Below are 55748 nucleotides of genomic sequence, written 5' to 3' on the forward strand. Positions count from 1 at the left end.
CCCAGGTCTGCTCGCCGGACGTTTCGACGCGATCATCGCGTCCATGTCGATCACCGAAGAGCGCAAGCAGCAGGTCGACTTCACCGAAAAGTACTACAACACGCCGCCCGCCATTGCCGTGCCGACCGACAGTGAACTCACCGAAGCAACAGACGAAGCCTTTGCAGGCCTGGCGCTTGGCGCGCAGTCTTCCACGACGCATTCGAACTATGCCGAGGAAAAGCTGCCTTCGGCCGATCTGCGTCTCTATCCGACGCCCGATGAATACAAGCTCGACGTCGCTGCCGGCCGCATCGATGGCGTAATCGACGACGTGATCGTTCTGAGCGAGTGGCTCGAATCCGAAGATGGTGCTTGTTGCAAGCTGCTCGACACGCTGGAAACGGATCCGGTCATCAATGGCGAAGGCGCCGGCATTGCCATCCGTCCGGGTGAAGACGAGCTTCGCGAGAAGTTCAACGCCGCTATCCTGGCCATTCGCGAGAACGGCACCTACCAGGAAATCAACGACAAGTATTTCGACGTCGACGTCTACGGCAGCTAAGCTTAAACGTCATTCGAACTCCATCATGGCCGGCTTATCCAAAACCGGCCATGATGTCTTTTTGCATCCGTCCCGAAATGGATGGCGAAGAAACGGGATAGCGGCAAATGCTTCAAGCCCTGATGACTTGGCTCGATCCGCTATGCGGCACCCTTGGCATCTTCCGTCTCCTTCCTGATGAAAGTCTGCTTGCCTGCGGCGATACCGGCTGGGGCGACGAGATCGCATCCGGCGTATTCGTCACCGTGTCCCTTGCGTTGGCGACGCTTCCCCTCGGCCTTTTCGCCGGCTTCATGCTGGCGCTCGCCAAGCAGAGCAAGGAAAAGTCCCTGCGGCTTGCGGCCGATATCTACACCACCATATTTCGCGGCCTGCCCGAGCTGCTGACGCTGTTTCTCGTCTATTACGGCGCGCAGATCGGCCTTCAGAACCTGCTGGCCGCGACTGGATCCACGACGACGATCGAGATCAACGCGTTTCTGGCAGGCATGGTCGCGCTTGGTCTCGTCTTTTCGGCCTATTCGAGCGAAGTTCTCGTATCGGCGTTCCACGCCATTCCCAGCGGGCAATATGAGGCCGGCTCGGCACTGGGGCTCAGACGAAGCACCACCATGCGGCGCATCATCATCCCGCAATTGGTGCGCATCGCCCTGCCTGGACTCGGCAATCTCTGGATGATCCTGTTGAAGGAGACGGCGCTCGTTTCGGTCATTGGTCTCGCCGACATCCTGCGCCAGACCGGCATCGCTGCGCGCGTGACCCGCGAGGCCTTCATGTTCTTCGGGCTCGCCTGCCTGATCTACCTAGTCCTCGCCATGCTATCCTCGATCGTCATCCACTACATCGAGCGCTGGGCCGGCCGTGACGAGGCACGCACATGAGCGTGATCCAGCGGATGCTGCCGCCCGAGCCGCCTCCGCCGGCATTAGCCGCAGGATGGTCGCCGTCCCGCATCGCCGGCCACTTCTTCCTGGCGATCTGGATCGCCGGAAGCGTGGGACTGTTCCTGTTTCTTGTCGGCAGCTACGACAGCCAGAAGATGATCCAGTACGGGCCTGGCTATCTGAGCGGCCTGTGGATCACGCTGCAATTGGTGATCATCTCCGTCGTGCTCGGCGCCGTTCTCTCGGTGCCGGTTGCCCTTGGGCGCATGTCGAAGAACAAGGTGCTCGGCGCCCTCGCCTATATCTACGTCTATTTCTTTCGCGGCACGCCGCTGATCGCGCAGCTCTTCCTGATCTATTACGGCCTTGGTCAGTTTCGCGGTGCGCTTGAGACAGTCGGACTCTGGACGTTCTTTCGCGAGCCCTGGTATTGCGCTCTCTTTGCGTTCACGCTCAACACTGCGGCGTATCAGGCGGAAATCCTGCGCGGGGCGATCGCCAGCGTTCCGAAAGGCCAGCATGAAGGTGCCGCAGCGCTCGGCCTGCCGCGCAACGTCACCTTTCGCAAGATCATCCTGCCCCAGGCGATGATGGTGGCCCTCCGTCCCTACGGCAACGAAATCATCCTGATGATCAAGGGGTCGGCGATCGTGTCCATCATCACGGTCTTCGACCTGATGGGCGAAACGCGACGGGCGTTCTCCCGCACCTTCGACTTCCAGACCTATCTCTGGACAGCCGTATTTTATCTCCTCATCGTCGAAGCACTACGCAATCTATGGGCCGTTTTCGAGCGTCGTCTCACCCGGCATCTAAAGCGTTAACCGCCTGAATTTGCGGTATAAAAGAATTTTCTCAAATTGCGGATAATCGCGAAAATGCTTGTAATGGCATTTCTTCTGGGTGAAGGATGAACTTCGGGATATTCATGTGATTTGGAAGAACGAGGGACGCGCTTTTACGGACACAATTTCCCGCTCGTAGGCCAATCGGTTTGACCGTCGAGATCGTTTCCGACTTTTGCTTCGCAACCAGACGGTGCTGGCACTTGATATCGAAAGAAAGCGCGCACGTGGCTTCTGCGGAATTCGAGAGATTTGGGGGCCTGTTTGAGGCGATCCCGAGCCCCTACATGGTGCTCGACCCTCAATTGCGATACGTCGCGGCAAATCCCGCCTATTGCAAAGCCACGGGCAAGAGCCTGGATGCATTGCTTGGCAGGGACATCTTCGAAGTCTTCCCCAATGACGGTCCGGCTGGCCGCGATCTTCGCGATTCATTGAACCGCGTTCTTCAGACGGGCAAGTCCGATACGCTCGCCCACATCCACTATGCCATACCCAATGCCGACGGCGACGGGTTTGAGGATCGCTATTGGACTGCCATCCACTTCGCGGTCATGGATGAAGACGGCGTCGCAACGCATGTGGTGCAGAATACTGTCGACGTGACGGAACTGCATCGCCTGCGACGCTCGACATTCGTGCCGTTCCGCACCGTGGGTCTCGAAACGGCTCTCATCCGCCGTGCCCAGGAAGCCGAAGAAGCGCAAAAGGCGCTTCTGGAGGAGAACAACGATTTCCGCCGCCTGTTCAATCAGGCGCCTGGCATGATTGCGGTACTATCCGGTCCCGAGCATGTGTTCACCTTCGTGAATCAGGCTTACATCCGCTTCGTCGGCCGTAAGAACCTTGTCGGCAAACCCGTTCGCAAAGCACTGCCGGAATTGGCCGGACAGGGTTTCTACGAGATGCTCGACAGCGTCTATCAAACGCGGGAGCCGATCAGCCGCGAGGCTGCGCGCATCGTGCTGCAACACGAAAAAGGAGGGCCAGAGAGCGAGGCTTTTCTCGATTTCACCTACCATCCCATCTTTGACGGCGCGAACCAGGTGACCGGCGTCTTCGTCCAGGGGCTCGACCGGACCGAAAGCGTGAAGTCGGCGCGGGGCCGCGAGCTGCTGCTTCGCGAACTCAACCATCGCGTCAAGAACCTCTTCTCGGTCGCCATCTCGATGGTGACAATGACGGCACGCAACGCGTCGACCCCGAAGGAGATGGCAGGAATCCTGACCGGACGCCTCAGCGCCTTATCCCATGCTCACGGCATGGTCATGAACGAAGCCGGATCCGATGCCGATGGTGGGCGGATCGCGTTTCACGATCTGGTCGAGCGCATCATGGCGCCGCATGTCGACGACGAAGGCTCTCGCATGAAGATCGGCGGACCGTCCATCGTCCTCGGATCAAAAGCCGCGACGAGCATGGCACTTGTCATCCACGAGATGGCCACCAATGCCGCGAAATACGGTGCCCTGTCGACCGCTGAAGGCCGGGTTAGCGTCCTGTGGGAAACTGACAACGATGCCTTCCGCTTGAACTGGACGGAGACCGGCGGCCCGCAGATCCGATCCGCACCGGAACCCAGCGGGTTCGGCAGCAGGTTGGCCAAGATCAGCGTCGAGGGACAATTGGGAGGCAAGCTGGATTTCGCCTGGCCGCCGGAAGGTGCACAGGTCGCGATCGCTTTCCCTTTAAAGAACGCATCGCTCTAGGTCTGAAGCAGGAACTTCTCCAGCCATCAGCGCGCAGTCGCGCGCAACTCCACGGGCGTCACGGCATCAGCGTCGTTATTCTCGTTGATGACTCCGAGCAGATGGCGCAGCGCATCCTTGACGCCCGAGACGGTGTAGGGTTTCGAGATGATGCCGTAAGCCCCGACAAGATCTTCAGGCAGTGCGGCGCGGTTTGCGGTGACAAATACGACCAGCGCATCGGTGCTCTCGACCGCGAAACGCGCGACGTCGACACCGGTCGGTCCATCCAGGAGATGGACATCGACCAGGCAGAGATCGGGCCTCGAACTCTTGATCACATCGATTGCTTCGTTCTTCCGACCGGCCTGTCCGGCGACGGTAAAACCGACATCCTCGGCAATCATCTCCAGATCGAGTGCCAACAGAACTTCGTCTTCGACGATGACGATCTTGCGTGGCTTGCGGTGGTCAGTCGCCATGGGAACCCCCGTTCAGCGGCATTGCGAGCTTGACCCCACAGCGCCCATCCATATCCGTAAATTCGACGCGCGCTTCGAGTTGCCGTTCGATCAGGCGCATCGTCCAACCTTCGATACCGTCGAACGCGCGACGGCAATTGACTTCCGTGAGGTCGGCAGAAGACACGTCAAGAACGAGCTTGCCGTTCTTAGTTTGGGCACTGATTTCCAGCTTTGCTCCATCCGCGATGTTCTCGGTGTTTGAAACTAGGCTGCGGACGAATTCGTTAAGCGCCAAAGCCAGCGGAGCAGCTTTGCCGATCGGCAGCAGCACTTCTTCCATCTGGTAAGCCGGCTCTGAGTGCCAGCGCGGATGATTGGTGAGCACCTTGCTTACCAGGATGCGAACAAAGGTATCGACGCGGAAATAACCGATCGCTTCTTTATTGTGCTGGTCCTGGTGGGCGAGGCCCAAGGCATCGATGCGCTGGTGGAGCCGGTTGACGACTTCGCGGGCTTCCGGGCCGAGATCGCGACGCAATTCGAACCCCAGCAATGAATTGATCAGCTGCAGATTGTTTTTGACCCGATGGTCCAGCTCGTTGATCAGCCGTGATCGTTGAGACAGAAGCCGCATCAACTCGCCGGTGCGATCATCGATCTGCTGCTCAAGCAACGTCTTGGTTTCGCGCAATTCATCGTTGACGGAGTGAAGATCGAATTCGGTCTGCTTCTTGTCGCTGACATCGAGCTGCGAGCCGAAGAAGAACTTCACTTCGCCTTTGCTGTTTCGAACGGGTGACAGGAAAAGCGAATTCCAGAACGGGGTACCGTCCTTGCGATAGTTCACCAGTTCCACATGGACATCTTCTTCGCGAGCAATCGCATGCGTGATCCGCTCGACCGCCCGTCGGCTCGTGTCGGGCCCCTGGATGAACCGACAGTTCTGGCCGATTACCTCGTCGTGCTCGTAGCCCGTTAACCGACAGAAGGCCTTGTTGGCAAATATGATAGGATTATCCTGATCGGACGGCCCCGTGATGATCATAGCCATACGGGTGCCGTTGATCGCCGCAGCAAAGGGATCGCCGATCTCATGCTGGCTGTACAGCAGACGTTCGGCGACTTTTGCGTCAGATATCTGGCGTCCAGTCGGTGGTTTACGCACGTCGGTCAAGCCACAGTGCCTCGGTTATGGAAGCACCAAGGCCGGGCCCTCGGCGTCATCCCGAATGATTGCTGGATCAACTACTGATCCGTCAAAAGAGTTCCACGCATTCGTCGAGATCGGGACACCTGCCTCGTCCGTAACGAAAGTCTATGAAAGCGTTAAGGAATTATTTGCCATGCGCCCTCGACAGACGGCTCGTATTGAGCGGGGTCCGTTTCAATCCTGAGCGCTTCGACATTGCTCCAAGTCTCGGCCAGATCACTGTAGTGGCGCGAGAAGATGTTGCCGGACTGGCCGGTGGTGATCATGAACGTGGATGCGTCCAGATCGGCCAGGTCGTAGATCGCCCGGTAGCTCGATGCGTGGCGGTTCGCGTACGGATCGTCCTCATTCGAAAAGACCGTTCTGCCGCGATCGAGCGTGAATGGGCCGCCGCCGCTTTCGACCTCGACATTGAAGATGCGATCAAGCGGCGCGACCTGACCAAAAGGCTGATGCACGCTCAATGCACGGTGCGCCGCGCCCCAATTCCAGGCACTCCTATCGTTTCCATAACGCCGTTCGATGTCGCCCAGGGCGCGCTCGAGCGCTTGATGCACGATGGCAGCGCAACTTTCCCTGGCTTCGGTGCCGATATCATCGCACCAGTCGCGGTTCGTTTCTCCGCCGAGCACGCTGGCCATCACCAGACCCTGGGCCTGGAACCATCCATCGAAAGCCGGGCCGAGATCGTCGGCAAAGATCGCCCGGGTCGCCTCGCGAAGCCAAGCCATCGCGATGAGCGGTTCGGGACGATCACGCCCCATCTGAAAATCCCAGCCGGACAGAAGCGCGGCCACAAAGGGATCGCCCTCTCCTTCGTTTTGCGCCATCGACAGCATTACCGGCATCAGTTCGGCGAAAACCGGCGAATAGACGTCTGCCTGCGCTGCGCGCGACAATTCCACCGTATGCTGGTCGTCCGCGTCGACGATGAGCGCGTCGACACGCTCCTGGCGATAAGGCTCGTCCCAGTCCAGTGTCAGCATCTCGGCATAGTCATCGCCGACGATCCGGGTATTGGCTGTTCCGATGGCGCCCACTTGCGGATCGGTCTCGCGCGGCAGTGCGTCAAAATCAACAAAGCCCTGCCAGTCATAGATCGCATTCCATCCCGGCACAGGCGCACGACCCATCACAAGGTTGTCTGGATGACGGACAGGCACGCGGCCGGGCGCGATCAATCCGATAGCGCCTTGCCGATCCGCAACGACGATCGACTGCATCGGCGTCACGAAGCCTTCCATGCCGGCCTGGAAGTCAGCGACGGTTTGGAAGTCCCACAGCGCCAAGCCGACCGATATGGTTGTGTCGTCGCGGGCAAGTGCCGTCCATTGAAGCGCCGCCACATGGTCTTCGGGTAGCAGGCGATCGAGGTTGCGGTAACTTCGCGGCAGAACCGGACCGTGCCTAGTGCTGAGACGCGTGAAGCGGTGCGACTCACCACCGGAAATGGCGATCGTCTCTTCGCTTCTGCCGAACAGCGCCCATCCGTCCGGGGTACGATAGCGATCCGGATCGCCCAGCCGGACCTGCTCGATGAACAGGTCCTGGACATCGGTCCCGGTGTTGGTGAAGCCCCAGGCGACATCGTCGTTGCGGCCAAGCAGCACGAGTGGAGCTCCGGCAAGCGTGGCTCCGACGAGGTTCTGCGCGGCCGCATCATCATCTCCGTCGACGCGCAAATGCGCGAGGTACCAGACCGAAGGTGCGCTCAAGCCCAGATGCGGATCATTGGCGAGGATCGGCAAGCCGGTATCGGTGCGCTGACCGGAAACGACCCAATTGTTCGAAGCACCCTCGCCCGTCATGCCGCCATGCTCAATCAGGCCAAAGGGTTGCGGGCGAAGGCCCGCTTGTTGCAACGGCGCGGCGTTGCGAAGTTCCAGCAAATCGATGAGAACCGGAAGTGCCGGTGCATCCTGCCCTGGAACTAGAGGCAAAAGTTCGGCGATCTCTTCGGAGTTCAGGCCTTGGCGTGCGAAGGCGAGACGGTTGACCTCGTCGCCGATATTGGCGGCCAGGCCGACAGACATCATCTTGACGACGGCGACGCTGTCGGCTGGCGTCCATGGCTCGGGTTGATGGCCGAGCGCCACGAATTCGACCGGCAGGCGCGAAGCAAAGAAGCGGTTGTCGCGCTGAAGCCAGGCGTTGACGCCATCCGCATAGCGCTGCAGCGCTTGGCGGTCGGCCTCCGGCAGAATTGCGAGCGAGGCGACGGACGCCTCGTAAATGGCTACGCTGCGCAGGAAGATATCCGTGTCGAGCGTAGTCGACCCGAACATCTCCGACAGACGGCCCTGCGCCGCCATGCGCGCCACTTCCATCTGCCAAAGCCGATCCTGTGCGTGGGCGACGCCGAGCGCAACGAACACGTCGTTTCGCGATGTTCCCCGGATGTGTGGCACGCCGTTGGCATCCCTCGCGATCGTGACCGGCCCGCTCATTCCTTCCAATTGGATCGTGCCGGCGGCGGGAGGCAGCGAACGGGCCAGCCAGACCACGCCGAGACCGGCGGCCAGAAGCGCAAGTGGCAGCACAGCAAATGTCAGTGCAAAGAGGACTTTGAGCACACGCTTCATTGATCTATTTCCGGTTGGCACCTAAGCAGGTCGACAGGTCTCGTCTGCCGGCATGGCTCGAAATTGAATGAGGAGAGAACGCAATGGCGAAAGTCGCTTTCATCGGTCTTGGCGTCATGGGGTATCCCATGGCTGGTCACCTGAAGAATCGTGGTGGCCACGACGTCACGGTATATAACCGTAGCGCAGCCAAGGCGGAAAGATGGGCCTCCGAGTTCAACGGCGCCTCGCGTCCCACGCCCGCCGAATGCGCAAAGGATGCAGACTTCGTCTTCACCTGTGTCGGCAATGACGAGGACCTGCGCGCGGTTACGACGGGACCGGACGGCGCTTTCCACGCAATAAGATCCGGCGCGATCTTCATCGACAACACCACCGCTTCTGCAGAAGTCGCGCGCGAGCTTGCAGCCGTGGCTACCGACAAGGGTTTCGGCTTCCTCGATGCTCCTGTTTCGGGCGGCCAGGCCGGTGCCGAGAACGGCGCGCTGACCGTGATGGTCGGCGGCGATCAGGCAACGTTCGACAAGGCAAAGTCGGTCATCGAAGCCTACGCAAAGATGGTCGGCCGCATGGGCGACGTCGGCGCCGGCCAGTTGACCAAGATGGTCAACCAGATCTGCATCGCCGGCCTCGTCCAGGGCCTGTCGGAAGGCCTGCACTTCGGCATGAAGGCTGGGCTCGACATCGCGGCTGTCGTCGATGTCATCTCGAAGGGAGCAGCAGGCTCCTGGCAGATGGAAAACCGGTACAAGACGATGCTGCAGGGTCATTACGAGCACGGTTTTGCAGTCGACTGGATGCGCAAAGATCTTTCGATCGTCCTCGACGAGTCACGGCGTAACGGCGCGTCACTTCCGGTCGCCGCCCTCGTCGATCAGTTCTATGCAGAGGTTCAGAAGATGGGCGGAAACCGCTGGGATACGTCCTCCCTGTTGGCTCGCCTTGAAAAGTAGACTTACTGCGTCAGCCTGACACGAAATCTGACAAAACGTATTTACAGGCTGTTAGCAGGGGTAGCATACACCTGAAGCAAGCCGGGCGCAGAAGCCACGGCCAACCTGACCACGGATGCTTCTGGTGCTTATCCGCTATGATCTCGACACCCTCGCCGGTGCGCGCCCACAGTTCGAGCAGATCGGGCTGACGGCAGACGATGTCTGCGACCTGTCTTCGTATTTCCGCCGGATCGGGTTCTGGCGCATGGATATCGAGCAAGGCCTGACCTACTGGACGCGCGGCGTCTTCGACATCTTCGGAATGGAGTTTCGTGACGGGCCCGTCTCCCTGACGGAAGCCAATGCGGTCATTCATCCGAACGATCTCGGCCCGATGCTCGAAATCGTCGAGCAGGCCGCCGTCAACCGCTTGCCGTTTCACGCGATCGTTCGGTTGCGCTCTCGCGGGAGCGAATTCCGCTTCATTCGCTCGGTCGGCAAGTATCGCAAGAGCGACGACGGCAAACCAGAATTCGTGGGCATGATCTACGAGTTTTTCGAGCCGATCCGGACGCTCGGCATGGCTGCACACGCGGACGAATAGTTCTCAGGATTCGCTCGAACGGCCGCCATCCACGACGAGATAGTCGAGCGGAAGCTCTGTCGTGTACTTGATCTGCTGCATCGCAAAGCTCGACGACACGTCTCGAATTTCGATGCGCTGGATCAGGCGCTTGTAGAAATTGTCGTAGGCAGCGATATCGGGCACGACGACACGCAGCAAATAGTCGACGTCGCCGCTCATTCGGTAGAACTCGACCACTTCCGGGAAATCGACCACCACTTCCGAAAAACGCTTCAGCCATTCGTGACTGTGCGCGCTTGTGCGGATGGACACGAAGACTGTCACCTGGGCGTTCACCTTGGCGGGGTCCAGCAGAGCCACCCGCTTTCGGATGACGCCTTCTTCTTCGAGCTTCTGGATGCGCCGCCAGCAGGGCGTCGTCGAGAGGCCCACCTTTTTCGCGAGGTCGGCCACAGCGAGCGTCGAGTCTTCCTGAAGAAGACGGAGAATTTTGCGATCAAGCCGGTCCATGATGGGTCTTCTCTAGAATGGTTTTGCGTCGATGCCCTGGCGCGACCGACAAGATGGAATGCAGTTCCAGGGCGTCTGCAATGCTCGCTCTATCACAGGGCCACGGGAGCCTCAATGCTCACGCTGTTCAACGGCGGGAATGAGGCGTGCGGCAACCTCTTTCTGCAAGAAAGGAACCAGTACTTCGTCGAACCAGACATTGCGCGACAACCACGCATTGTTGCGCCAGGAGGGATGCGGCAGAGGGATGATGAGTCGCCCTGCCGGCGCTGTCTCATCCTCGATCTGCTCCCACGATTCCACGACCTCGTGGAGCGACCGACCGCGCCACTGCGGCAGATGGTAATCCTGAGCGTAACGCCCGACCGCCAGAACGAGATCGATCTGGGGCATCGCGGCGAAGACCGTGTCGTGCCAGTTGGCGCGACACTCGCGCCGGGGCGGACGGTCGCCGCCCTTGGCATCGAGCCCTGGAAAACAGAACCCCATCGGCACGATTGCGAACTGGGCCGGATCATAGAATTCCGACTTATCCACACCCAGCCAGGTTCGCAACCGATCTCCGGACGGGTCCGTGAAAGGACGGCCAGACGCGTGGACGCGGGTACCCGGCGCCTGGCCGCAGATGACGATCCGCGCAATGGAGGACAGAATGCAAACCGGCCGTGGCTCATGGGCCAGAGGCCTTGAGCGCGGATCGGGACGATCCCGGCAGATGCGGCACGAAGCGATGCTCTCGCCGAGTGCAGCCAGGCCGTCAAAGTCGCAAGCCAAGCGCGAAGCCGTCAGGCGCTGGCGCTCGGTCGAGCGCTGACGCGTTCATGCCAGGCGCGCAAGTGAGCAAGATGCTCAGGCATCTCGATCTTCGCTGGTTTCATGAAGCCTACGGAGACCATGGCCGAGATGTCGGCGATGGTGAACCGGTCGCCGGCAATGAAATCGCGATGAGCAAGCTCGCCATCCAGGAACGAAAGAAACTCGATGACGCGCGGCCGGTTGGCCTCGCCCCATTCCTTCACCTGCGGAACTTCCCATTCCTTCATCGCGGGATGGAGGTGCCTGAAAACGGCCGCGACAGAGTTTAGAAAGTTGAGTTCGACGCGGCGGTTCCACATCTCGACCTGCGCCTCTTCCAAACCGCGGTGGCCGAAAAGGTTGGGCTCAGGGTGAAGCGTTTCGATGTATCGGCATATCGCAACGGACTCGGTCAGCACCGTTCCGTCATCAAGTTCCAAGACAGGCAAACGCTGCAACGGGTTGAGTTTGCTGAGAGCATCGCTCTTGTGGCCAAGCGCTCCCATGTCGACCGGCACACGCTCGATCTCGATGCCTTTCTCGGCCAAGAAGATCGACACACGCCTGGGGTTTGGCGCCTTGCCCCCATCATGAAGCTTCATGAACCGAACGTCCTCCCAATGCCGCAGGCGAGCTATTTCCCATGCTTCGTGCCTCGTTTTAGGGGCTCGCCGCGATGGCCGCAATCGCATGGAGCATGGGCGCGGTACCTCCTTCGAAGGGTCTTCTTAATAAATTCTCGTTAACCTTCCGGCAAATAACCGCATGACCCAAGACGGACGATGACGATCGCACTCGAGAGCACCGGCGACAAGAATATCGTCGACCGATCACGCCCGCAGCGCAATGCAGGTGTGTCTCAAGCCGTGCGCGCAACCCGTGAAAGGCTTCAGTTCCGGCAACCGCTGAGCCACCATTTCGCGCGTGAGATGATGCTTCTGCATATCAATTCGCTGCTTCAGGGCGCGGCGGCGATGCCTTTGCTCGTTCTGGCGGCGACGGGCATCAGCATTTATTTCGGCGAATCTTTCGAATTGATCCCCTGGTCGGCCGTAACGCTGGCCGCCTACGCCATTCTGGTCTTCCTGGCGCGCCGTGCATCGGTCCAAAACTTCGATCCGCCGACAACGAGAAAATGGACCATCCGCTTTCTCGGCGCACATCTGGTTATCGGCCTGTGCTGGGCGATCTTCGCCTATCAGGACTGTGCGACCTGCTCCGGTCCATCCTTCTCTTTCTACAAGGGCGTCATCCTGCTGGTTGCCCTCGCCGCTTCGGCGATGGCGACATTCACTCTGAAGCGGGCGATCATCGCTTCGTTCGGACCGCCTGTGATCGCACTGGGCCTCAGCGCCTATTTTCACGGGAGCCCCTACGACATCGGCATGGCGGCCGTTCTAGGCGCGGCCTTCTGCTACTTCGTGTTCGTTTCGAACCGGCTCTACGTGTCCAATTTGACGCTTCTCTCCTTTCAATCGGAAAAAGTGGCGCTGATCGCGGAGTTGGAAGTGGCGAACGCCGTATCCGACGAAGCGCGAAGGCGGGCAGAGGAGGCAAACCTCGCAAAGTCGCGGTTCCTGGCTTCCATGAGCCATGAACTCAGAACCCCTCTCAATGCCATTCTTGGGTTCTCGGAGGTCATGAGCCAAGAAGTCCTCGGGCCGATGCCAAACCCAACCTACAAGGACTACGCCGCCGACATTCACCGCTCCGGCGAGCACCTGCTCAATCTCATCAACGAGATCCTCGACCTGTCGAGGATCGAGGCCGGTCGCTACGACCTGAGCGAGGAAGCCTTGTCACTCGTCGAGATCGCCGAGGATTGCATCGGCATGGTGCAGCTGAAGGCACGCAGCAAGCACATCGATATTCGGGCCCAGGTCGAACCGTCTCTGCCGCTGGTGTGGGTCGATGAGCGTGCTATGCGGCAGGTTGTGCTCAACCTTCTGTCCAACGCCGTGAAGTTTACGCCGCAAAACGGCATCGTTACCGTGAAGGTGGGTTGGACCGCCGGCGGTGGCCAGTATCTGTCAGTGGTCGATGACGGTCCGGGAATACCCGAAGAAGAAATCCCGATTGTGCTGTCCGCGTTCGGGCAAGGCTCAGTCGCAATCAAGAGCGCCGAACAGGGAACGGGACTTGGTCTGCCGATCGTCCAGGCCATCCTCGCCAAGCACGGTGGCCAGTTCGTGCTGCGCTCGAAGTTGCGCGAGGGTACGGAAGCGATCGCAATCCTGCCACCGCGGCGCGTTCTGCAGAGCATTCCGCCAATCGACGACGACAGCATCTATACGACGAAGCAGAAGAAGCCGGTTTTTGCTTGAATACGCCGGCGATCAAACGCTGACGGCGCTCTTTTTCTTTACACGACTGCTAAAGCACGGACATCATCAACTTCAATCATCCAATTGATTCGCTTGGATTCCATGAATTCGACGCCCGCGACCATCGACCAGACGCGCGAAGGGAGCCTCATTCAGTATGGGGCTCTACCCTATCGCCTGCGTGAAACTGGCGACGTCGACTATCTCGTGGTGACGTCACGGGGAACCGGACGCTGGATTCTTCCCAAAGGCGGATTGGTAAAGGGAAAGACGGCCGGTCAATCGGCCATGCAAGAAGCGCTCGAAGAAGCAGGCGTGCGCGGCAGGCTTCATGGCGAGCCGATCGGCATCTATCGTACGACCAAGCAACGTCCCCGCCCCCTCTCTGTGACCGTGCTGCTCTTTGCGCTGCGGGTCGAGGAGATGCTGGACCATTGGCCTGAGAAAGGTCAGCGCATCCGCAAATGGGCAAACCTGGCCGAGCTGGACGAACTCCTGACAGACGACGGCGCGGCCCAGCTCATCGCTAAGTTCGACCGCATCATGCGCGTCGACATTTCCGGCCGATCCTCGCGGAACTGACCTTTACGATCCGCTGCCATCAGTGCCGTTCGTAGAACGCGTTCCCGCCCGCCTCGAGCTGGTAGTGCATGTTCTTGTACGGGAAGCTCAGGCCCGCCATGTGAAAAAACTTCGCTTCATCCAAGCTTGGATGACGGTGGCCATCGAGAACCTTGTCGGCGGCAGCGACGACGTCCGGCACCTTTTCACGCGGCATTTCCCGTGAAAGCACGCCTGGGGCGAACTGGTTCTTCTGGCCGACCACTTCGCAGATCGTATCGGGAAACTCTTCCGCCTCGACACGATTCATGACGACGGTCCCGACGGCAACGAGACCTTCTTCACTGGAACGGTTGGATTCGAAATAGATCGCGCGCTCGAGGCACTCCCGATCCTTTTCGCTATCGGCCACAGGTGTTGGAGCAATGGAACCGGTGGCCATCTCGTCGATGGCGTTATTCGCCATACAGCCGCTGAGTGACGCGACAATTGCCATCCCGACAATGGCCCGTACGCCGAAAGACCGGCCTGAAGCCAGCTGATCGCCCATGGAAAACCCTCTTTACGCAAAACAAGGCTTCTGCTGACGACGCAATGAGGCAATAGAGTGACAGCAGCCTCAGAAAGGCTCTTCGCAAATTTACTTGCGTTTGTTTTCAAGTCATGCATACGCTCAAGCTGTTCGGGATGTGCTGACCCGGAGACTGGACTGACGTTCTTTCCCCGTACGTGACTGCTCGACACCGCCGCGGATCGCGGCCTGGCCATCCGCGCGATAGGCGTGCGGCGGTCGGAAACAACCGGGAAAAGGACCCAGTACCATGGCTCAGACGGGCACCGTAAAGTTCTTCAACACCGACAAAGGCTACGGCTTTATCACTCCTGATGGCGGTGCAAAGGACGTTTTCGTCCACATCTCCGCTCTCCAGGCCTCCGGCATTGCGCATCTGAACGAAGGCGACAAGGTCTCCTTCGACACGGAAGCCGACCGTCGCGGCAAGGGTGACAAAGCAGTCAACCTGCAGCAGCTCTAAGCGCTGATACTTTCGGCCGGTCTTCGGACCGGTCCGGCACACATGAAAGGGCGACCCTCGGGTCGCCCCTTTTTGTTTGAAGCAACTCTACTGGGATGAGTGAACAAGAAAGGGCGGCCCGAGAGCCGCCCTTTGGATAGAATGCGTGGTGATGTGACGAAGCTTTAGCAGGGGCCCTGAGCGACAACGCGGAAGCCGGAGTTGTCCGCTTCGCACGAATTGCCGAAGGTCTGGAACTGCGGACCGCGACGGCCGCAAACGGGCGCATATTCGCGGGTGCAGATGCCGGGACCGCCTGGGCGACCCGGTCCGGGACCACCACCCCAACCTGGGCCAGGTCCACCAGGACCACCCCAACCTGGACCAGGCCCGGGTCCGGGTCCGCCGGGGAAACCGGGACGCGGCGGTGGGCCAGGCCGGCGGCATTCGCCATCGGCGACAACGCGGAAGCCTTGCGCACGCGCCACGCACTGGTTGGGTAGTGTCTCGAGACGACCGTTTCGATCGCCGCACACAGGAGCGTAGATCTGAGGACAGGCTTGCGGCCCGGGCGGCGGTCCAGGAGGACCGGGCGGAAACGGACGCGGACCGTCGTCTACGACAACGCAGCCCGACAGGATCGACAAGAGGACAAGCGAAACACCAACCGATTTTGCGGAAAGAAACGACATACAGAGCCTCCTCGCTCGGCGAAGGCGAAGAGACATCTTCGCTCGTGGCGGATGCTACCGCTGTCCGGTTGTAGGCGCAACCGATCTCACGCGGCGAGACGGCCGTCGAGCCCTTCCATCGCGACGAACGCTTCGGCGATGACGTCCGGACCGGCTCCACGCTGACTGGAGCGCTCCGACAGGATTTGTCGGAAGCGCCGGGCACCCGGAACGCCCTGGAAAAGACCAATCATGTGCCGCGTAACGTGGACCAACCTGCCGCCAGCCGCCATATGCCGGGCGGTATGTTCCATCATTGCGTCTCGCACGTCGGCCCATTCCACCGGTGCGGGATCCTCACCGTAGATCAACCGGTCCACATCGGCCAGTTGAGCCGCGTTGTGATAGGCGGCCCTCCCCATCATGACGCCATCGATGTGGCGCAGATGATCAGCAGCCTGATTCAAATCCTGAACGCCGCCATTGATCCCGATGAAAACATGCGGAAACTTCTGCTTGAGCCGATAGACGCGATCGTAGTCGAGCGGCGGGATGTCCCGGTTTTCTTTCGGACTGAGCCCCTGCAGCCAGGCCTTGCGGGCGTGCACCCAAAGCGCATCTGCGCCGGCATCCAGAACGGCCATCGCGAGCGCATCCAGCGCCTGTTCCGGGTCTTGGTCATCCACGCCGATCCGGCATTTCACCGTGACGGGTATCGAGACGGCACTTCGCATGGCCGCCACGCCTTGAGCGACGAGCCCGGGCGTTTGCATGAGGCATGCACCGAAGGTGCCGGACTGCACCCTGTCCGACGGACAGCCGCAATTCAGGTTGATCTCGTCATAGCCGAAATCGGCGCCGATCCGAGCGGCTTCGGCAAGCTTCCCAGGATCCGATCCCCCTATCTGGAGGGAGACGGGATGTTCGACCGGATCAAAACCGAGAAGCCGGTTTCGATCGCCATGGATCACCGCGTCGGCGACGACCATCTCGGTATAGAGCAGGCTGCGCTTCGTCAGCAGGCGATGGAGAAAGCGACAGTGCCTGTCCGTCCAGTCCATCATCGGCGCGATCGCGAATCTATGCTGGGCGTAGGTCATGGCCTGCCTGATCGGGCATTGATAATGCGGCGTTCCATCCAGGAAGCCAGTTGCAACGGACATATCGGTGATAATTGTTCCATCAGCAACCCCGACGCTCGATCACTCGGGATGGCGACCGCGCGTTCTCAGTGGGTGGAGCAGGTCGCGCAGAGACCGCGCAGTTCCACCGTCGTCTTGCGCGGCTTGAAGGCGCGTTCGCGCATCCATGTGCCGAGGCGCGTTTCGATCTCGGCGTCGGAGAACTCTTCGACCTGGCCGCAATTCTCGCAGATCGCAAAGCCGATCATGCCGTGGCTTGCGCAATGGGGGTGGGCGCAGGCGATGAAGGAATTGAGGCTTTCGAGCCGGTGGACGAGCCCGAGTTCCTGCAGCTTGTCGAGTGCGCGATAGACCTGCAGCGGCGCCCGAAACCCCTCGTCGCGAAGCTGGTCGAGGATCGTATAGGCGCTCAAGGGCCCCTCCGCGCTGCTCAGCGCATCGAAGACGAGTTTCTGGTTCTTGGTCAGGTCGCTCATTTTACGTTCGTGAACATGGGTGGTCATCGGCGACCTCCTTCCTGCGGCTGTGGCCCGGATCTGCGAGCCACCGGCGCGATCTGGCTGACGAGGAACAGGGCAAGCGCGGCAACCACGATCGACGGTCCCGAAGGCGTATCGAACTGCAACGAACCGAACAAGCCTGAAACGACGGCGACGACGCCGATGAGCGATGCCATGACGGCCATCATTTCCGGCGTGCCTGAGAAGCGGCGGGCTGTGGCCGCGGGAATGATCAGGAGCGAGGTGATGAGCAGGATGCCGACGATCTTCATGGCAATCGCGATCAGGAGCGCCATCAGCAGCATGAAGGCGACGCGCGCGCGTTCCGGATGCATGCCTTCCGCTTCGGCAAGCTCGGCATTGACGGTCGCGGCCAACAGAGGGCGCCAGAGCCAGGCGATGCCCGCCAGCACCAGCGCGCCGCCACCCCAGATGAAGGCGATGTCCGTGTGCGACACGGCGAGGATATCGCCGAAGAGGAAGCCCATCAGGTCGATCCGCACCCAGGTCATGAAGGCGACCATGACGAGGCCAAGCGCCAGTGTCGAATGCGACAGGATGCCGAGCAGCGCGTCTGTCGACAGCGACTGGCGCCGATGCAGCAGAAGCAGCGCCGCCGACACGAGTGCAGCGACGACGAAGACCCCGACCATCAGGTTGATATCGAGGAGAAACGCGATGGCGACGCCCAGCAGAGCCGAATGCGCCATGGTATCCCCGAAATAGGCCATACGCCGCCACACGATGAAGCAGCCGAGCGGGCCGACCGTGATGGCGACGCCGATGCCGGCGACCAGCGCGCGGATGAAGAAGTCATCCAGCATGGTGATGCCCCCTGTGCCCCTGCTCGTGCTCATGACCATGCTCATGGCTCGGAGCCGGGGCGCTCTCGGCGTGATCATGCGGCTGGTGGCTATGATCATGATCGTGGTGATGGCCGTCATCGGGATGACAATGGTCCGTCACCGAACCATCGGCATGCTTGACCCGGCCGTCGGGCAGATGGGTGTGGTCGTGACGATGGCTGTAGACCGCCAGCGTCGAAGCTGCGCGCGCGCCGAACAACTGCAGATATTCCGGGCTCTGAGCCACGATCTCCGGCGCGCCGCGGCAGCAGACATGGCCATTGAGGCAGATGACCGTATCTGTTTCTGCCATCACCACATGCAGATCGTGGGAGATCAGCAGAATGCCGCAGCCCGTACGGTCGCGAATCTGCTTGATGAGATCGTAAAGCTCAATCTCGCCGGAGAAATCGACACCTTGAACCGGCTCGTCGAGAATGAGGAGATCCGGCCGGCGCACCATGGCCCGCGCCATCAGGGCGCGCTGGAATTCGCCGCCCGAAAGGTGCTGGACCTCCGCATCGGCCAGATGGGCGATGCCCACCGCCTCGAGCACTTCATCGATTTCGGCGCGCGGACGGCTTCCGGTCAGCGTCATCAGCCGCCGCACGGACAGCGGCAGCGTCCAGTCTATGGCGAGCTTCTGCGGAACGTAGCCGATCGTAAGATCCGGCTTGCGCGTGACAGTGCCCTCGTCTGCCTTCATCAACCCGATGGCGGCCTTGGCGGTGGTCGACTTGCCGGAGCCATTCGGACCGATCAGCGTCACGATCTCGCCCGGCGAAATGGTGAGATCGACGCCACGCACCAGCCAGCGCCCGCTGCGCCGAACTCCGACGCCGCTCATCTCCACAAGGTTTGTCCGCTGCACCATCAACCCTTTCGATGCGCCATTTCGGCGCTTGTCACCGCATATGGCACACGTTATAGGGTTACACAAGAAACGTTATAAGATTACGATTTCAACTGAACTGAGGGACTAGCATGAAATCTTCCGCTCTCGTCGCATCGTCGGCCGCCGCGTTCATGGCGGCGACCGCTCTGACAGCCTCGCCCGCTTTGGCGCTCGACGGCGTGGTTACGTCGATCAAGCCGATCCACTCGCTGGTCGCGGGCGTGATGGAAGGCGTGGGCGAACCGGAACTTCTCGTCAAGGGCGCCGCCTCCCCGCATACCTACACGCTGCGCCCCTCGGATGCAGCAATGCTGCAGGACGCGCCGCTCGTGTTCTGGGTCGGTCCGGGGCTGGAGCCCTTCCTCGACCAGCCGCTCGACACGTTGAGCGCCAATGCCCGCGTGGTGACGCTGGAACAGACCGAAGGCTTGACGCGGCTCGAATTCCGCGAAGGCGGCGCCTTCGAGGCACACGATCATGGAGACCATGGCGACGACCATGCTCATGACGAGCACGCTGAAGCCGGCCATGACGCCGATGAGCATGCACACGATGACGAAGAGCACGACCACGGCCATGACGAACATAGCCACGACGACCACGGTCACGACCATGCCGACGAAGAAGACGCCGCGCATGACCATGGTGACGATGACAATGCCGGGCATGATCACTCCGGGACTGACCCGCATTATTGGCTGGATCCCGAAAATGCGAAGTTGATGGTGGGCGCGATCGTGACGGCTCTGTCTGATGCCGATCCGGACAACGCCGAGGTCTATCGCAGCAATGCGGATGACCTGACGTCGCGGATCGACGAATTGTCGACCGACATCGCCACGACCGTCGAACCGGTTGCCGACCGGCCCTTCATCGTCTTTCATGATGCCTATCGCTATTTCGAGGAGCGGTTCGGCCTTCAAGCCGCCGGCGCGATTACGATCAGCCCGGAAGTGGCGCCGGGGGCGGAACGCATCTCCGAACTGCGCCAGCGCGTGAGCGAGCTCGATGCTGCCTGCGTCTTCGCCGAGCCGCAATTCGAGCCTCGGATCGTCAATGTCGTGATCGAAGGCACAGATGCGAAGGCGGGCGTGCTGGATCCGGAAGGCGCGGAGATCGCCGACGGGCCTGATCTCTACTTCGAGCTTCTGCGCAACATGGCGACGTCGTTCGCGACATGTCTCGGCGAAGAAAGCTGATTACTACGTTTGATTGAAACCCCGACGAAAAAAGGCCCCGACAGCGCTGCCGGGGCCTTTTCTCTGATCGCGTTGATCGCAGTCCGGCGAAATATCAGATGATGCCGGCCACGATGGCGACACCGGCAAGCGCCATCACGCCGCCACCGGCGCGCGCTGCAAGCACGCCCTGCGAGCGCGACAGCTTGCCGATGCCGAGGCCTGCTGCGATGCCCGCAGCATGAAGAAGGGCCGTTGCCGCCATGAAGCCGAGGCCATAGGCGAGCCCCGCGCTGTCCTGAGGCATTTCGGTGCCGTGCGCATGACCATGGAAGATTGCGAAGAAGCCGACGAGAGCCATGGCCGCAGCGACCGGCATCTGGCGGCCGAAAGCGGCGGCTGCGCCGATGGCGACGATCGACAGGCCGATGCCGAGTTCGACGAGCGGCAGGTCGAATGCAAAAGCGCCAAGGATCCCGCCGATCGCCATGGCGCCGACAAAGGCTGCCGGGACGAGCCAGAGCGGCCGGTTCGAGCTGGTTCGGTCAGAGACGAGATACGCCAGAAAGCCGACGGCGATCATCGCAAGAAGATGGTCCAGGCCGCCCAACGGATGCATGAAACCGTAGGTGAAACTTGCATTGTCATGGCTGCCATGACCGGTATGGGCGAATGCCACCCCAGTCGAAAGCGCGAAGGCTGCAAGTGTGGTCAAGATACGCATGTGTTGTCCTTTCGGGGCCCTCCGCCCCACCTTTGGGTCGTATATGCGGCTTTGCCGCGTGGCTGACGGCCGGTCTCCTGGCTCGGGACCAATCCCCTCCGCCTTCCCGATGCAAGAAGCACACCAGTGGCATGATGAAGGGGCGTCGTCCCTGACAGTCGCGGGGGCGGCGCCGGCTTTTCACCGGCTTCCCGTTTCACCTTGAAACTCAAGGCACCGTCGCAACGATTGGTGACAGCGGCTGCGATAAAACACAACCGGTGCCGATGCTCATTTCTTGAGCAAAAGCTGACGCTTCACTTCTTTCTGCGGGCAGGCCCTTTGCGCTCCGCCGATGCCGCCCACAGATTGATATCGGCGTCGCGGGCATGGCTGTCGATTTCGGCAAGCTCGGCATCGGTGAAATCGAGATTGGCGAGTGCACCCACGCAATCCTCCACCTGCGACACACGGCTCGCGCCGATCAGCGCCGAGGTGACGCGGCCACCGCGCAGGACCCAAGCGATTGCCATCTGCGCCAGCGTCTGGCCGCGCTTCTCGGCGATCTCGTTCAGCGCACGGATATTGGCGAGGTTCTTGTCGTTCAGGAACTCCGGCATCAGGGACTTGCCCTGGCTGGCACGGCTGTCGTCAGGTACGCCCTTCAGATACTTGGTCGTGAGCATGCCCTGCGCGAGTGGCGAGAACACGATCGAGCCGATGCCGAGATCATCGAGCGCATCGAGAAGCCCATCCTCCTCGACCCAGCGGTTGAGCATGGAATAGCTCGGCTGGTGGATGATGCACGGCGTGCCGAGGTCCTTGAGGATCGCTGCGGCTTCCCGCGTCCGCTGGGCGTTGTAGGACGAGATACCGGCATAGAGCGCCTTGCCGGAGCGCACGATCTGATCGAGCGCCATCATCGTCTCTTCAAGCGGCGTTTCCGGATCGAACCGGTGCGAATAGAAGATGTCGACATAGTCGAGACCCATCCGCTTCAGGCTCTGGTCGCAGGAGGCGATCACGTATTTGCGGCTGCCCCACTCGCCATAGGGCCCCGGCCACATGTCGTAGCCGGCCTTGGAAGAGATGATCAGCTGATCGCGGTAGCCGGAAAAATCGGTCCGCAGGATTTCGCCGAAAGCCGTTTCCGCCGATCCGGGCGGCGGGCCGTAATTGTTGGCGAGGTCGAAATGAGTGATGCCGAGATCGAAGGCGCGGCGGCAGATGTCGCGCTTGGTCTGATGGGGCGTGTCGTCGCCGAAATTGTGCCAGAGACCGAGGGAAATCGCGGGAAGCTTCAACCCGCTGCGGCCGCAACGGTTGTAGCGCATCGTTTCGTAACGGTTTTCAGCCGGCTGCCATGCCATGGCGCAATCTCCCTTCATGCTTTGAAGCGCGAGGGATAGGCGCTCCGCCGCCAAAACGGAAGAGGCTTCACGCCTTGCGTCGCGCGGCCTCGCGGATCAGCGCAGCGAGCGTCTCGCCATCGCCGATGGCGTTCGCCATCAGGAGAATGAGCCGTGCGTTGAAGCGCTGTGCCTCTTCGGTCGAGAGCGTCCGTTGCGCCGCCATTAGCTCGGCATAGAAGCGATCGCCGGCAGGTCCGAGCCGGTCTTGCAGAAGATCGGTCATTGGCCGGCTCCAAGCGTGCGTTTGTGGGCGACGGCAATGTCGTCGGCGCTGGGCGCGACAAACGCTGCCGCGACGTGCTGGTCCGGCCGAACGAGATAGGTGAAACCCTGTCCAAGCCGTTTGAGGGCGTGCCCCTCCAGATCGATCAGGCAGTCTTCGCCGGCCGAGGCATCGGCCACGACCTGGATGACCGGCAAGCCGTTTGCAATCGGCCGGTCCCGCTCCGTGGTCAGCACGCAGAAATCGCCGCCGATTTCGTTGAGCAGCCAAGTCGATCGGTTGCCTTTGAGCACCGGCGCATCGGGCAGAACACTGCCCGGTTTGACGGGAGCGTCTACCCCGGATGCCGTCTGCATCGACATTCCTTCCAGCGAACAGGGCAGCGACAGCCGTCCGGAATTGACGAGGCGCCGGGCAAAGGGCGCGTCAGCCGCAAGCCGAAGGACCTCATCGCGGAAGATGCGCTCCATCTCCGTCTTCGGAGTCATGAAATTGGTCGCGTTGGCGGACTGCGCAATGTTCTCGTCGGCGCCGTGGACACGTTCTTCATTGTAGCTCTCGATCAACGTCTCCGGTGCCTTGCCCTGGATGACCGCCGCGAGTTTCCAGCCGAGATTGTCGACGTCGTGCATGCCGCCATTGCCGCCGCGCGCGCCGAAGGGCGACACCACATGGGCGCTGTCGCCGACGAAGACGACGCGGTCATGGACGAACCGATCGAGCCGGCGGCACTGAAACGTGTAGACCGACACCCAGTCCAGTCCGAACGGCCTGTCGCCGACGATGGCCCGGATGCGCGGGAGAACCTTTTCCGGGCGTTTCTCTTCGAGGGGATCTGCATCCCAGCCGAGTTGCAGGTCGATGCGGTAGATGTTGTCCGGCTGCTTGTGGAGAAGCGCCGATTGCCCTTCGTGAAACGGCGGCTCGAACCAGAAATGCCGCTCGGCCTCGCCGGAGGCGAAGAGATCGTCGTCCATGCGAATGTCGGCGATGAGGAAGCGCTCCTCGAACAGCCGGCCGCTGAACTCCAGACCCATCATGTCGCGCAGCGCAGACCTGGAGCCATCGCAAGCCATCAGCCAGTCGGCGGTTAGATCGTAGGCGCCGAAGGGCGTCTCCACCGAAAGACGCGCGCCATCTCCCTGCTGGCGCAACGCCACGACCTTGTTGCGAAAGCGCAGTTCGATCAGATCTGGGAAGTCCCGGCACCGATCGACCAGATAATGCTCCACGTAATATTGCTGGAGGTTGATGAAGGCCGGCATCTTATGCCCGGCTTCAGGCAGCAGGTCGAAATTGTACACCTCGCGGTCGCGGTGGAAGAGCCGGCCGACCTTCCAAGTGACGCCCTTCGCGAGCATGCGATCGGCGACACCGAGACGATCGAAGATTTCCAACGACCGCTTCGCCCAGCAAATGGCCCGCGAACCGACGGACACAACGTCGTTGTCGTCAAGCACGACGGAAGCCACGCCTTTCAGCGCGAGATCGATCGCCAGAGCCAGACCGATCGGCCCTGCCCCGACGATGACGACCTGATACTGCTCGGGCACCTCACCGCCCGCAAGCTCCGGCGGACAGATCACTTCGAAGGGCGTGTGGGTAAAGGTCGGCATCAGGCAACCTTGCGGGGATGGCAACTACGACCTAAATTATGGCCATAATAATCGGAGCTCGCCATGAACGTGACCGTTGCGGAAATGAAGGCGAACCTGTCGGAAATCCTGCGCAAAGCAGCCGCCGGTGAGGACATTGTCGTGACGCGGCATGGCAAGCCATATGTGAAGCTAAGCGCCGAAAAGTCTGCTCGCACGCTCCCAAGGATTGGCGCGTTCAAGGGGCAGTTCAAGATCGCAGACGATTTCGATGTGCTCGGTCCTGAATGGGACGAGTACGTCAAGTGACCGCCTATCTCGCGGATACCCATGTTCTGATCTGGGCACTCGATGGATCGAAGGAGCTCGCCGCAGAGCACGTGGCGATCCTCAATTCCGATGCGGTGGTCTTCGTCAGCATTGCTTCGCTTTGGGAAATCGCCATCAAGACCGCGCTGGGAAAGCTGGAGGCACCGCCAAAGCTGAACGAACAGATCGAGAGCGCCGGCTTCTCTATTCTTCCGATCGAATTGGCGCACATCGACGCCTTGAAAGATTTGCCGCATTATCATCGCGATCCCTTTGATCGTCTCCTCATCGCTCAAGCGAAAATGGTTGGCTTGACCATTCTGACTTCGGACAGTCAGTTTGCCCGATATGCGGTTGATATCGCCTAAGCCTGAAGCCTCTCCAACCTCAGGCTTGCAGCGCGCTCCACATCGCCTTGTCGCGTTCGGCCGTCCAAATGCGCGGCGTGTCGATGCCGCGGGCCTCGTCATAGGCGCGGGCGACGTTGAACGGGAGGCAGTGCTCGTAGATGGCGTAGCTGGCGAATTTCGGATCGCAGTCGGCGCGCACCGCATCCCACGTCTCTTTCAGCGAGCCACCACGTGCGGCGATGCGCTTTGCCGGACGGTAAGTGCTTTCGACGAAATCGCGTGTGTTCTCGATCGCCTCGCCCACGAGCGCCTTTCCAACGAGCGCGTCGCCGCGGCCAGGCGCGATCGCGTCGACATCGAAGGCCTTGATGGCGTCGAGCGTGCCGCCCCAGTCACCGAAATGGCCATCTCCGCAGTAGCAGGCCGAGTGATATTCGACGATGTCGCCGGTAAACATCACATTGGCGTCCGGCACATGGGCGACGATGTCGCCGGCGGTGTGCGCACGGCCGAGATGCATGAGATCGACGCGGCGCGTGCCGAGATAGACCGTCATACGGCCCGCCAAAGTCTGCGTCGGCCAGGTGAGGCCCGGGATGCTCTCATGGCCCTGGAATAACCGGGGAAAGCGTTCGAATTCCGAATCCCAGTCTTCCTGGCCGCGCTCGACCACCATCGCGCGCGCCTTGTCCGACATGATGATCTCCGAGGCCGCGTACGCCGAGGCACCAAGCACCCGCACGGCGTGGTAATGCGTCAGCACCACGTGCTTGATCGGCTTGTCGGTGACGGAGCGAACCTTTTCGACGACCATGTTGGCCAGCCGCGGCGTCGCCTGCGCATCAACGATCATGACGCTGTCGTCACCGATGATCACGCCCGTATTGGGATCGCCTTCCGCGGTGAATGCCCAGAGATCCCGGCCCACCTCGGTGAACGAGATCTTCTTGTCAGGCATGTCGCCCTGCGACGCGAACGCTTTTGCCATCGGGATCTATTCCTTCTCGTATTTTTCGACGGTCTGCTCGATCGCTCCGAAGATTGAGTGGCCCGTCTTGTCTTTCATTTCGATGCGAACTTTGTCGCCGAACTTCATGAACGGCGTCAGCGGCTTGCCGCCGGCAATCGTTTCGATCATGCGGATCTCCGCGATGCAGGAATATCCCACCCCGCCCTCGCTAACCGGCTTGCCGGGCGCACCGTCGAGCTTGTTGGAAACGGTACCGGAGCCGATGATCGTGCCGGCCGACAATGCACGGGTCTTCGCAGCATGGGCGATCAACTGCGGGAAATCGAAGGTCATGTCCTTGCCGGCATCGGCCCGGCCGAAGGGCTTGCCGTTGAGATCGACCAAGAGCGGCAGATGAAGCTTGCCGCCGTCCCAGGCGTCGCCCAACTCGTCCGGCGTTACCGTCACGGGGGAAAATGCGGATGACGGTTTGGACTGGTAGAAGCCAAAACCCTTGGCCAGTTCGCCGGGGATAAGGCCGCGCAACGAGACGTCGTTGACGAGCATCACGAGCCTTATCGCCGCGCGGGCTTCATGGATCGATGCCCCCATCGGCACGTCGTCGACGATGACGGCGATCTCGCCTTCCATGTCGATTCCATACGCTTCGTCTGCCATGCGGATCGGATCGCGCGGCGGCAGGAAGCTGTCGGATCCGCCCTGATAAATCAGCGGATCCTCCCAGAAGCTTGCCGGCATCTCGGCGCCACGGGCCTTGCGCACCAGTTCGACGTGATTGACGTAGGCGGAGCCATCCGCCCATTGGTAGGCGCGCGGCAGCGGCGAATGGGCATCGTGCTCGTGGAAGCGCATGGTCGGCTGCGAACCCGTCATCATGCCATCGTAAACACGCTCCAGGCGCGGCGCGGTATGGGTCCAGTCGTCGAGCGCGGCCTGCAGCGTGCGCGCGATATGGCCGACCTCGGAACACAGCGTCAGATCCTTCGACACCACAACCAGCCGGCCGTCCCGCGTGCGGTCTTTCAGGGTTGCCAGTTTCATGCGCTCTCTCTCCCGGTTTCGGCCTTTGCGGCCGGCAGTGCGATCTCCAGGCCGTCCCGGCCGATGGTGATGCGACCGTCCCACGTCTCGGCCACCGCCGCCAGCCAGTCGGCTTCGGAAAATTCCGGATCGTCCGCCGGGATGAGATGATGCAGAACGAGGTGACCGACATCGGCCATCGTGGCGATGCGGCCGGCATCCTCCGCCATGGTGTGGCTGGCGATCAGATGTTGCTTCAACCGATCGCCATTGCCGGTGCGCGCGACGAGCCGGTCGACGCCGGCCGCCAGCATGGCTTCATGGACGAGGATATCGGCGCCACGAGCGAAGGCAGCAAGCGGGGCAAAATAGGCTGTGTCGGCCGAAAAGACGATCAGCGCACCGTCGGCTTCGAAACGCAAGGCGAAGCATTCGGTCACCGGCGGATGGTCGACCCGCAGCACCGTAACCCTCAGCCCATTCTCTTCAAGCACCACGCCCTCGGAAAACTCTTTGACGCGGATGAGATCACGGAGATCCGGGCGTCCCTCGTCCGCGATCCTGAGGTCGATGTCGAACCGCATGGATGCAAAGAAGCCGGCAAAATAGTCAGCAAGGCCGGTCGGTCCGTAGACGGTCACCGGCGTCTTCAGCCCTGCCGTCCAGGCGGTGTGGATGAGTGGGCCAAGTTCCAGCACGTGGTCGGAATGCAAATGGGTGATGAAAAAGAGATCGAGTTCGGCCAGCCGGACGCCGGCATCGACGAGACCGCGCGAGACGCCGAGGCCGCAATCGACGACGATCCGTCTCCCCGCAATTTCAAGCAGGGATGACGTCGGCCACGGCCCGCTGCCGCCCTGCGGCAACGGCCGGATGGCGGGACCGCCTTTCGTGCCCAGAAGAACGAGGCGCTGCTTCACGAAGAGCGGCCCTCCGGTGTTCCGTCGAAGCGCCGTTCGAGCCCGTTCCAGCAATCCATGTAGTCGTCCTGCAGCGTCTCCAGTTCCGCTGCGAAGCGGGTCAACTGCTGCGGAAACCGCGTCTCGAACATGAAGGCCATCGTGTTCTCGAGCTTCAGCGGCTTCAATTCGGTGTTGGAGGCCTTGTCGAAGCCCGGCGCATCCGGCCCGTGCGCCAGCATCATGTTGTGCAGGCTCATACCGCCGGGCACGAAGCCCTGTTCCTTGGCATCGTACTGGCCCGTGATCAGGCCCATGAATTCGCTCATGATGTTGCGGTGGTACCAAGGCGGCCGAAACGTGTTTTCCGCCACCATCCAGCGCGGCGGGAAGATCACAAAGTCCACATTCGCCGTACCCGCCTCTTCCGTCGGCGCGGTCAGCACCGTGAAGATCGACGGGTCCGGATGATCGAAGAGGATCGCGCCGACGGGCGAGAATGTGCGCAGGTCGTATTTGTACGGGGTGTAATTGCCGTGCCAGGCGACGACATCGAGCGGAGAATGGCCGATTTCGGTGACATGGAACTGCCCGCACCACTTCACGGTCACCCTGCAGGGCGTTTCCTTGTCTTCGTAGGCAGCGACGGGCGTCTTGAAGTCGCGCGGATTGGCGAGGCAATTGGCACCGATCGGCCCGCGATCCGGCAGCGTGAACTTCGCGCCGTAATTCTCACAGATATAGCCGCGGGCGAAGCCGTCGCTGCCCGGCTCGACGATCGAGACCTTCGCCATCATGCCGCGCGGAAGCAGTGCGATCTCCTGCGGCTCCACATCGATGATGCCCATTTCGGTGAAGATGCGGATCGTGCCGTCCTGAGGGACGATCAGCATCTCGCCATCGGCATTGAAGAAATAATCGTCCACCATGTCCGTATCGAACACATAGGCGTGGGCCGCCATGCCCACCTGGCCGATCGCATCACCCGCCGTGGTCATCGTGCGGATGCCGGCCAGAAAGTTCGTCGGCTCACTGGGGGCCGGCACCGGGTCCCAACGCAGCTGGCCGAGCGCCAGCGAATGGTCATCGAGACAAGGCGCGGACTTCCAAAACGGCATGTCGATCCGCGAAAACCGGCCCGTGTGCTTCACGCTCGGGCGGATGCGGTAGAGCCAGGACCGCTCATTGGTGCCACGCGGTGCGGTGAATGGCGAGCCCGACAGCTGTTCGGCATAGAGCCCGTAGGCAGGCTTCTGTGGAGAGTTTCGGCCCTGGGGCAAGGCGCCGGGAAGCGATTCCGTTTCGAAATCATTGCCGAAGCCCGGCATGTAGCGCGCTGACATGGCGGTTTCCTCCCATCCACGTGAAATTCGTTGCGGATGTAACCGTTCTATTTTGTAACTATCAAGCCGCCGCCTCGAACGGGAGAGATCACCGTGACATCGACCCTGAGACTGGAAGAGTTCCTGCCCTATCGCCTGGCGCGCGCCGCCGAGATCGTCAGCCGCGACTTTGCCGCGCTCTACCGCGAGCGCCACGGCATGACGCGGCCCGAATGGCGCGTCTTCGCCACGATCGGCCAGTTCGGCACGATCACGGCGACGGCGATCGGCGCACATTCGTCCATGCACAAGACGAAGGTCAGCCGCGCCGTGTTCTCGCTGGAAAAGCGTCGATGGATCAACCGGCAAACCGACGGCGCAGATCGACGGGTCGAACGGCTGCAACTGACCCGCGAGGGCATGCTGCGCTTCGCCGAACTGTCGACGATGGCCCAGGCCTATGAAGCTCAACTCGTATCAGCGATCGGCCCCGAGGCCACCGGTCATCTGGTCAAGGCCATGGCGGCACTCGAGACCTATGCGACCGCGCACGGAAGGCCGGACGAGCGTTAGAGCATTAGAATGTGAGGCCTCGCTAACCTGCGTTTGGCGGGGGAACAGGCGAGGATAGCCGGCGTTGGAGTGGCACAGGGACAACGACAAAAGGAGGAAGTGCAATGAAAAAGCTACTTCTCGCATCCACGATGAGCCTGGCACTGATGACAGGTGCCACCTTTGCCCAGGACGCAGGCGCCGGATCTGAAGCCGGTGGCGGCGCGAATGCCGGCGGCGGAGCCGATGCCGGAGGAGCCGACGCAGGTGCAGGCGGCGACGCAGGCGCGGGCGTAGGTGCTGACACCGACGCCGGTGCTGGCACGGACACCGGGGTCGACGCGGACGTCGATGCGGGCGCCGACGTGGGTACTGATACCGGCACAGACGCCGATATCGATGGCGAACTGGATGCCGACACGGAAGTCGATGTCGACGCCGGTGTGGAAACCGAGGGCGTGTTGGGAGATATCGGCTCTGCTTCCGATGATTTCTTCACCGATTCCACCCGCACCGAAGCCGTCGCGCCTGACCAGATCATGACGACGTTCTCGGCACTGACACCGGAAGAGCAACAGATCGTTCTGACGCAATGTGCCGATGCCGTCACGGTAACAGGCGCCTTGGTCGAAATCTGCGAAGTGGTCGTGACGCAGTAGGTCACGCTCGACCTTCAGAGGCTGCCGCTTTCGAGCGGCAGCCTTTTTTGTCGGACGAGCCGGCACTCCCCCGCAATACCTGCAATCCCAAAATTTTGACGGAGACGATGATGAAGAAGCTTTTGTGCGCGACATTTCTTGCGGCCACGCTATCCCCGGCTGCCATGGCCCAGGATGCCACAGGCATGCCGGAAGAAACGGGTGACCTCGTCACCGCGAGCGCAACGCTTGAAGGCGATGGCATCGAGGGCACCGTAACGCTAACCGAAACGCCGACTGGCATCGTCATCATCGAGATCGAGGCGAGCGGGCTCGAACCCGGACCGCACGGCGTGCATCTGCACGAGACGGGCACCTGCGATGCCGAAGGTGGCCATGAATCGGCCGGCGGCCATGTTTCCGGCGATGGCGAGCATGGTGTGCTGAACCCCAACGGTCCACATCCAGGTGATTTGCCGAACGTGCATGTTCAGGAAGACGGCATCGCGCATGCCGAGTTCTTCGTCTCGGATATCGCCCTTTCAGGAGACGCCGGCACGGTCATCCTGGACGACGATGGCGCAGCCTTCATTATCCATGCTGGCGCTGACGACTACATGACCGATCCGGCAGGCGACAGCGGCGACCGCATTGCCTGCGGCGTCATCGAAGCCGCGAACTGATCGTGCTTCGATAGCTTAGACGGTCAGGTGCCGGCGGACGTCTTGACGATCGAGATCTTCCGCCGGCCCCTGATGAACCACTTCGCCGCGATCCATGATGTAGACCTCGTCTGCAAGCTCGCGGCAAAAATCCAGATATTGTTCGACGAGAATGATGGCGAGGCCGGCGTTGTCGCGCAAATAGCGGATCGCCCGCCCGATATCCTTGATAATGGATGGCTGAATGCCTTCCGTCGGCTCGTCCAGCACCAGCAACTTTGGCCGGGTGACGAGCGCCCGGCCGATCGCCAGCTGCTGCTGCTGTCCGCCGGACAAATCCCCTCCGCGCCGACCAAGCATGTCGTTCAGCACTGGAAACAGTTCGAATACGTGATCCGGGATCGTCTTCTGATCGCGCTTCAGGGGCGCAAAGCCGGTTTCCAGATTCTCACGAACCGTCAGCAGCGGGAAAATCTCCCTGCCCTGCGGCACGAAGGCGATACCGGAACGCGCGCGATCATAGGCGGCGCGCCGGCCGAATTCTCGACCCTCGAACCGCACGATGCCTGCACTCAGCGGATGATGGCCGACGATCGCGCGCATCAGGCTGGTCTTGCCGACGCCGTTGCGACCCAGGACGCAGGTGATCTTCGCGGGCTCGGCCTTCATGGACACGCCGCGCAGCGCCTGGGCTGCGCCGTAATGGAGGCTTGCGCCCTCGACCTCAAGCATCGCGACCGTCCTCATCTTTCGCCGCGCGCTTCGGCTGCGATGCCCACACGACGTGCGGCGCGGGCACCAGCCCGCTCAGGCGTAACTCCATGCGTGCCGGTTCGGTCGACGGCAGAGGTTGCATGAGCACCCGCAATCCATGCCAAAATCCCATCGGTTCCTCCTAACGCCCCAGATAGACTTCGATGACGCGTGGATCCTTGCTCACATGATCGAGCGATCCTTCCGACAGGACCGATCCTTCATGAAGGCAGCTGACCTTGACGCCGAGTTCGCGCACGAAATGCATGTCGTGCTCGACCACGATGACGGAATGGTCCTGCGCGATCTCCTTAAGGAGCCTTGCCGTCTCTTCCGTCTCGGCATCGGTCATGCCGGCAACCGGCTCGTCGACCAGCAGAAGCTTCGGGTTCTGCGCGAGCAGCATGCCGATCTCGAGCCATTGTTTCTGGCCATGGCTGAGATTGGCGGCGAGATCATTGCGGCGGGCGGAGAGCCGTGTCGTCTCGAGAATTTCCGAAATCTTGGCGGCGTCGTCGCGGCTCAGCCGATAGAAGAGCTGACCGAGAACACCGCGACCACCCTGCAGCGCCATGAGCAGATTGTCCTCGACGGTGTGGCTTTCGAAGACCGTCGGCTTTTGGAATTTACGCCCGATGCCGAAGGTCGCGATCGCAGGCTCGTCATGCTGCGTCAGGTCGATCGTGCCATCGAAGAACACCTCGCCGCTGTCGGGACGCGTCTTGCCGGTGATGATGTCCATCATCGTCGTCTTGCCGGCACCGTTCGGGCCGATGATAGCGCGCATTTCCCCGCGCTCTAGGTAAAGCGAGAGGTTGTTGATGGCGCGGAAGCCATCGAAGGAGACCGAAACGCCGTTGAGATAGAGCAGCGGCCGGTCTTCCGCTCGGTCTGGAGATGCCTGAACATTCATGGCTCACTCCGCCGGTGTCGGTTTGGCCGCATTCGCGGTGGGCTCGGCTGGCACGCGTCGACGGTCGACACGCGACATCAAGCCGGTGGCGATGCCGAGGATGCCCTTCGGCAGGAAGATCGTGACGAAGACGAAGAGAGCGCCGAGCGCGAACAACCAGAGATCGGGATAGGCGATCGTGAAATAGGACTTGGTGACGTTGACCAGAATTGCCCCGATGATAGGCCCGATCAGCGTTCCGCGTCCGCCGAGCGCGGTCCAGACCACCACTTCGATGGAGTTCGCCGGCGCGAATTCTCCCGGATTGATGATGCCCACCTGCGGCACGTAGAGCGCCCCGGCAATGCCGGCGATAACGGCAGAGACGACGAAGGCAAAGAGCTTCACGTATTCGGGACGATAGCCGAGAAAGCGCGTGCGGCTCTCCGCATCGCGCACGGCGATCATGAGCTTGCCGAGCTTGGAATTGACGATCGCCGAGCAGACGACGAAGGCGATGGCGAGCATGATTGCCGTGGCTGCGAAGAGCGACGCGCGCGTTTCCGGCGCCCGGATCGAGAAGCCGAGGATTTCACGGAAGTCGGTCAGGCCGTTATTGCCGCCAAAGCCCATGTCGTTGCGGAAGAAGGCAAGCAGCAGCGCATAGGTCATCGCCTGGGTGATGATCGACAAATAGACGCCGGTGACCCGGCTTCTGAAGGCGAACCAGCCGAAAACGAAGGCGAGCAGACCCGGAACCACCATCACCATCAGCATGGCGAACCAGAACATGTCGAAGCCCCACCAGTACCAGGGCAGCTCGGTCCAGTTGAGGAACACCATGAAATCGGGCAGATCGGCATTGCCGTAGACGCCGCGCGTGCCGACCTGGCGCATCAGATACATGCCCATCGCGTAGCCGCCGAGCGCGAAGAAGGCGCCATGGCCTAGCGACAGGATCCCGCAATAGCCCCAGACGAGATCGAGAGCGAGCGCGAGCATCGCGTAGCAGAGATATTTGCCCATGAGCGCGACGAGATAGTTCGGCACATAAAGCGGATGATCAGGCGAGAGCAGCAGGTTCGAGGCCGGGACGAAGATCGCGACCGCGACGAGAATCGAAACGACGAGCCAAGCCTTGCCATCAAGACCGCGCAGAAGGGCGTGCGTGATCATGCTTCCACCGCCCTGCCCTTGAGCGCGAACAGGCCGCGGGGACGTTTCTGGATGAAGAGGATGATGGCGACGAGCACCAGTACCTTGGCCAGAACCGCGCCGGTGTAGGGCTCGAGGAATTTGTTGAAGACGCCGAGCGTCATGGCGCCGACCAGCGTGCCCCAGAGATTGCCGACCCCGCCGAAGACGACGACCATGAAGCTGTCGATGATGTAGGTCTGGCCGAGATTGGGCGACACGTTGGAGATCTGCGACAGCGCCACACCCGCAAGGCCGGCGATGCCGGAGCCGAGGCCGAAGGTCATCGCATCGACGAAGGGCGTGCGGATGCCCATCGAGGACGCCATGCGGCGGTTTTGGGTGACGGCGCGCATCTGCAGGCCGAGCGCGGTCTTCTTCATGACAAAGAGAAGCACCGCGAAGACGACGAGCGAGAAGACGATGATCCAGAGCCGGTTGTTGGTGATCGATAGCCCGCCGAACTGGAATGCGCCAGACATCCAGGAAGGGTTGCCGACCTCACGGTTGGACGCGCCGAAGATGGTGCGGATCGACTGCTGCAGAATGAGCGAGATGCCCCAGGTGGCGAGCAGCGTTTCAAGCGGCCGGCCATAGAGGAAACGGATCACCCCACGTTCGATCGCGATGCCCACGATGCCGGTGACAAGGAAGGCCAGAGGCAGGGCGATCGCGAGAGACCAGTCGAACAGCTCGGGATAAGATGTACGGATCACCTGCTGAACGACGAATGTCGTATAGGCGCCGAGCATGACCATCTCGCCATGCGCCATGTTGATGACGCCCATGACGCCGAAGGTGATGGCGAGACCGATGGCGGCAAGCAGCAGCACCGAGCCGAGCGAAAGCCCGTACCAGATGTTCTGGCCCACGTTCCAAAGGGCGAGATTGCGCTCGATCGCGGCGATGCCGGTTTGGATCAGCGGGTGCAGCTCTTCCGGTGCAGTCGACAACGCGCCTTGGAGAATGCCGATCGACTGGCTCCCGCCACGCGCGACGATCGTCTCGACCGCAGCTTCGAAGTCTTCCATCGTGGCGTCGCTGCGCAGGACGGCGACGGCACGGACTTCTTCCATGACGGCACGGACGGCGTCGTCATCTTCGGCCGCAAGCGCTTCGTCGAGTGTTGCGATGCTGTCGGCATTGGCCGAGGCATACATGTCGCGCGCAGCGGCGATGCGGCGCGCGGGATTGGGGCTCATCAATGTGAGCTGGCTGACGGCCGTGCGCACTTCGCGGCGAATGAGATTGTTGACCCGAATTTCCTCGATAGCCGACTGTTCAAGCGTTCCGAGGGCTTCGCCCGTGACCACGTCTGTCGCGATCACGCCGTCGCCATCGGCTTCGGTCGTCACGATCTGACCGGTATCGGTGACGACGAACAGGCTGCCGGCTTCCAGTGCGCGCAGGATCGGCACCAGTGCCACCTCGCCGGTATCCGCGAGTGCGCCGATCACCTCGCCACGATCGCGGAAGCTGCCTTCGGGCAACTGGCGCAACAGATCGATGGCAGGGCTGCCGGGTGGAATGGTTTCCTCCTGCGCGGATGCCGCGATCAACGACATCAGCAGGAAGGCCAATCCGGCGACACAACGTGCGATGGCACGGTCGAATGTCATGAAGCAACTTTCAGCAGGAAACAAAAGGGCGACGCGTTCCAGTTAGGAGGCACGGGAGGCGGCCTTGAGCCGCCTCCCGTGCGTATGAGGACCTGACGGGAAGGATGTCAGGAGCCGCTGCCGCACGTTTCGGTTTCGGTGTTGAAGTTGCCGCACATGACCGGCTCCGTCCAATCGGCTTCCAGGACCGCAGATTCCGGCAGGAAGTCGGACCAGGCATCGCCTTCGACCAGGTCTTCGGTTTCCCAGACAACGTCGAACTGGCCGTCGTCCTGGATTTCGCCGATGAGCACCGGCTTGGTGATGTGGTGGTTCGGAAGCATCACGGCCGTGCCGCCCGTGAGGTTCGGCACTTCGACGCCGACGATGTTCTCGATGACGGCATCCGGCTCGGTCGAGCCAGCCGCCTCGACAGCTGCGACCCACATGTTGAAGCCGATATAGTGAGCTTCCATCGGATCGTTGGTCACGCGCTCTTCGTCGCCGATGAAAGCATGCCAGGCTTCGATGAACTCCGCATTTTCGGGCGTATCGACCGACATGAAGTAGTTCCACGCGGCAAGATGGCCGACCAGCGGAGCGGTATCGAGGCCGGCGAGCTCTTCTTCGCCGACCGAGAAGGCGACGACCGGGATGTCGACGGCGTCGATGCCCTGATTGCCGAGTTCACGGTAGAACGGCACGTTGGCATCGCCGTTGATGGTCGAAACGACCGCCGTCGGCTTGCCGGACGAGCCAAAGGCCTTGATGTCGGACACGATCGTTTGCCAATCGGAATGACCGAACGGCGTGTAGTTGATCATGATGTCTTCTTCGGCAACACCGGCATCCATGAGATACTGCTCGAGGATCTTGTTGGTGGTCTGCGGGTAGACGTAGTCGGTACCGGCAAGCACCCAACGCTCGACGCCGATTTCGTTCATAAGATAGTCGACGGCCGGGATGGCCTGCTGGTTCGGCGATGCGCCGGTATAGAAGACGTTGCGCTGGCTTTCCTCGCCTTCGTACTGGACGGGGTAGAACAGCAGCGAGTTCAGCTCTTCGAAGACCGGCAGGACCGACTTGCGGCAGACCGATGTCCAGCAACCGAACACGGCATCAACTTCCTCGACCTCGATCAGTTCGCGCGCCTTTTCAGCGGCGAGTGGCCAATCCGACGCGATGTCGACGACCACAGGCTCGAGCTGACGGCCAAGAACGCCCCCCTTCTCATTCTGCTGCTCGATGAGCATCAGCATGACGTCCTTGAGCGTCGTTTCCGAGATCGCCATTGTGCCCGAGAGCGAGTGAAGGATGCCGACCTTGATCGGACCTTCATCCTGAGCAAAGGCACCCGTCCAAGCCGTCGACGCTGCAAGCGCCGTAGCTGCGGTCATCATGACCCATTTTTTATTGGTAGCGGCCATCCGTTTTCCCTCCAACGGTTTTGAAATGCACCGCAACAAACCGAGCAAACGCTGTGCCAACTCACCTGAAGGCTTGCGTGGGCTCGGTAAGAGACTGTTCATCTTTGGATTTCGCCCCTTTCAAGGGCGGACTCTCCTCGCCAATTAGGCTGTGGATTGCACATCATATGGGCGCGCAGAGCCGAAAATGAGCAGAAAATATACATTGCGTGAAGCGTGCACATTTTTTCATCTTCCGACGATGCCTTGCCTCTGCAGACTGGAAGGAACAGAAGACGCGCTTTATATGTTGCAATGCACAATCACGAAGGAGACTTGCCTATGGAACAGCGTCACACCGCCATTATCACCGGCTCGACCAGTGGCATCGGTCTCGGCATCGCCAAGGCGCTCGGCCGCGCCGACATGAACATCGTTTTGAACGGTCTGGCAAAAGATGACGACGCGGCCCGCGCTGTCGCCGAAGTGCAGAAGCTGACCAAGGGCAAGGTCGTCTTCAACGGCGCCGACATGACCAAGCCGAAAGAGATCGCCGAACTGGTTCAGTCCGCGGAGACTGAATTCGGAGCGGTCGATGTGCTGGTCAACAATGCCGGCATCCAGCATGTCTCCAAGATCGAAGAATTCCCAATCGAAAAGTGGGATGCGATCATTGCGATCAATCTCACGAGCGCGTTCCACACTATCCGTGCCGCGCTGCCGGGCATGAAGAAGCGCGGCTTCGGACGCATCATCAACATTGCGTCTGCCCACGGCCTCGTCGCTTCGCCCTACAAGTCGGCCTATGTGGCTGCCAAGCACGGCATTCTCGGCCTGACCAAGACAGTGGCGCTGGAAACCGCCGAAAACGGCATCACGATCAATGCAATTTGCCCAGGCTACGTCGAGACGCCGCTGGTCGAGGGCCAGATCGCCGATACCGCGCGCGAACGCGGCATGACCGAGGACGAGGTCAAGGAAAACGTGATCCTGAAGGCTCAGCCGACCAAGGAATTCGTCAGCGTCGAGGAAGTGGCGGACATCGCGCTGTTCCTGACGACACCGTCGGCCAGGTCCATAACCGGGACATCCATTTCCGTCGATGGCGGCTGGACAGCTCAGTGATGCTGGAAGAACCCACGCCTGCTGCCGAGAACAAGCCGTCGGCGCCCGCATCGAAGAGATCGGCCACAAAGACCGTCAACCTCGCCTTGCAAGGCGGCGGTGCGCACGGCGCCTTTACCTGGGGCGTGCTCGACGGTTTGCTCGAAGATGGCCGCATCGAAATTGAAGGCATCTCCGGCACCTCGGCCGGCGCGATGAACGCTGCCATCTACGCATATGGCAACATGGAAGGCGGCCGCGACGGAGCACGCGAGGCACTCGAGCGGTTCTGGCGCGACATGAGCCTCGCCGGCGAGGTCTTTTCGCCCGTGAAGCAATTGCCGTGGGAGAAGCTTCTCGGACCGTATTCGATGAATTCGTCCCTGACCTTCAACACCTTCGACAATCTGACGCGGATGTTCTCGCCCTACGAGTGGAACCCGCTGAACCTCAATCCGCTGCGCGATCTCGTCGCCCGTTCCGTCGACTTCGACAAACTGCATGCGTGCAAGTCGACGAAGCTTTTTGTCTCCGCCACCAATGTCCGCACTGGCAAGGTCAAGGTCTTCACCAATGAGGACGTGACGCTCGACGCCGTCATGGCTTCGGCGTGCCTGCCCTTCATCTACAAGGCCGTCGAGATCGATGGCGAGCACTATTGGGATGGCGGCTATACCGGTAACCCGGCGCTATTCCCGTTTTTCTATAAATGCACGAGCCGTGACGTCGTGGTCGTTCACATCAATCCGATGGTGCGCGATGAAATCCCGATGTCGGCGCCCGACATCATGAACCGTATCAACGAGGTGTCCTTCAATGCCTCGCTCGTGCGGGAATTCCGGGCCATCGACTTCGTGGCACGGCTGATCGACGAGGAATGGCTGAAGGACGAGTACAAGGATCGCCTGAAGAAGATTCTCGTTCACTCCATCCGCTCGGACGATGCGCTCGAAGATCTCGACGTGGCATCGAAATTCGAACTCGGGTGGAGCTTCCTGCAGGACCTGCGAGACCGCGGCCGCCTCTATGCGATGGAGTGGCTCGAGCGCCATTTCGATGACCTGGGTGAACGGGCGACGGTGGACCTGAAGAACGAATATCTAGCGGGATCCGGCGTCTAGGGCGAAAAGCGGAATCGCTTTCGCATCGCCTGGAGCTGGGCTAGTCTGAAGGCTTCGCAAAGATTCCTTGACCCATGACCCTGAACACCCGCACCCATATTCGCTTCCGCCTGAACGAGCGCACGGTGACGCTGAACGCGCTTCGTCCGACCGAGACGCTGCTCGACTTTCTGCGGCTCGAGCGACGCCTGACCGGCACGAAGGAAGGCTGCGCGGAAGGCGATTGCGGTGCGTGTACGGTTCTCGTTGGCCGCCTCAACCGCGATGGCGCGCTGGTCTACGAAACCATGACCTCCTGCATCCGCTTCGTCGCTTCGCTCGACGGCTGCCATGTCGTGACGATCGAGCACCTGAAGGCGAAGGACGGAACACTCCACCCGGTGCAGCAGGCGATGGTCGACCACCATGGATCGCAATGCGGCTTCTGCACGCCCGGCATCGTGATGGCGCTCTATGCGCTCTGGATGCGCGATGCACATCCCAGCCGGCCGACGATCGAAAAGGCGCTGCAGGGCAATCTCTGCCGCTGCACTGGCTATGAACCGATTATCCGCGCTGCCGAGGCCATGGCCGAGATTTCCCAGACGACAGCCGATCCGCTGGAGGCGGAACGTGATGCGGTGCGTGCGCAATTGGCCGAATGGCAGACGGGCGAGACGGTCGACATGGGCGATGGCGCGGATAGACTGATTCTGCCCGCAGACATCGATGCCCTGGCGCAAAGCTTTGCCGCAAACCCGAAGGCGACGATCGTGGCCGGCTCCACCGACGTCGGCCTTTGGGTCACCAAGCAGATGCGCCCCATCGGGCCGCTGATCTTCGTCAAGCAAGTCGAAGGACTGGATGCCATCGAGGAAACGGATGGCGGCATCCGGATCGGTGCAACGGTCAGCTACACCGATGCCAGCGCTATTCTGTCGGAGACATATCCGGCGATGCGCGCCTATTTCGACCGGATCGGCGGCGATCAGGTGCGCAACATGGGCACGATCGGCGGCAATATCGCAAATGGCTCGCCGATCGGCGATACGCCACCGCCGCTGATCGCGCTCGGCGCCACCGTCACGTTGAACAATGCCGGGACGCACCGCACGGTGCCGCTCGAAGAGTTCTTCATCGACTACGGCAAGCAGGACCGGCAGCCCGGCGAGTTCGTCGAACGGATCGACGTTCCAAAACTTTCTGGCAACGAGACCTTCGCCGTCTACAAGATTTCCAAGCGACGCGACGAAGACATCTCGGCGCTCGCCGGTGCTTTCAAGCTGACGATCGAAGCAGGGCGCGTCACCGATGCGCGGATCGCCTTCGGCGGCATGGCAGCGACACCGAAGCGCGCGCGCCACGTCGAGGCAGCGCTTATCGGCCGGGACTGGACCATCGAGACGATAGAGGCCGCCCTGCCCGCTTTCGAAAGCGATTATCAGCCCTTGAGCGACTGGCGCGCCTCCAGTGACTACCGGATGCTGACCGCCAAGAACCTGCTGCGCCGTTTCTTCCTCGAGCAACAGGGCGAGACTGCCAGCCTTAAGCGCTTTGCGGCGGTGGAGGGCTGACGCGATGAACGAAATGAAGCCAATTCGCGGCGAAGCCTTCGAGGCGGAAGCCACCATTCGCGGCGGCGCCCATGTTTCGCAACGCCACGATTCCGCGCACAAGCATGTGACCGGCGAAGCGGTCTATATCGACGACATGGTCGAACCGATCGGCACGCTCCATGGCTGTCTCGGGCTTTCCACCGTCGCCAATGGCGCGATCCTTTCCGTCGATCTCGACGCGGTGCGCGCAGCACCGGGCGTCGTCGGCGTTCTGACGGGCGCCGATATACCCGGCGAGAACGACATCAGCCTGACCGGCCTTCATGACGAACCTGTCTTCGCCGAGACGGAGGTGCTCTTCCACGGGCAGCCGATCTTCGCGGTGATCGCCGAAACGCGCGAGGCGGCACGTCATGCCTGCCTCAAGGCCAAGATTTCCTACGAGGAACGGCCACCCGTCATCGATATTCTCGATACGGCCGACGATCCGCGACTCGTGACGCCCCCGCTGACGCTTGCGCGCGGTGATGTCCAGTCGGCGCTTGCGTCCGCGCCATATCGTCTGGACGGCACGATGCGGATCGGCGGACAAGATCACTTCTATCTGGAAGGCCAGATTGCCATGGCCATTCCCGGCGAAGACGGTGATGTCCAGGTGTTCTCCTCAACCCAGCATCCAAGCGAAGTGCAGCACATGGTCGCCCATGTGCTCGGCGTCCCCTCGAACGCAGTGACGGTGGAAGTGCGCCGCATGGGCGGCGGCTTCGGCGGCAAGGAAACGCAGGGCAACATTTTTGCTGTCGTCGCTGCCGTCGCGGCCAAGCGCTTCGGCCGTGCCGTGAAGGTCAGGCCCGATCGCGACGACGACATGGTGGCGACCGGAAAGCGGCACGATTTCCTCGTCGATTACGACGTGGGCTTCGACGCCGATGGCCGCATCCAGGGCATCGATTACACCTATGCGGCGCGTTGCGGCTACTCCTCTGACCTGTCCGGACCAGTGACGGACCGCGCGCTGTTTCATTGCGACAACGCCTACTACTATCCGGCGGTCAAAGCCGTCTCGGCGCCGCTTTTCACCAACACCGTCTCCAACACCGCCTTCCGCGGCTTTGGCGGTCCGCAGGGCGTGGTTGCCTGTGAGCGCGTGATCGAGGAAATCGCCTACGCGCTCGGCAAGGACCCGCTCGAGGTACGCCGCGCCAATTTCTACGACGCGTCCGGTGTTGATGGCGACCGCAACGTGACGCCCTACCACCAGACCGTCGAAGACAATGTCATTCACCGCGTCGTGGATGAGCTTGAGGCTTCGAGCGACTATCAGGCGCGCCGGGCCGAAATCTTGGCCATCAACCGCGAAAGCCGCATCATCAAGCGCGGCATCGCGCTGACGCCGGTGAAGTTCGGCATCTCCTTCACGGCGACGCACTTCAATCAGGCCGGCGCGCTCGTCCACGTCTACACGGACGGGTCGGTTCACCTGAACCATGGCGGCACGGAGATGGGTCAGGGCCTTTTCACCAAGGTCGCGCAGATCGTGGCGGAAGAATTCCAGATCGATCTCGATCGGGTGAAGATCACGGCGACGACGACCGGCAAGGTGCCGAATACATCGGCCACGGCCGCCTCCTCCGGCACCGATCTTAACGGCATGGCAGCCCAGATTGCGGCGCGCACCATCAAGGACCGGCTGATCGCCTTTGCCGCGGACTTCTATGAAGTGCCTGCCGAATCGATCGTCTTTTCGGCCAACCGCGTCGATGTCGGTGGCCATCCCATGTCCTTTGCCGAACTGGTCAAGGAAGCCTATGTCGCCCGCGTGCAGCTTTCCGCGGCTGGCTTCTACAAGACACCCAAGATCCACTGGGACCGCGACAAGGGATCCGGACGGCCCTTCTATTACTACGCCTATGGCGCTGCCTGTTCGGAAGTGTCGATCGATACGCTGACCGGCGAATACCAGGTGGAACGCACCGACATCCTCCACGATGTCGGCAAATCGCTCAATCCCGCGATCGATCTCGGACAGGTAGAGGGCGGCTTCATCCAGGGCATGGGTTGGCTGACGACGGAAGAGCTGTGGTGGGACGGCAAGGGGCGCCTGCGCACCCACGCACCCTCGACCTACAAGATCCCACTGGCGTCCGACCGGCCGCTGATCTTCAACACACGCCTCGCCGAGTGGTCGGAGAATGCCGAGCGCGCCGTCCGCCGCTCCAAGGCCGTCGGCGAGCCGCCATTGATGCTGGCCGTCTCGGTCCTCGAAGCACTGTCGATGGCTGTCGCGAGCACAGCCGACTACCGCGTCTGCCCGCGGCTCGACGCTCCGGCAACACCGGAACGGGTGCTGATGGCGATCGAGCGATTGAAACAAGCCGACGCGGCATGATCACGCCCGAAGCGGTCTCGCGCTTCATCGAAGAGCAAGGGGCCGCAGTGCTGGTCACCATCTGTCAGGCTAAGGGCTCCGTGCCGCGCGAGCCCGGGGCCTGGATGCTGGTGGGCAAGGATCGGCTCCTGAACACGATCGGCGGCGGTCAGCTCGAATTTACCGCAACACATCATGCAAGGGCGATCCTAACAGGCGAGCAGACGGACATGCGCCTCGACGTGCCGCTCGGCCCGGCAATCGGGCAGTGCTGCGGCGGTCATGTATCGCTCGAATTCAGGCGGCTAACCGATTCCGAAAACTTAGAAGTTCACGAGCGCGTCGCCGCTGGCCTGGAAGCGAGGCCCCATGTCTATCTCTTCGGGGCCGGCCATGTTGGCCGGGCCCTTGCGCACGCGCTGAGCCTGCTGCCGTTCCGCACCATCATAGTCGAGACACGGGCCGAAACGCTCGTCGATCTCCCCTCCAGCGTCGAGACTACATTGACGCCGCTGCCGGAAGAGGTGGTTGCTTCGGCGCCCGCCGGCTCCGCCTTCGTCGTTTTCACTCATGAGCACGCGCTCGACTTTCTGGTGACCAAAGCTGCGCTGGAACGAGACGACGCCGCCTATGTCGGCATGATCGGCTCGGACACCAAACGCGCGACGTTTGAAAGCGCGTTCCGGCGGGAAGGCGGCGACCCGAGACGTCTTCAAGCGCTCACCTGCCCGATCGGCGCCAAGCTCTCGGACAAGCGACCAGAGATCATTGGCGCACTGGTCGCTGCGGAACTCGTCGCAGTGCTCGTTTCAGGAAAATAAGTCCGGATCGCCACGCCGCCGGCGGCCTTGCATCAGTCCCAAATCCCGAAGACGATCCTCGGGCAGTGAACACGGATCAATTCGGCTGATCCGTGGCCGGCGCTGAAGATGCGCCGACAGCTCCCGGCTGATGCGTATAAAAAGGCGCGCGAAAAGCGGCGCGCGGACGATGTCCACCCGTTCCATGACCAAATCTCCGGCCTCGTCTTTGTCTTGCTGGTTGTCGATGATGTGCCGTGACGATAGGCTGGAAACGAGCCGGCGATCCAATGGGAAGATCGCAAGCGCCCATTAAGAGGCCTTATGCATGGACCCGCTGCCGCCGCTGAACGCACTGCGTGCCTTCGAGGCGGTCAGCCGCCATATGAGCTTCACCCGCGCCGCCGACGAGCTCGGCATGACGCAATCGGCAGTCAGCTACCAGATCAAGCTTCTGGAGGATCGTGTCGGCACGCCGCTTTTTCTGCGCAAGCCGCGCCAGATCGTGCTCAGCGATGTGGGCGGGCGGCTCGCGCCGATGATACGGGAAGCCTTTGCGACGATGCGAGAGGCCGTCGCCAGCCTCAACGGGGATACCTCCCGCACGCTCGTCATCAACACGCTGCAGACTTTCGCGGCTCGCTGGCTGGTAACGCGACTCGGCTCGTTTCAGCTCGCCCATCCGGACATCGCCGTCAGGCTGGTAACCGCGCACACCTACGTCGATTTCGACCGTGAGGAGGTCGATGTCGCGATCAGGGTCGGCACCGGTCCCTGGCCGGGTCTTGCGCGTCACAAACTGATGGACGTTCGCTTCACGCCCATGCTGAGCCCGTCGCTTGCCGAGACGATCGGCGGCGTGAAGGAGCCGGCCGATATCCTCAAGCTGCCGATCCTCGCGCCGCGCGACCATTGGTGGCCGCTCTGGCTGAATGCCGCGGGTCTGGACCCGGATGCGCTGAAGAACCGACCGGACCACCGGATGAGCGCACAGGCGCTCGAAGCGGGCATGGCGATCGCCGGCATCGGTGTCGGCATTCTGACGCCGGAATTTTATCCGAGCGAATTGGCGCTTGGCCAGTTGATCCAGCCTTTCGACATCATTTGCACGGACGACACAGCCACCCACTGGCTCGTCTACGCGGAAAGCCGCCGCAACGCCCCGCAGATCCGCGCCTTCCGCAACTGGATTCTTTCACAAGCAGGCGTCGAAGGTGGTTGATGCATTGCACAAGGGCCTTTTCGCACCCAAGCGTCTCACGCTAAGGATCGGAACCGCATAAACGGGGTCGAACCATGTATGAATACGCGATCGCCTGGGAATGGCTGTCTTTTGCCGTGCGCTGGCTGCACGTCATCACCGCCATCGCCTGGATCGGCTCGTCCTTCTACTTCATCGCGCTGGATCTCGGCCTGACGAAGCGCCCGGGAATGCCCGTGGGTGCGAGCGGCGAGGAATGGCAGGTGCATGGCGGCGGCTTCTACCACATCCAGAAATACATGGTCGCCCCGGCCGCCATGCCGGAGCACCTCACCTGGTTCAAATGGGAAAGCTATGCGACCTGGCTTTCCGGCTTCGCGATGCTCGCCGTCGTCTATTATGCCGGCGCGGATCTCTACCTGATCGACCGCAGTGTCCTCGACGTTTCGGCACCCGTCGCGACCCTGATCTCGCTAGCCTCGCTCGGCTTCGGCTGGGTGCTCTACGACCAGCTCTGCAAGTCTCCGATCGGCAAACATACGACCGGCCTGATGATCGTGCTCTACGGCGTGCTGGTGGCCATGGCCTGGGGCTACACCCAGCTCTTCACCGGGCGCGCGGCGTTCCTGCATCTCGGTGCGTTCACCGCGACGATCATGTCGGCCAACGTGTTTCTCATTATCATCCCGAACCAGAAGATCGTGGTGGCCGACCTGAAGGCCGGCCGTGCGCCCGATCCACGCCTCGGGCTGCAGGCCAAGCAGCGCTCGCTACACAACAACTACCTGACGCTGCCCGTTATCTTCCTGATGCTGTCGAACCACTATCCGTTGGCGTTCGGCACGGCCTACAATTGGGTGATCGCCTCGCTCGTCTTCCTGATGGGCGTGACGATCCGGCACTGGTTCAACACCAAGCACGCCCGCAAGGGCTCGCCGACCTGGACGTGGATCGTGACGCTGGTGATCTTCATCGTCATCATGTGGCTGTCCACCGTCCCCCGCCAGGTTACGGAGGACGGTGTCGAAGCTGCCGGTGCTGTGGCCCCGGCCTTCGCGGCATTCGCGGAAGACGTGCATTTCGACGAGGCGCGCGACACCATCCAGGGACGCTGCTCCATGTGTCATGCGGCAGAGCCGGTCTGGGAAGGCATCCACCGTGCACCCAAGGGCGTTCTTCTCGAAACAGATGCGGAGATTGCAGCCCACGCCCGCGAGATCTACCTGCAATCCGGCCGCAGCCACGCCATGCCGCCCGGCAATTTGACGGCGATGACCGAAGCGGAGCGCTCGCTGATCAGCGCCTGGTATGAAAGCGCTGCGTATGGAGCAGACCGATGAGCGCGCGCCTGCTGCGCGGAAGGCTGCTCTCCTTCACGCGCAGACCTGAAGCCGCCGACGACCACACAAGCTACCGTTACGAGGAAGATGGCGGCCTTCTGATGCAGGATGGGCGCATCAAGGCGATCGGGCCCTTCAAGCAGGTGAAGGCGATGGCACCGGAGAACGCGGCTGTCATCGATCATCGGCCGTACCTCATCATGCCGGGCTTCATCGATCCGCATATCCATTATCCGCAGATGCAGGTCGTCGGCTCCTATGCCGGCTCACTTCTGGAATGGCTGAACACCTACACCTTCATCGAGGAACAGCGCTTCGACGACGAAATCCACTCGGCGCGGATCGCCGGGCGCTTTTTCGACGAACTCGTGCGCCACGGCACGACGACGGCGGTCGCCTATTGTTCGGTGCACCGCTCGAGCGCCGACAATTTCTTCGCCGAAGCGAGCCGCAGGAACCTGCGCATGATCGCCGGCAAGGTGATGATGGACCGCAACGCGCCGGAAGCTTTGACCGATACGCCGCAATCGTCGTTCGAAGACACGCAACACGTGATCGACCGCTGGCACGGCAAGGGACGCAACCTCGTTGCCATTACGCCGCGCTTCGCCATCACGTCCTCGCCCGAACAGATGGAGATGGCGCAAGCGCTGGCCAAGCGGAATCCGGATCTTCACATCCAGACGCATCTTTCTGAAAACAAGGCGGAAATCGAATTCGCCTGCGAGCTCTATCCGAGCGCCAAGGACTACACCGACATCTACGCGCGCTATGGCCTGCTCGGACCACGCACGCTTCTCGGCCACGCCATCCATTTGAGTGATCGCGAGTTGGGCGCGTTGGCGGAGGCAGATGCGGTGCCCGTTTCTTGCCCGACCTCGAACCTCTTCCTCGGCAGCGGCCTCTTCGACCTGCGCCGCGTGGAGAAGGCCGGCCTGCGCGCGGCCTTTGCCACCGACATCGGCGGTGGCACGAGCTATTCGATGCTGCGCACGATGGACGAGGCCTACAAGGTGCAGCAACTGGCCGGCAACCGCATGCCACCACTCGAAAGCGCATGGCGCATGACGCGCGGCAATGCCGATGCGCTGGGCCTCACCGACCAGGTCGGCACACTGGACGAAGGCTCCGAAGCGGATGTCGTGGTGCTCGACGCCCAGGCGACACCCGCCATGGCGCTGAAGATGGAACGGGTTACCACGCTTTCGGAGGAGCTATTCCTGCTGCAGACCATGGGTGACGACCGTGCCATCCGCGAAGTCTACGTTGCCGGCGAGCCGGGCAAATCGGCGCTGATGCATTGAAGCGGCGTGGTCGCCCCGCGATGGGGACGACCTTTGTGATCGCCGGATCAACTACCACGATAGGTCGAGTAGCCGTACGGCGATATCAGTAGCGGCACATGGTAGTGGGCGCCGGCATCGGCGATGCCGAAACGGATCGGCACGACGTCGAGAAAGGCGGGCTCGGGAAGAGGCTGCGCCTGCGCCCGCAGATAGTCGCCTGCGTGGAAGACCAACTCGTAGGTTCCTGCCGACAGGCTTTCGCCCGCGAGCAGCGGTGCATCGCAGCGCCCGTCGGAATTGGTCGTGACGCTTTTGAGTTGGACGCGCTCGGAGCCTTCGAGCCTGAACAGCTCGATCGCTAGGCCGGAAGCCGGACGTCCCGATGCGGTGTCGAGGACATGGGTGGTCAGTCGGCCGCCTTCGCTCATGGCGCATCCCTTTTCGTCAAGTCGGCCGCCTCGATGACGAAGGGCTCGGAATAGAAGTATTCTTTGAGATTGAGCCCAGGCCCTTCCCGGTCGACGACCAGGAAGTCGCTGATTTCATCAAGAGCCAGAAGCGGGTGATGCCAGACATTGCGACCATAGCTGATGCCTTGCGTGCCTGACGCGCGGAACACACGCGGCCGCGCGGGCCTGCCATTCTCATCCTCGGCGACGGCAAGCAGCCAGTCGCGCTTGTCGAGCGGATAGAAGGCTTGGCTCCCGTCCGGGTGGCGTTCCATCATGGCAATGGAAAACGGAAAAGCCCGTGGCTGCCCGCGAAAGAGGCTGACGATCGTGCGGCCTTCCGCATCCGTGTCGCTGACGGCGAGCCGATGGAAGCGCTCGGTCGTGCCGCCATTGATGAGCCGCAGTTCCGCTCCCTCGGTCTCCATGACCGACCCGAAAGGTGCGAAAGCCTCCCGCGTCAGCGGTTCGACGGTGAGGATCAGCGCAGCCAAGCGCTCAGGCCTTCGTGCCGAAAAGCCGCAGACGGCTCACGCCGCCATCGGGGTGGATCGCGAAGCGCACATGGGTCACCGGCCCGATTGCCTGCACCGCATCGCCGGTGAAGCTGTGGACATGGTCCATCTGCAGCTTGGTGCGCGGCAGAACGGGTTTCCAGGCTTCGCTGTCGCGGATCTGTTCGTCGCTGAAATCGCCGACATGATCCGGCAGATAGGCACCCATCAGCTCGCAGGTGTCGGGAAAGTTGCCCTTGAAATGGGCGGTATCGACGACGATCCGGTCGATCGTGCCGGCGTGGCCGAGCTTCAGGATCGTCCAGTCGTGACCGGGTCCGCGACGGCGCGCCGTTTCCCAGCCATCGCCCATGTTGATGCCACGGCCGGGTCCAAGCATCCGTTCCGGCGAACCGTAGTGGGCGTCCGACCAGGCGAGCGCCCGGGCACCATGGAAGATATAGGCGAGATCGACCTCTGCAGACGCATCGACCCGATCCCAGTCGAAATGGGCGGCACCGAAGACGCGCAGGCGTGCAACGCCGCCATCGGGATAGATGTGCAGACGCAGGTGCGTCCACACATCGGCGCGCTTGGCCTGATCGTCGATCTCGACATAATGATGCTGTGACGGACCGAGCGCCGTCTTCGACAGGATCTCGACCCACTCGGTCGCCTCGTCCGGATCGCCGCCCTCGACATAGGCTGCCTCGATGCTGGCGTGCGGCGGGTAGTTGCCGGTGAAGAAGCTCGTATCGACGTCGAACCCGAAGACGCGGCCGGGCATCGCGAGCCGGATGATTGCCCAGTCATGGCCAGGCACGCGCTTGCGCCGCGACTCCCAGCCGTCCATCCACTTGCCGTTGTCGTCGTATTCGCCGGGCAGGAAGACCGCCGGCTCATCCTTCAGCATGCGCGACAGCGGCGCGAAGAACTCGTCGGACGTGGAAAGCCCGATCGCCCCAAGCCGCTCGGAGGCCAGGTTGATGGTGCCGCGGACGAAATCAGGAATGTCCTCGTTGCGTTCGAGGACGGCATGCTCGTTCGTCATTCAACTCTCCGGATGCATGGATTTGAGCCTGAGCAGTGCGATCTTCTCCACCTCGTTGCAGGCGGTCGCAAACTCGTGCGGCTTGGTGTTCTTGATGCGCTTCTCGAAAGCCCGCAGGATGTCGTCCTTGCCGAGCCCCTTGACCGCGATGATGAAGGGGAAGCCGAATTCGCGCTGATAGCGATCGTTGAGTTCGGTGAAGCGCGCATGTTCTTCAGGCAAAAGCCGATCGAGGCCTGCGCCAGCCTGCTCGGATTTCGAAGCCTCGGTGAGACCGCCCGAGATCGCGAGCTTGCCTGCGAGATCCGGATGGGCCTTCAGGACGTCCAGCCGCTCCTGCGTGCTCGCCGCGCGGAACGCCTGGCACAACGCCAGATGAACGGTCGAGACCGTCAGCGCCTGGTCGGGCGCAAGACGCCGATATCCACGCTCGGCAACGAAGGGCGAATGTTCGAAGATCCCGCCGTAGCGCTCGACGAATGCGTCCTTGTCGATCATCGCGGCTGCCTCTTGTGGTGCGCGTGCCAATGGCGCGCGATATCGATGCGGCGCGCGACCCAGACCTTATCGTGGCCCGCGACATAGTCGAGGAACCGCGCAAGGGCCGCCGCCCGCCCCGGGCGGCCGACGAGACGGCAGTGGAGACCGATGGACATCATCTTGGCCGCACCCTGCCCGCCTTCCTCATGAAGAACGTCGAAGCTGTCCTTGAGATAGGTGAAGAACTGCTCGCCCGTGTTGAACCCTTGCGGCGTCGCGAAGCGCATGTCGTTGGCGTCGAGCGTATAGGGCACGATCAGATGGTCGCCATTCGCTCCATCGACCCAATAGGGCAGATCGTCCGCGTAGGAATCGGAGGAATAGACGAAGCCGCCCTCCTCCATCGCCAGTTGCGTCGAATGGATCGACGATCGGCCCGTATACCAGCCGAGTGGCCGTTCGCCCGTCACAGCCGTGTGGATGCGGATCGCTTCGTCGCGGTGCCGGCGCTCTTCGTCGAGCGTGAAATCCTTGTAGTCGATCCATTTGAGGCCGTGGGATGCGATCTCCCAATCGGCTTCCTTCATGCCCGCTACCGCTTCCGGATTGCGCTGCAGCGCGGTGGCGACACCGTAGACGGTGACGGGCATCCGCCGCTCGAAGAACATGCGCCAAAGCCGCCAGAAGCCCGCACGCGAGCCGTATTCGTAGATCGATTCCATGTTCATGTGGCGCTGGCCGGGCCAGGCCTGCGCGCCGACGATTTCCGAGAGGAACGCTTCCGACGCGGCATCGCCATGGATGATCGCGTTCTCGCCGCCTTCCTCGTAGTTGACGACGAACTGCACGGCGATGCGCGCGCCGTCGGGCCAGCGCGGATCGGGCGTCGTCCGGCCATAGCCGATCATGTCTCTGGGATAAGGTTCGGTGGTCATCTTGAGATTCTTCATTCTTTGGGCGGACGTTATCACCCGCAGCGTTGATTGCCAGCGTGCTCGCCGCGCCGTTCAACGCTTTATCCGCGCCGTCTTGGCAAGATGATAATCGATCGAGAAGCTCTCCGGCAATTCGACCGGCCGACCGAGCAGCCGGTCCAGCGCCGCCTTGGCCATGGCGTGGGCAATGCCGAGCGTGATCTTGAAGCCGCCCGTCGCGATCACCGTCTTCGTGTCACCCGGCACGAGATCGACGAGCGGATCACGACCGATCGCCCGCGGGCGAAGCCCGGCCCAGCGTTCGATCACCGGCGCATCGGCAAGCCGCGGACACAGCGCGTGCGCCCGATCGAGCAGACCATCGAGTTGGGCATCGGTCGAAAACGGCGCGTCGAAGCTGTTCTCGCTGGTACTGCCGATCGCGACCGAACCATCCGCATGGGGAACGATGTAGACGCCATCGTCGAAAATGAGCGGCTGGCCGGGATCGCAGCGGGCATCGAGAAGCGCCGCCTGGCCTTTGACGGGCATGCCGAGTTCCGCCGGAAGCGGAAAAAGCGCCGATAGCAGTGGAAAGCTTTCATGACCGGCCGTGACGGCCAGCCGGTCGGCCATCACTACAGCGCCGCTTGCGAGCTCAGCTTTGCTCGCCTGCCAATGCCGCAGGCCATCATGCTCGATCATCGATACGTTCGGCCGCGCTTCCAGGCTTGTTCGCAGGGCCGCGCAGAGGCGTCGCGGATCGAGCCTTGCGCTCAGATCGTCGAAGACGACGCCGGCCGGAGCGGCATCCGGCACCAGCCATTCGTTCTCAGTCGCGGACGAATGGACCGTCCAGTGAAAATTGCGGCCGTCCCCCTGCCAGTTTCGGGCGGCATCGTCCTCCCGTTCGCGCGCCCGCTCAAGCTGGCGCTGATCGCCAAGCGGCATGAGCCGGCCGATGCGCCCGTAGCCGGTGGAAAGTCCTGTCTCCGTTTCGAGACAGGCAATCGCCGGCTCCAGCGACAAAAGCGCTTCGAACTGAAATTGCTTTTTGCCGTTCCAGCGCTCCGGTGCATGGGGCATCAGCGCGCCGAGAATGCCGCCGCTGGCACCCGCACCGATCGCGCCGGCATCCACGAGAACCACCGACAGGCCTTGGTCGCTGGCAAGGCGCGCCATCCACAGCCCGACGACACCGCCGCCTGCGATCAGAAGATCGCATCGCTGATCGCTGCCGGAAGCTGACCGTGCCCGTTGCATCAGCGCTTTAATTGGCGCTACGCACGTCGCGGAGAGAGCGCGGCATGGAAGCGGATCGATGGGTGAAGAACGTGAAGACGAGATCGTGTGGCATGAGGGCGATATGCCTTTTTCCACCCGCTTTGGCGATCATTTTTACTCGCGCGAGAACGGCCTTGCCGAGACCCGTCACGTCTTCCCCGGCGGCAACCGGCTTCAAGCGCGATGGCAGGGTGCGGACGATTTCAAAATAGCTGAACTCGGCTTCGGCACGGGTCTCAACATGCTGACGACATGGCAGGCCTGGAAAGCCTCACGCCGCGAGGGTCAGCATCTGACCTTCACCTCTTTCGAGAAATTTCCCCTGGACGGCGAAACGCTGGGGCGCGCCCTTGCGAATTGGCCGGAGCTTACAGTTGAGGTTGCGGCCCTCCTCGCAGCTTGGCCAAATCCGAAACCGCTGAAGGATCTCGTCGTCGATCTCGACGATGGCTTTCAACTGCAGCTCATGATCGGCGATGCCGCAGACCGGCTTGGCAAGTGGAACGGCACGGTCGATGCCTGGTATCTCGACGGCTTCGCGCCGGCCCGCAATCCCGACATGTGGTCGACGGACCTTCTCGCCCAGGTGTTTGAGAAGACGAGACCGGGCGGTACGTTTGCGACCTACGCCGCGGCCGGCTGGGTGCGGCGCAATCTTCAGGTGGCGGGGTTCACCGTCGAGCGGCTCCCCGGTCACGGCATGAAGCGCGAGATGCTCGCAGGCACGCGGCCGGCGTGAAGCGCAATCTCAGCCGGTCGCCTTCGCGTCGTCCTTGAGCCACTCGCCGATCTTGCGTTCCAGCATGTCGGGGCTGATCGGCTTGGAGATGTAATCGTCCATGCCGACCTGCAGGCAGGCTTCGCGATCGCCTTTGAGGGCATGGGCGGTGACGCCGATGATGGGCACATGGCCGCGGCTCTGCCGCTCGCGCGCACGGATTGCCTGCGTCGCCTGATGGCCGTTCATCACGGGCATCGACACGTCCATAAGGATCAGCCGCGGAACGGCGCGATCGAATTCGGCGACCGCCAGCGCCCCATTGCCGACGATGCGGTAGACCACGCCGAGTTCGTCGAGAATCTGACTGAAGACGATTTGGTTGACCTCGTTGTCTTCCGCAACCAGCACGTCGAGCCGGGTCGCCTGCTCTTCCAGGCGCCGGCCCGACGACTGCGCTTTGGCCGCGATCTGGCGGTCGACATGGCCGTCATTCTCTTCGTCGTCGAAAGCAAGCGCAGCCCCGATTCCGGCAACCGATTCGGCGAGGCCATCATTGTCGATCCAAAGATCGAGCGACAGCGCCCCGGACTGCGACGTGAACGCCGGCGCAATCGTCTCGGGTCTAACCTCGTCGGGTACTGCTGGCTGCTCTTGCACCGCATGCACCGGCAACCGCAGTTCAGGCGCCGGAGCGCTCGGTCTCGAGCGTGCCAGGGCTTCACCGAGCGTGGCCGCCAAATGTGCCTCGCGCGCGGGCTTCGTCAGCACGGACACGAGGCCAAGCCGCTGGATGTCGGAGCGCCTCGGATCGACGTCGACCGAGGTGAGGAGAATGATCGGCGTATCCATGAGCGCAGGATCGAGGCGCACTGCCGCCGCCATCTCCAGCCCGGTCATGCCCGGCATGTGATGGTCGAGAATGACGCAGTCGACGGCAACGTTCATCTCGGCTGCGGCTTTGAGCACCTGAAGCCCTTCGGCTCCGCTGACAGCCGCACAGCCATCGCACTGCCAGTCCTGCAATTGCGCGCTCAGGATATCGCGGTTCACCTGGTTGTCGTCGATCACCAATACGCGCGCACCGACGAGCGACGCCGGCGGCGGCGCAGGCGCCTGCGCCGTCTCGGCGATCGGCAACGCAAGGCACACGCGGAAGGTCGAACCGCGGCCTTCTTCGCTTTCCAGCGAGATCGTGCCGTCCATCAGTTCGATGATACGGGTCGTGATCGCGAGACCGAGACCGGTGCCCTCGTGTCGGCGGGTCGACGATCCGTCGACCTGGCTGAACTTCTCGAAGATCTTGTCGCGCTTGTCCGCCGGGATGCCGAGCCCCGTGTCCTCAATGGTCAACACCAGTTCGGCTTTATCGTCGAGATTGCCGCCCGCGAGCGAGATCAGGACGTGTCCCTCTTCGGTGAACTTGATGGCGTTGGAAAGCAGGTTCATCACGATCTGACGGAAGCGACCCGAATCCCCAACCAGCATGGCCGGCACGGCCGCATCGACGCGCACCACGAGCTCGAGGTCCTTCTCGGCCGCGGCCTTTGCCAGCAGGCCGGCGACGTCTTCCACCGCATCCCGCGCATTGAACGGGGCTTGCTCGAGCGAGATCGCGCCCGCTTCGATCTTGGAGAAATCGAGGATGTCGTTGATGATCGTCAGCAGCGCGTTGCCCGATTTCATGACGATGTCGCAATAGGTGCGCTGGCGCGTATCGAGTTCGGTCTTCGACAGAAGCTCCGCCATGCCGAGCACGCCGTTCATGGGCGTGCGGATTTCGTGACTCATATTGGCGAGGAATTCAGACTTCGCTCGGTCAGAGGCTTCGGCCTTGACGACCAGCTGATGCAGCTCCGCTTCGCGTGCTTTCAGCTCCGAGATGTCGGAATAGGTGACGACGGTAAGCCCGCCAGCCGTAGGCTTTCCGTCGATGCGGAGCCAGCGACCGTCGCGGCCCTTTCGTTCCATCTGGTGGAACTGCCCTTCGCGGGCGCTTTCCAGAATATAGGCTTTCGCCTTCTCCGCCTCCTCCCCGTCCCCATAGTCTCCGCGCTTGGCGCAATAATGGATCAAGTTTTTCCATGGCTTGCCTGGTCCGACGAGGTCGCGCGGAACGTCCAGGAATTCGTAGAAGCGGTCGTTCGTGAAGAGAATCTGGTCCGCGTCATAGATCAGCAGGCCCTGCGCCATGGCCTCGGCTGCGTCGTCAAGCAGGCGGACCGTTTCCTGAAGCTTGGCGTTGATCGCTTCGGCGCGTTCCCGGTGCCTACGCACTTCGCTGATGTCGTAGTAGCCGATCATGCGGCGGCCGTTCGACAGCGGCGTGACCGAGTACATCAAGGCGACCCCGTCCTGCCGCTTGAACTCCCTCGGCGCGACGGCTCCCTGCCTGATTTCGGTGGTTCTGGAAACGACGTAACCTTCCCAGTCGGCGTCGACGACGTCGTAGATTCCGTTGCCGCGATTGAGGTCCATAAGCTTGCGGAACGGATGGCCCAGCAGCAGGATCGGCTCCAGGCGCCAGATGTCGAAGAAGCGCCCGTTGATCAGTTCGATCGTCAGGTTCTGGTCGACCACGACGACCGCCATCGGCATCGCCTCGATGACCTGTCGAAGATCGTCCATTTCCCCGGACTGATCCGCCACGGGAACCGACGCCGACCCGACATCCTGAAGCAGCGCGAGCGGTTCTATCCTCGGGTCATGACCAACGACGAACAGCGACCCGTCCGTGCACTTGATCCGAGACAGGGTCAGCACGCGCCTCACCCCATCCGGGCACACCATCGACAGACGTTGAACTTTGCCGAATACGAGGCAACGACGCTCGGCCTCGTCACGCTCGCGGTCATAGCCGTCTTCGCCGAAAGCCGGATCGCTGCTTGGCATCTCGGACATGCGCAATGCAGTGAGAAACGACTGACTGGCAC

General features: G+C 61.8%; 56 protein-coding genes, 1 pseudogene and 1 riboswitch (2 of these 58 only partly in view). Of the genes and pseudogenes, 24 read left to right on the forward strand and 33 right to left on the reverse strand.

Going from position 1 to position 55748, the window contains the following annotated elements:
• The 4 genes from GC125_RS13425 to GC125_RS13440 form a co-directional block, all read left to right on the forward strand.
• Window positions 1-544 carry the 3' portion of an ABC transporter substrate-binding protein gene (locus GC125_RS13425; RefSeq protein ID WP_151986103.1) on the forward strand. The gene continues 233 nt to the left of window position 1, outside the view, so the window shows 544 of its 777 coding nt (coding positions 234-777); the start codon falls outside the window, past its left edge; it ends in the stop codon at window positions 542-544.
• 107 nt (window positions 545-651) lie between these two features.
• The gene (locus tag GC125_RS13430) at window positions 652-1425 is read left to right on the forward strand and encodes an ABC transporter permease (RefSeq protein WP_151986104.1); all 774 of its coding nucleotides are present in this window, start codon (window positions 652-654) and stop codon (window positions 1423-1425) included.
• Window positions 1422-2252 (forward strand): ABC transporter permease, encoded by an 831-nt coding sequence (locus tag GC125_RS13435; protein WP_151986105.1) that lies wholly within the window; start codon window positions 1422-1424, stop codon window positions 2250-2252. Before GC125_RS13430 ends, GC125_RS13435 begins: the two co-directional genes overlap by 4 nt.
• Before the next feature lie 248 nt (window positions 2253-2500).
• Window positions 2501-3982, forward strand: coding sequence for a sensor histidine kinase (locus tag GC125_RS13440; RefSeq protein WP_151986106.1), 1482 nt, complete (start codon window positions 2501-2503; stop codon window positions 3980-3982).
• 26 nt (window positions 3983-4008) lie between these two features.
• On the opposite strand, the gene GC125_RS13445 is transcribed toward GC125_RS13440, so the two are convergent.
• The 3 genes from GC125_RS13445 to GC125_RS13455 form a co-directional block, all read right to left on the reverse strand.
• Complete coding sequence (locus GC125_RS13445; protein WP_151986107.1) at window positions 4009-4443, reverse strand: response regulator; 435 nt, start codon at window positions 4441-4443, stop codon at window positions 4009-4011.
• Window positions 4433-5590, reverse strand: coding sequence for a PAS domain-containing protein (locus GC125_RS13450; RefSeq protein WP_286165651.1), 1158 nt, complete (start codon window positions 5588-5590; stop codon window positions 4433-4435). Before GC125_RS13450 ends, GC125_RS13445 begins: the two co-directional genes overlap by 11 nt.
• Window positions 5591-5751: 161 nt before the next feature.
• Window positions 5752-8217, reverse strand: a complete 2466-nt coding sequence (locus tag GC125_RS13455; RefSeq protein ID WP_151986109.1) for a penicillin acylase family protein — start codon at window positions 8215-8217, stop codon at window positions 5752-5754.
• A gap of 83 nt (window positions 8218-8300) precedes the next feature.
• On the opposite strand from GC125_RS13455, the gene GC125_RS13460 reads away from it, so the two are divergent.
• Both GC125_RS13460 and GC125_RS13465 read left to right on the forward strand, forming a co-directional pair.
• Window positions 8301-9170 (forward strand): NAD(P)-dependent oxidoreductase, encoded by an 870-nt coding sequence (locus tag GC125_RS13460; RefSeq protein ID WP_151986110.1) that lies wholly within the window; start codon window positions 8301-8303, stop codon window positions 9168-9170.
• Between the two features lie 124 nt (window positions 9171-9294).
• Window positions 9295-9756 carry a PAS domain-containing protein gene (locus GC125_RS13465; RefSeq protein ID WP_199864572.1) on the forward strand — a complete coding sequence of 154 codons (462 nt, stop codon included), beginning with the start codon at window positions 9295-9297 and terminating at the stop codon, window positions 9754-9756.
• A 3-nt stretch (window positions 9757-9759) separates the two neighbouring features.
• Here GC125_RS13465 and GC125_RS13470 read toward each other — a convergent pair whose 3' ends face one another.
• The 3 genes from GC125_RS13470 to GC125_RS13480 form a co-directional block, all read right to left on the reverse strand.
• On the reverse strand, window positions 9760-10248 hold the full coding sequence (locus GC125_RS13470) for an Lrp/AsnC family transcriptional regulator (protein WP_151986112.1): 489 nt from the start codon (window positions 10246-10248) through the stop codon (window positions 9760-9762).
• A 111-nt stretch (window positions 10249-10359) separates the two neighbouring features.
• Window positions 10360-11022, reverse strand: coding sequence for a uracil-DNA glycosylase family protein (locus GC125_RS13475; protein ID WP_286165512.1), 663 nt, complete (start codon window positions 11020-11022; stop codon window positions 10360-10362).
• An 11-nt stretch (window positions 11023-11033) separates the two neighbouring features.
• Window positions 11034-11645, reverse strand: a complete 612-nt coding sequence (locus GC125_RS13480; RefSeq protein WP_151986113.1) for a glutathione S-transferase family protein — start codon at window positions 11643-11645, stop codon at window positions 11034-11036.
• Between the two features lie 180 nt (window positions 11646-11825).
• Here GC125_RS13480 and GC125_RS13485 point away from each other — a divergent pair, with 180 nt between their 5' ends.
• Together GC125_RS13485 and GC125_RS13490 are read left to right on the forward strand one after the other, a co-directional pair.
• Window positions 11826-13367 (forward strand): sensor histidine kinase, encoded by a 1542-nt coding sequence (locus GC125_RS13485; RefSeq protein ID WP_151986114.1) that lies wholly within the window; start codon window positions 11826-11828, stop codon window positions 13365-13367.
• A 102-nt stretch (window positions 13368-13469) separates the two neighbouring features.
• On the forward strand, window positions 13470-13949 hold the full coding sequence (locus tag GC125_RS13490) for an NUDIX hydrolase (RefSeq protein ID WP_151986115.1): 480 nt from the start codon (window positions 13470-13472) through the stop codon (window positions 13947-13949).
• Between the two features lie 25 nt (window positions 13950-13974).
• Here the strand turns inward: GC125_RS13490 and GC125_RS13495 are convergent.
• Window positions 13975-14370, reverse strand: a pseudogene (locus GC125_RS13495) (cell wall hydrolase); the annotation flags it as partial.
• Between the two features lie 379 nt (window positions 14371-14749).
• Here GC125_RS13495 and GC125_RS13500 point away from each other — a divergent pair.
• Window positions 14750-14962, forward strand: coding sequence for a cold-shock protein (locus tag GC125_RS13500; protein WP_126009980.1), 213 nt, complete (start codon window positions 14750-14752; stop codon window positions 14960-14962).
• Between the two features lie 164 nt (window positions 14963-15126).
• Here the strand turns inward: GC125_RS13500 and GC125_RS20385 are convergent, their stop codons facing one another.
• The 5 genes from GC125_RS20385 to GC125_RS13525 form a co-directional block, all read right to left on the reverse strand.
• Window positions 15127-15633 carry a Kazal-type serine protease inhibitor domain-containing protein gene (locus tag GC125_RS20385; protein WP_151986117.1) on the reverse strand — a complete coding sequence of 169 codons (507 nt, stop codon included), beginning with the start codon at window positions 15631-15633 and terminating at the stop codon, window positions 15127-15129.
• Window positions 15634-15719: 86 nt separating this feature from the next.
• Window positions 15720-16712, reverse strand: a complete 993-nt coding sequence (gene dusA / locus GC125_RS13510; RefSeq protein ID WP_151987905.1) for a tRNA dihydrouridine(20/20a) synthase DusA — start codon at window positions 16710-16712, stop codon at window positions 15720-15722.
• A 128-nt stretch (window positions 16713-16840) separates the two neighbouring features.
• Complete coding sequence (locus tag GC125_RS13515; protein ID WP_286165513.1) at window positions 16841-17257, reverse strand: Fur family transcriptional regulator; 417 nt, start codon at window positions 17255-17257, stop codon at window positions 16841-16843.
• On the reverse strand, window positions 17254-18078 hold the full coding sequence (locus GC125_RS13520; protein WP_151987909.1) for a metal ABC transporter permease: 825 nt from the start codon (window positions 18076-18078) through the stop codon (window positions 17254-17256). The genes GC125_RS13515 and GC125_RS13520 overlap by 4 nt, the downstream gene beginning before the upstream one ends.
• On the reverse strand, window positions 18068-18973 hold the full coding sequence (locus GC125_RS13525; protein WP_151986118.1) for an ATP-binding cassette domain-containing protein: 906 nt from the start codon (window positions 18971-18973) through the stop codon (window positions 18068-18070). Before GC125_RS13525 ends, GC125_RS13520 begins: the two co-directional genes overlap by 11 nt.
• A gap of 110 nt (window positions 18974-19083) precedes the next feature.
• Between GC125_RS13525 and znuA the strand changes: the two genes are divergently transcribed.
• Window positions 19084-20193 (forward strand): zinc ABC transporter substrate-binding protein ZnuA, encoded by a 1110-nt coding sequence (gene znuA / locus GC125_RS13530; RefSeq protein ID WP_151986119.1) that lies wholly within the window; start codon window positions 19084-19086, stop codon window positions 20191-20193.
• Window positions 20194-20287: 94 nt separating this feature from the next.
• Here znuA and GC125_RS13535 read toward each other — a convergent pair whose 3' ends face one another.
• From GC125_RS13535 to GC125_RS13550, 4 genes are all read right to left on the reverse strand, one after another.
• Window positions 20288-20896, reverse strand: coding sequence for a HupE/UreJ family protein (locus GC125_RS13535; RefSeq protein WP_151986120.1), 609 nt, complete (start codon window positions 20894-20896; stop codon window positions 20288-20290).
• A 49-nt stretch (window positions 20897-20945) separates the two neighbouring features.
• Window positions 20946-21132, reverse strand: a riboswitch (cobalamin riboswitch).
• Window positions 21133-21192: 60 nt separating this feature from the next.
• On the reverse strand, window positions 21193-22245 hold the full coding sequence (mgrA, locus tag GC125_RS13540; RefSeq protein WP_151986121.1) for an L-glyceraldehyde 3-phosphate reductase: 1053 nt from the start codon (window positions 22243-22245) through the stop codon (window positions 21193-21195).
• A gap of 67 nt (window positions 22246-22312) precedes the next feature.
• The gene (locus tag GC125_RS13545) at window positions 22313-22510 is read right to left on the reverse strand and encodes a DUF2783 domain-containing protein (RefSeq protein ID WP_151986122.1); all 198 of its coding nucleotides are present in this window, start codon (window positions 22508-22510) and stop codon (window positions 22313-22315) included.
• Window positions 22507-24126, reverse strand: coding sequence for an FAD-dependent oxidoreductase (locus GC125_RS13550; RefSeq protein WP_151986123.1), 1620 nt, complete (start codon window positions 24124-24126; stop codon window positions 22507-22509). The genes GC125_RS13545 and GC125_RS13550 overlap by 4 nt, the downstream gene beginning before the upstream one ends.
• Before the next feature lie 63 nt (window positions 24127-24189).
• Here GC125_RS13550 and GC125_RS13555 point away from each other — a divergent pair, with 63 nt between their 5' ends.
• On the forward strand, window positions 24190-24414 hold the full coding sequence (locus GC125_RS13555; RefSeq protein ID WP_151986124.1) for a type II toxin-antitoxin system Phd/YefM family antitoxin: 225 nt from the start codon (window positions 24190-24192) through the stop codon (window positions 24412-24414).
• Window positions 24393-24782, forward strand: coding sequence for a type II toxin-antitoxin system VapC family toxin (locus GC125_RS13560; RefSeq protein WP_199864573.1), 390 nt, complete (start codon window positions 24393-24395; stop codon window positions 24780-24782). The genes GC125_RS13555 and GC125_RS13560 overlap by 22 nt, the downstream gene beginning before the upstream one ends.
• 19 nt (window positions 24783-24801) lie before the next feature.
• Here GC125_RS13560 and GC125_RS13565 read toward each other — a convergent pair whose 3' ends face one another.
• From GC125_RS13565 to hmgA, 4 genes are read right to left on the reverse strand one after another with little or no spacing between them, the layout of a single operon-like run.
• Window positions 24802-25752, reverse strand: coding sequence for an MBL fold metallo-hydrolase (locus GC125_RS13565; protein WP_151986126.1), 951 nt, complete (start codon window positions 25750-25752; stop codon window positions 24802-24804).
• A gap of 6 nt (window positions 25753-25758) precedes the next feature.
• Entirely contained in the window at window positions 25759-26775 is a 1017-nt protein-coding gene (locus GC125_RS13570) for a fumarylacetoacetate hydrolase family protein (RefSeq protein WP_151986127.1), read from the reverse strand.
• Entirely contained in the window at window positions 26772-27674 is a 903-nt protein-coding gene (locus GC125_RS13575; RefSeq protein ID WP_151986128.1) for an MBL fold metallo-hydrolase, read from the reverse strand. Before GC125_RS13575 ends, GC125_RS13570 begins: the two co-directional genes overlap by 4 nt.
• On the reverse strand, window positions 27671-28996 hold the full coding sequence (gene hmgA, locus GC125_RS13580; protein WP_151986129.1) for a homogentisate 1,2-dioxygenase: 1326 nt from the start codon (window positions 28994-28996) through the stop codon (window positions 27671-27673). Before hmgA ends, GC125_RS13575 begins: the two co-directional genes overlap by 4 nt.
• A 93-nt stretch (window positions 28997-29089) precedes the next feature.
• Here hmgA and GC125_RS13585 point away from each other — a divergent pair, with 93 nt between their 5' ends.
• From GC125_RS13585 to GC125_RS13600, 3 genes are all read left to right on the forward strand, one after another.
• Entirely contained in the window at window positions 29090-29548 is a 459-nt protein-coding gene (locus tag GC125_RS13585; RefSeq protein ID WP_353617082.1) for a MarR family winged helix-turn-helix transcriptional regulator, read from the forward strand.
• Window positions 29549-29652: 104 nt separating this feature from the next.
• Window positions 29653-30186 carry a hypothetical protein gene (locus GC125_RS20040; protein WP_199864574.1) on the forward strand — a complete coding sequence of 178 codons (534 nt, stop codon included), beginning with the start codon at window positions 29653-29655 and terminating at the stop codon, window positions 30184-30186.
• A gap of 110 nt (window positions 30187-30296) precedes the next feature.
• Window positions 30297-30848, forward strand: a complete 552-nt coding sequence (locus tag GC125_RS13600; protein ID WP_151986132.1) for a superoxide dismutase family protein — start codon at window positions 30297-30299, stop codon at window positions 30846-30848.
• A 15-nt stretch (window positions 30849-30863) separates the two neighbouring features.
• On the opposite strand, the gene urtE is transcribed toward GC125_RS13600, so the two are convergent.
• From urtE to urtA, 5 genes are all read right to left on the reverse strand, one after another.
• Window positions 30864-31559 (reverse strand): urea ABC transporter ATP-binding subunit UrtE, encoded by a 696-nt coding sequence (gene urtE, locus GC125_RS13605; RefSeq protein WP_151986133.1) that lies wholly within the window; start codon window positions 31557-31559, stop codon window positions 30864-30866.
• 163 nt (window positions 31560-31722) lie between these two features.
• Window positions 31723-32493: an urea ABC transporter ATP-binding protein UrtD gene (gene urtD, locus GC125_RS13610; RefSeq protein ID WP_151986134.1), complete on the reverse strand. Its 771-nt coding sequence runs from the start codon at window positions 32491-32493 to the stop codon at window positions 31723-31725.
• A gap of 3 nt (window positions 32494-32496) precedes the next feature.
• A complete protein-coding gene (urtC, locus tag GC125_RS13615) occupies window positions 32497-33648 on the reverse strand; it encodes an urea ABC transporter permease subunit UrtC (RefSeq protein WP_151986135.1) in 1152 nt (383 codons plus the stop codon).
• Window positions 33645-35285, reverse strand: a complete 1641-nt coding sequence (urtB, locus tag GC125_RS13620) for an urea ABC transporter permease subunit UrtB (RefSeq protein ID WP_286165514.1) — start codon at window positions 35283-35285, stop codon at window positions 33645-33647. The genes urtC and urtB overlap by 4 nt, the downstream gene beginning before the upstream one ends.
• A gap of 107 nt (window positions 35286-35392) precedes the next feature.
• Complete coding sequence (gene urtA / locus GC125_RS13625) at window positions 35393-36691, reverse strand: urea ABC transporter substrate-binding protein (protein ID WP_502706061.1); 1299 nt, start codon at window positions 36689-36691, stop codon at window positions 35393-35395.
• Between the two features lie 321 nt (window positions 36692-37012).
• On the opposite strand from urtA, the gene GC125_RS13630 reads away from it, so the two are divergent.
• The 5 genes from GC125_RS13630 (at window position 37013) to xdhC (ending at window position 43619) form a co-directional block, all read left to right on the forward strand.
• Window positions 37013-37795, forward strand: coding sequence for a 3-hydroxybutyrate dehydrogenase (locus GC125_RS13630; protein WP_151986136.1), 783 nt, complete (start codon window positions 37013-37015; stop codon window positions 37793-37795).
• The gene (locus tag GC125_RS13635) at window positions 37795-38895 is read left to right on the forward strand and encodes a patatin-like phospholipase family protein (RefSeq protein ID WP_151986137.1); all 1101 of its coding nucleotides are present in this window, start codon (window positions 37795-37797) and stop codon (window positions 38893-38895) included. Before GC125_RS13630 ends, GC125_RS13635 begins: the two co-directional genes overlap by 1 nt.
• Window positions 38896-38969: 74 nt before the next feature.
• Window positions 38970-40448 carry a xanthine dehydrogenase small subunit gene (gene xdhA / locus GC125_RS13640; protein WP_151986138.1) on the forward strand — a complete coding sequence of 493 codons (1479 nt, stop codon included), beginning with the start codon at window positions 38970-38972 and terminating at the stop codon, window positions 40446-40448.
• A gap of 13 nt (window positions 40449-40461) precedes the next feature.
• Complete coding sequence (xdhB, locus tag GC125_RS13645) at window positions 40462-42819, forward strand: xanthine dehydrogenase molybdopterin binding subunit (RefSeq protein WP_151987915.1); 2358 nt, start codon at window positions 40462-40464, stop codon at window positions 42817-42819.
• Window positions 42816-43619 carry a xanthine dehydrogenase accessory protein XdhC gene (gene xdhC, locus GC125_RS13650; protein WP_151986139.1) on the forward strand — a complete coding sequence of 268 codons (804 nt, stop codon included), beginning with the start codon at window positions 42816-42818 and terminating at the stop codon, window positions 43617-43619. Before xdhB ends, xdhC begins: the two co-directional genes overlap by 4 nt.
• Here the strand turns inward: xdhC and GC125_RS13655 are convergent.
• On the reverse strand, window positions 43608-43889 hold the full coding sequence (locus GC125_RS13655; protein ID WP_151986140.1) for a hypothetical protein: 282 nt from the start codon (window positions 43887-43889) through the stop codon (window positions 43608-43610). The two genes, xdhC and GC125_RS13655, sit on opposite strands and share 12 nt — an antisense overlap.
• A 37-nt stretch (window positions 43890-43926) precedes the next feature.
• On the opposite strand from GC125_RS13655, the gene GC125_RS13660 reads away from it, so the two are divergent.
• The 3 genes from GC125_RS13660 (at window position 43927) to guaD (ending at window position 47443) form a co-directional block, all read left to right on the forward strand.
• Window positions 43927-44820: a LysR substrate-binding domain-containing protein gene (locus GC125_RS13660; RefSeq protein WP_151986141.1), complete on the forward strand. Its 894-nt coding sequence runs from the start codon at window positions 43927-43929 to the stop codon at window positions 44818-44820.
• A gap of 74 nt (window positions 44821-44894) precedes the next feature.
• Complete coding sequence (locus GC125_RS13665) at window positions 44895-46139, forward strand: urate hydroxylase PuuD (RefSeq protein WP_151986142.1); 1245 nt, start codon at window positions 44895-44897, stop codon at window positions 46137-46139.
• A complete protein-coding gene (guaD, locus tag GC125_RS13670; RefSeq protein ID WP_151986143.1) occupies window positions 46136-47443 on the forward strand; it encodes a guanine deaminase in 1308 nt (435 codons plus the stop codon). Before GC125_RS13665 ends, guaD begins: the two co-directional genes overlap by 4 nt.
• A gap of 47 nt (window positions 47444-47490) precedes the next feature.
• Here guaD and uraH read toward each other — a convergent pair whose 3' ends face one another.
• From uraH to GC125_RS13700, 6 genes are all read right to left on the reverse strand, one after another.
• Window positions 47491-47853, reverse strand: a complete 363-nt coding sequence (gene uraH / locus GC125_RS13675; RefSeq protein ID WP_151986144.1) for a hydroxyisourate hydrolase — start codon at window positions 47851-47853, stop codon at window positions 47491-47493.
• Window positions 47850-48368, reverse strand: coding sequence for an ureidoglycolate lyase (locus tag GC125_RS13680; RefSeq protein ID WP_151986145.1), 519 nt, complete (start codon window positions 48366-48368; stop codon window positions 47850-47852). The genes uraH and GC125_RS13680 overlap by 4 nt, the downstream gene beginning before the upstream one ends.
• A gap of 4 nt (window positions 48369-48372) precedes the next feature.
• Window positions 48373-49419 (reverse strand): allantoicase, encoded by a 1047-nt coding sequence (alc, locus tag GC125_RS13685; protein WP_151986146.1) that lies wholly within the window; start codon window positions 49417-49419, stop codon window positions 48373-48375.
• Entirely contained in the window at window positions 49420-49917 is a 498-nt protein-coding gene (gene uraD, locus GC125_RS13690; RefSeq protein WP_151986147.1) for a 2-oxo-4-hydroxy-4-carboxy-5-ureidoimidazoline decarboxylase, read from the reverse strand. It abuts the gene before it with no gap.
• Window positions 49914-50834, reverse strand: a complete 921-nt coding sequence (gene puuE / locus GC125_RS13695; protein ID WP_151986148.1) for an allantoinase PuuE — start codon at window positions 50832-50834, stop codon at window positions 49914-49916. The genes uraD and puuE overlap by 4 nt, the downstream gene beginning before the upstream one ends.
• A 72-nt stretch (window positions 50835-50906) precedes the next feature.
• A complete protein-coding gene (locus tag GC125_RS13700) occupies window positions 50907-52076 on the reverse strand; it encodes an NAD(P)/FAD-dependent oxidoreductase (RefSeq protein WP_151986149.1) in 1170 nt (389 codons plus the stop codon).
• Window positions 52077-52134: 58 nt separating this feature from the next.
• On the opposite strand from GC125_RS13700, the gene mnmC2 reads away from it, so the two are divergent.
• A complete protein-coding gene (gene mnmC2 / locus GC125_RS13705) occupies window positions 52135-52836 on the forward strand; it encodes a tRNA (5-methylaminomethyl-2-thiouridine)(34)-methyltransferase MnmC2 (RefSeq protein WP_151986150.1) in 702 nt (233 codons plus the stop codon).
• Window positions 52837-52845: 9 nt separating this feature from the next.
• On the opposite strand, the gene GC125_RS13710 is transcribed toward mnmC2, so the two are convergent.
• Window positions 52846-55748 carry the 3' portion of a response regulator gene (locus GC125_RS13710; protein WP_151986151.1) on the reverse strand. Its footprint extends 112 nt past the window's final position, so 2903 of the gene's 3015 nt are visible here — the last part of the coding sequence; its start codon lies off the right edge, out of view; the stop codon is at window positions 52846-52848.

The sequence above is a fragment of the Rhizobium sp. EC-SD404 genome (genome assembly GCF_902498825.1).
GTDB lineage: Bacteria > Pseudomonadota > Alphaproteobacteria > Rhizobiales > Rhizobiaceae > Georhizobium.

What these genes read in the sequence shown, in the direction of transcription:
- GC125_RS13430 (WP_151986104.1), top strand. Translation starts at nt 652, where the DNA reads ATGCTTCAAGCCCTGATGACTTGGCTCGATCCGCTATGCGGCACCCTT.
- GC125_RS13435 (WP_151986105.1), top strand. Translation starts at nt 1,422, where the DNA reads ATGAGCGTGATCCAGCGGATGCTGCCGCCCGAGCCGCCTCCGCCGGCA.
- GC125_RS13445 (WP_151986107.1), bottom strand. Translation starts at nt 4,443, where the DNA reads ATGGCGACTGACCACCGCAAGCCACGCAAGATCGTCATCGTCGAAGAC.
- GC125_RS13455 (WP_151986109.1), bottom strand. Translation starts at nt 8,217, where the DNA reads ATGAAGCGTGTGCTCAAAGTCCTCTTTGCACTGACATTTGCTGTGCTG.
- GC125_RS13460 (WP_151986110.1), top strand. Translation starts at nt 8,301, where the DNA reads ATGGCGAAAGTCGCTTTCATCGGTCTTGGCGTCATGGGGTATCCCATG.
- GC125_RS13470 (WP_151986112.1), bottom strand. Translation starts at nt 10,248, where the DNA reads ATGGACCGGCTTGATCGCAAAATTCTCCGTCTTCTTCAGGAAGACTCG.
- GC125_RS13480 (WP_151986113.1), bottom strand. Translation starts at nt 11,645, where the DNA reads ATGAAGCTTCATGATGGGGGCAAGGCGCCAAACCCCAGGCGTGTGTCG.
- GC125_RS13485 (WP_151986114.1), top strand. Translation starts at nt 11,826, where the DNA reads ATGACGATCGCACTCGAGAGCACCGGCGACAAGAATATCGTCGACCGA.
- GC125_RS13490 (WP_151986115.1), top strand. Translation starts at nt 13,470, where the DNA reads ATGAATTCGACGCCCGCGACCATCGACCAGACGCGCGAAGGGAGCCTC.
- GC125_RS13500 (WP_126009980.1), top strand. Translation starts at nt 14,750, where the DNA reads ATGGCTCAGACGGGCACCGTAAAGTTCTTCAACACCGACAAAGGCTAC.
- GC125_RS20385 (WP_151986117.1), bottom strand. Translation starts at nt 15,633, where the DNA reads ATGTCGTTTCTTTCCGCAAAATCGGTTGGTGTTTCGCTTGTCCTCTTG.
- dusA (WP_151987905.1), bottom strand. Translation starts at nt 16,712, where the DNA reads ATGACCTACGCCCAGCATAGATTCGCGATCGCGCCGATGATGGACTGG.
- GC125_RS13515 (WP_286165513.1), bottom strand. Translation starts at nt 17,257, where the DNA reads ATGACCACCCATGTTCACGAACGTAAAATGAGCGACCTGACCAAGAAC.
- GC125_RS13520 (WP_151987909.1), bottom strand. Translation starts at nt 18,078, where the DNA reads ATGCTGGATGACTTCTTCATCCGCGCGCTGGTCGCCGGCATCGGCGTC.
- GC125_RS13525 (WP_151986118.1), bottom strand. Translation starts at nt 18,973, where the DNA reads ATGGTGCAGCGGACAAACCTTGTGGAGATGAGCGGCGTCGGAGTTCGG.
- znuA (WP_151986119.1), top strand. Translation starts at nt 19,084, where the DNA reads ATGAAATCTTCCGCTCTCGTCGCATCGTCGGCCGCCGCGTTCATGGCG.
- GC125_RS13535 (WP_151986120.1), bottom strand. Translation starts at nt 20,896, where the DNA reads ATGCGTATCTTGACCACACTTGCAGCCTTCGCGCTTTCGACTGGGGTG.
- mgrA (WP_151986121.1), bottom strand. Translation starts at nt 22,245, where the DNA reads ATGGCATGGCAGCCGGCTGAAAACCGTTACGAAACGATGCGCTACAAC.
- GC125_RS13545 (WP_151986122.1), bottom strand. Translation starts at nt 22,510, where the DNA reads ATGACCGATCTTCTGCAAGACCGGCTCGGACCTGCCGGCGATCGCTTC.
- GC125_RS13550 (WP_151986123.1), bottom strand. Translation starts at nt 24,126, where the DNA reads ATGCCGACCTTTACCCACACGCCCTTCGAAGTGATCTGTCCGCCGGAG.
- GC125_RS13555 (WP_151986124.1), top strand. Translation starts at nt 24,190, where the DNA reads ATGAACGTGACCGTTGCGGAAATGAAGGCGAACCTGTCGGAAATCCTG.
- GC125_RS13560 (WP_199864573.1), top strand. Translation starts at nt 24,393, where the DNA reads ATGGGACGAGTACGTCAAGTGACCGCCTATCTCGCGGATACCCATGTT.
- GC125_RS13565 (WP_151986126.1), bottom strand. Translation starts at nt 25,752, where the DNA reads ATGGCAAAAGCGTTCGCGTCGCAGGGCGACATGCCTGACAAGAAGATC.
- GC125_RS13570 (WP_151986127.1), bottom strand. Translation starts at nt 26,775, where the DNA reads ATGAAACTGGCAACCCTGAAAGACCGCACGCGGGACGGCCGGCTGGTT.
- hmgA (WP_151986129.1), bottom strand. Translation starts at nt 28,996, where the DNA reads ATGTCAGCGCGCTACATGCCGGGCTTCGGCAATGATTTCGAAACGGAA.
- GC125_RS20040 (WP_199864574.1), top strand. Translation starts at nt 29,653, where the DNA reads ATGAAAAAGCTACTTCTCGCATCCACGATGAGCCTGGCACTGATGACA.
- GC125_RS13600 (WP_151986132.1), top strand. Translation starts at nt 30,297, where the DNA reads ATGAAGAAGCTTTTGTGCGCGACATTTCTTGCGGCCACGCTATCCCCG.
- urtE (WP_151986133.1), bottom strand. Translation starts at nt 31,559, where the DNA reads ATGCTTGAGGTCGAGGGCGCAAGCCTCCATTACGGCGCAGCCCAGGCG.
- urtD (WP_151986134.1), bottom strand. Translation starts at nt 32,493, where the DNA reads ATGAATGTTCAGGCATCTCCAGACCGAGCGGAAGACCGGCCGCTGCTC.
- urtC (WP_151986135.1), bottom strand. Translation starts at nt 33,648, where the DNA reads ATGATCACGCACGCCCTTCTGCGCGGTCTTGATGGCAAGGCTTGGCTC.
- urtB (WP_286165514.1), bottom strand. Translation starts at nt 35,285, where the DNA reads ATGACATTCGACCGTGCCATCGCACGTTGTGTCGCCGGATTGGCCTTC.
- urtA (WP_502706061.1), bottom strand. Translation starts at nt 36,691, where the DNA reads ATGGCCGCTACCAATAAAAAATGGGTCATGATGACCGCAGCTACGGCG.
- GC125_RS13630 (WP_151986136.1), top strand. Translation starts at nt 37,013, where the DNA reads ATGGAACAGCGTCACACCGCCATTATCACCGGCTCGACCAGTGGCATC.
- GC125_RS13635 (WP_151986137.1), top strand. Translation starts at nt 37,795, where the DNA reads ATGCTGGAAGAACCCACGCCTGCTGCCGAGAACAAGCCGTCGGCGCCC.
- xdhA (WP_151986138.1), top strand. Translation starts at nt 38,970, where the DNA reads ATGACCCTGAACACCCGCACCCATATTCGCTTCCGCCTGAACGAGCGC.
- xdhB (WP_151987915.1), top strand. Translation starts at nt 40,462, where the DNA reads ATGAAGCCAATTCGCGGCGAAGCCTTCGAGGCGGAAGCCACCATTCGC.
- xdhC (WP_151986139.1), top strand. Translation starts at nt 42,816, where the DNA reads ATGATCACGCCCGAAGCGGTCTCGCGCTTCATCGAAGAGCAAGGGGCC.
- GC125_RS13660 (WP_151986141.1), top strand. Translation starts at nt 43,927, where the DNA reads ATGGACCCGCTGCCGCCGCTGAACGCACTGCGTGCCTTCGAGGCGGTC.
- GC125_RS13665 (WP_151986142.1), top strand. Translation starts at nt 44,895, where the DNA reads ATGTATGAATACGCGATCGCCTGGGAATGGCTGTCTTTTGCCGTGCGC.
- guaD (WP_151986143.1), top strand. Translation starts at nt 46,136, where the DNA reads ATGAGCGCGCGCCTGCTGCGCGGAAGGCTGCTCTCCTTCACGCGCAGA.
- uraH (WP_151986144.1), bottom strand. Translation starts at nt 47,853, where the DNA reads ATGAGCGAAGGCGGCCGACTGACCACCCATGTCCTCGACACCGCATCG.
- alc (WP_151986146.1), bottom strand. Translation starts at nt 49,419, where the DNA reads ATGACGAACGAGCATGCCGTCCTCGAACGCAACGAGGACATTCCTGAT.
- uraD (WP_151986147.1), bottom strand. Translation starts at nt 49,917, where the DNA reads ATGATCGACAAGGACGCATTCGTCGAGCGCTACGGCGGGATCTTCGAA.
- puuE (WP_151986148.1), bottom strand. Translation starts at nt 50,834, where the DNA reads ATGACCACCGAACCTTATCCCAGAGACATGATCGGCTATGGCCGGACG.
- GC125_RS13700 (WP_151986149.1), bottom strand. Translation starts at nt 52,076, where the DNA reads ATGCAACGGGCACGGTCAGCTTCCGGCAGCGATCAGCGATGCGATCTT.
- mnmC2 (WP_151986150.1), top strand. Translation starts at nt 52,135, where the DNA reads ATGGGTGAAGAACGTGAAGACGAGATCGTGTGGCATGAGGGCGATATG.